This window comes from Chitinophaga sp. W3I9, assembly GCF_050434025.1.
Classification (GTDB): Bacteria; Bacteroidota; Bacteroidia; order Chitinophagales; family Chitinophagaceae; genus Chitinophaga.
The window spans coordinates 6,942,550-7,000,220 of sequence record NZ_JBNPWC010000001.1 but is presented as its reverse complement, the minus strand read 5'-3'; the positions used below and the strand labels follow the sequence as shown (position 1 = coordinate 7,000,220).

43 protein-coding genes (2 of these 43 only partly in view) are annotated in these 57,671 nt (G+C 48.2%); 26 read left to right on the top strand and 17 right to left on the bottom strand.

What is annotated here, in order from left to right:
* The 6 genes from QFZ51_RS28230 to QFZ51_RS28205 form a co-directional block, all read right to left on the bottom strand.
* Nucleotides 1–852, bottom strand: partial view of a phytanoyl-CoA dioxygenase family protein gene (locus QFZ51_RS28230; protein WP_429050757.1) — the 5' portion only. Its footprint begins 42 nt before the window's first position; the window shows 852 of its 894 coding nt (coding positions 1–852); the start codon lies at nt 850–852; its stop codon lies off the left edge, out of view.
* 378 nt (nt 853–1,230) lie between these two features.
* Nucleotides 1,231–1,824: a nucleotidyltransferase family protein gene (locus tag QFZ51_RS28225; protein WP_429050756.1), complete on the bottom strand. Its 594-nt coding sequence runs from the start codon at nt 1,822–1,824 to the stop codon at nt 1,231–1,233.
* A complete protein-coding gene (locus QFZ51_RS28220) occupies nt 1,824–2,978 on the bottom strand; it encodes an XdhC family protein (protein ID WP_429050755.1) in 1,155 nt (384 codons plus the stop codon). The genes QFZ51_RS28225 and QFZ51_RS28220 overlap by 1 nt, the downstream gene beginning before the upstream one ends.
* Complete coding sequence (locus QFZ51_RS28215) at nt 2,975–5,209, bottom strand: xanthine dehydrogenase family protein molybdopterin-binding subunit (protein WP_429050754.1); 2,235 nt, start codon at nt 5,207–5,209, stop codon at nt 2,975–2,977. Before QFZ51_RS28215 ends, QFZ51_RS28220 begins: the two co-directional genes overlap by 4 nt.
* Nucleotides 5,206–6,186 carry an FAD binding domain-containing protein gene (locus QFZ51_RS28210; RefSeq protein ID WP_429050753.1) on the bottom strand — a complete coding sequence of 327 codons (981 nt, stop codon included), beginning with the start codon at nt 6,184–6,186 and terminating at the stop codon, nt 5,206–5,208. Before QFZ51_RS28210 ends, QFZ51_RS28215 begins: the two co-directional genes overlap by 4 nt.
* The gene (locus tag QFZ51_RS28205; RefSeq protein ID WP_429050752.1) at nt 6,183–6,818 is read right to left on the bottom strand and encodes a 2Fe-2S iron-sulfur cluster-binding protein; all 636 of its coding nucleotides are present in this window, start codon (nt 6,816–6,818) and stop codon (nt 6,183–6,185) included. The genes QFZ51_RS28210 and QFZ51_RS28205 overlap by 4 nt, the downstream gene beginning before the upstream one ends.
* Nucleotides 6,819–7,005: 187 nt before the next feature.
* Here QFZ51_RS28205 and QFZ51_RS28200 point away from each other — a divergent pair, with 187 nt between their 5' ends.
* Nucleotides 7,006–7,674, top strand: coding sequence for an ankyrin repeat domain-containing protein (locus QFZ51_RS28200; protein ID WP_429050751.1), 669 nt, complete (start codon nt 7,006–7,008; stop codon nt 7,672–7,674).
* Here the strand turns inward: QFZ51_RS28200 and QFZ51_RS28195 are convergent.
* The 3 genes from QFZ51_RS28195 to QFZ51_RS28185 form a co-directional block, all read right to left on the bottom strand.
* On the bottom strand, nt 7,671–7,931 hold the full coding sequence (locus QFZ51_RS28195; RefSeq protein ID WP_429050750.1) for a phosphate-starvation-inducible PsiE family protein: 261 nt from the start codon (nt 7,929–7,931) through the stop codon (nt 7,671–7,673). The genes QFZ51_RS28200 and QFZ51_RS28195 overlap by 4 nt on opposite strands.
* A gap of 50 nt (nt 7,932–7,981) precedes the next feature.
* The gene (locus tag QFZ51_RS28190; protein ID WP_429050749.1) at nt 7,982–9,199 is read right to left on the bottom strand and encodes a tetratricopeptide repeat protein; all 1,218 of its coding nucleotides are present in this window, start codon (nt 9,197–9,199) and stop codon (nt 7,982–7,984) included.
* Nucleotides 9,200–9,500: 301 nt separating this feature from the next.
* Complete coding sequence (locus tag QFZ51_RS28185; RefSeq protein ID WP_429050748.1) at nt 9,501–10,478, bottom strand: sugar phosphate isomerase/epimerase family protein; 978 nt, start codon at nt 10,476–10,478, stop codon at nt 9,501–9,503.
* A gap of 346 nt (nt 10,479–10,824) precedes the next feature.
* Between QFZ51_RS28185 and lepB the strand changes: the two genes are divergently transcribed.
* Entirely contained in the window at nt 10,825–12,012 is a 1,188-nt protein-coding gene (gene lepB, locus QFZ51_RS28180) for a signal peptidase I (RefSeq protein ID WP_429050747.1), read from the top strand.
* 217 nt (nt 12,013–12,229) lie between these two features.
* Here lepB and QFZ51_RS28175 read toward each other — a convergent pair whose 3' ends face one another.
* Both QFZ51_RS28175 and QFZ51_RS28170 read right to left on the bottom strand, forming a co-directional pair.
* Nucleotides 12,230–13,654, bottom strand: a complete 1,425-nt coding sequence (locus QFZ51_RS28175; RefSeq protein ID WP_429050746.1) for an amidohydrolase family protein — start codon at nt 13,652–13,654, stop codon at nt 12,230–12,232.
* Nucleotides 13,655–13,734: 80 nt separating this feature from the next.
* Complete coding sequence (locus QFZ51_RS28170) at nt 13,735–14,556, bottom strand: helix-turn-helix domain-containing protein (protein WP_429050745.1); 822 nt, start codon at nt 14,554–14,556, stop codon at nt 13,735–13,737.
* A 46-nt stretch (nt 14,557–14,602) separates the two neighbouring features.
* Between QFZ51_RS28170 and QFZ51_RS28165 the strand changes: the two genes are divergently transcribed.
* The 13 genes from QFZ51_RS28165 to QFZ51_RS28105 all read left to right on the top strand — a co-directional run bounded on the left by QFZ51_RS28165 (nt 14,603) and on the right by QFZ51_RS28105 (nt 33,818).
* Nucleotides 14,603–15,565: a YheT family hydrolase gene (locus QFZ51_RS28165; RefSeq protein WP_429050744.1), complete on the top strand. Its 963-nt coding sequence runs from the start codon at nt 14,603–14,605 to the stop codon at nt 15,563–15,565.
* A 114-nt stretch (nt 15,566–15,679) separates the two neighbouring features.
* Nucleotides 15,680–17,095 (top strand): glycoside hydrolase family 30 protein, encoded by a 1,416-nt coding sequence (locus QFZ51_RS28160; RefSeq protein WP_429050743.1) that lies wholly within the window; start codon nt 15,680–15,682, stop codon nt 17,093–17,095.
* A gap of 146 nt (nt 17,096–17,241) precedes the next feature.
* Nucleotides 17,242–17,805, top strand: coding sequence for an RNA polymerase sigma-70 factor (locus QFZ51_RS28155; RefSeq protein ID WP_429050742.1), 564 nt, complete (start codon nt 17,242–17,244; stop codon nt 17,803–17,805).
* 64 nt (nt 17,806–17,869) lie between these two features.
* Nucleotides 17,870–18,895, top strand: a complete 1,026-nt coding sequence (locus QFZ51_RS28150) for a FecR family protein (RefSeq protein WP_429050741.1) — start codon at nt 17,870–17,872, stop codon at nt 18,893–18,895.
* A gap of 255 nt (nt 18,896–19,150) precedes the next feature.
* On the top strand, nt 19,151–22,357 hold the full coding sequence (locus tag QFZ51_RS28145) for a TonB-dependent receptor (protein ID WP_429050740.1): 3,207 nt from the start codon (nt 19,151–19,153) through the stop codon (nt 22,355–22,357).
* 5 nt (nt 22,358–22,362) lie between these two features.
* Nucleotides 22,363–23,997 carry a RagB/SusD family nutrient uptake outer membrane protein gene (locus QFZ51_RS28140; protein ID WP_429050739.1) on the top strand — a complete coding sequence of 545 codons (1,635 nt, stop codon included), beginning with the start codon at nt 22,363–22,365 and terminating at the stop codon, nt 23,995–23,997.
* Between the two features lie 11 nt (nt 23,998–24,008).
* Nucleotides 24,009–26,657 carry a GH116 family glycosyl-hydrolase gene (locus QFZ51_RS28135; protein WP_429050738.1) on the top strand — a complete coding sequence of 883 codons (2,649 nt, stop codon included), beginning with the start codon at nt 24,009–24,011 and terminating at the stop codon, nt 26,655–26,657.
* Nucleotides 26,658–26,660: 3 nt separating this feature from the next.
* Complete coding sequence (locus QFZ51_RS28130; RefSeq protein ID WP_429050737.1) at nt 26,661–27,206, top strand: hypothetical protein; 546 nt, start codon at nt 26,661–26,663, stop codon at nt 27,204–27,206.
* Nucleotides 27,207–27,242: 36 nt separating this feature from the next.
* Entirely contained in the window at nt 27,243–27,800 is a 558-nt protein-coding gene (locus QFZ51_RS28125; RefSeq protein WP_429050736.1) for a DUF1543 domain-containing protein, read from the top strand.
* On the top strand, nt 27,797–28,336 hold the full coding sequence (locus QFZ51_RS28120; RefSeq protein WP_429050735.1) for a Crp/Fnr family transcriptional regulator: 540 nt from the start codon (nt 27,797–27,799) through the stop codon (nt 28,334–28,336). Before QFZ51_RS28125 ends, QFZ51_RS28120 begins: the two co-directional genes overlap by 4 nt.
* Before the next feature lie 69 nt (nt 28,337–28,405).
* Nucleotides 28,406–29,356: a quinone oxidoreductase family protein gene (locus tag QFZ51_RS28115; RefSeq protein WP_429050734.1), complete on the top strand. Its 951-nt coding sequence runs from the start codon at nt 28,406–28,408 to the stop codon at nt 29,354–29,356.
* A 102-nt stretch (nt 29,357–29,458) separates the two neighbouring features.
* Nucleotides 29,459–30,604, top strand: a complete 1,146-nt coding sequence (locus QFZ51_RS28110; RefSeq protein ID WP_429050733.1) for a redoxin domain-containing protein — start codon at nt 29,459–29,461, stop codon at nt 30,602–30,604.
* A 196-nt stretch (nt 30,605–30,800) separates the two neighbouring features.
* Nucleotides 30,801–33,818 carry a PVC-type heme-binding CxxCH protein gene (locus QFZ51_RS28105; protein WP_429050732.1) on the top strand — a complete coding sequence of 1,006 codons (3,018 nt, stop codon included), beginning with the start codon at nt 30,801–30,803 and terminating at the stop codon, nt 33,816–33,818.
* A gap of 14 nt (nt 33,819–33,832) precedes the next feature.
* On the opposite strand, the gene QFZ51_RS28100 is transcribed toward QFZ51_RS28105, so the two are convergent.
* From QFZ51_RS28100 to QFZ51_RS28090, 3 genes are all read right to left on the bottom strand, one after another.
* Nucleotides 33,833–35,095 (bottom strand): acetyl-CoA C-acetyltransferase, encoded by a 1,263-nt coding sequence (locus QFZ51_RS28100; RefSeq protein ID WP_429050731.1) that lies wholly within the window; start codon nt 35,093–35,095, stop codon nt 33,833–33,835.
* Nucleotides 35,096–35,158: 63 nt separating this feature from the next.
* Nucleotides 35,159–36,136 carry a 2-hydroxyacid dehydrogenase gene (locus QFZ51_RS28095; RefSeq protein WP_429050730.1) on the bottom strand — a complete coding sequence of 326 codons (978 nt, stop codon included), beginning with the start codon at nt 36,134–36,136 and terminating at the stop codon, nt 35,159–35,161.
* A gap of 4 nt (nt 36,137–36,140) precedes the next feature.
* Nucleotides 36,141–38,648, bottom strand: coding sequence for a cation-translocating P-type ATPase (locus tag QFZ51_RS28090; RefSeq protein ID WP_429050729.1), 2,508 nt, complete (start codon nt 38,646–38,648; stop codon nt 36,141–36,143).
* A gap of 112 nt (nt 38,649–38,760) precedes the next feature.
* Between QFZ51_RS28090 and QFZ51_RS28085 the strand changes: the two genes are divergently transcribed.
* The 5 genes from QFZ51_RS28085 to QFZ51_RS28065 all read left to right on the top strand — a co-directional run bounded on the left by QFZ51_RS28085 (nt 38,761) and on the right by QFZ51_RS28065 (nt 46,301).
* On the top strand, nt 38,761–40,836 hold the full coding sequence (locus QFZ51_RS28085) for an alpha-N-acetylglucosaminidase (RefSeq protein WP_429050728.1): 2,076 nt from the start codon (nt 38,761–38,763) through the stop codon (nt 40,834–40,836).
* Nucleotides 40,837–40,977: 141 nt separating this feature from the next.
* On the top strand, nt 40,978–43,368 hold the full coding sequence (locus tag QFZ51_RS28080) for an ABC transporter permease (RefSeq protein WP_429050727.1): 2,391 nt from the start codon (nt 40,978–40,980) through the stop codon (nt 43,366–43,368).
* 144 nt (nt 43,369–43,512) lie between these two features.
* Nucleotides 43,513–45,036, top strand: a complete 1,524-nt coding sequence (locus QFZ51_RS28075) for an ArnT family glycosyltransferase (RefSeq protein WP_429050726.1) — start codon at nt 43,513–43,515, stop codon at nt 45,034–45,036.
* A 186-nt stretch (nt 45,037–45,222) separates the two neighbouring features.
* Nucleotides 45,223–45,909, top strand: coding sequence for a hypothetical protein (locus QFZ51_RS28070; RefSeq protein ID WP_429050725.1), 687 nt, complete (start codon nt 45,223–45,225; stop codon nt 45,907–45,909).
* An 11-nt stretch (nt 45,910–45,920) separates the two neighbouring features.
* Nucleotides 45,921–46,301: a hypothetical protein gene (locus tag QFZ51_RS28065; RefSeq protein WP_429050724.1), complete on the top strand. Its 381-nt coding sequence runs from the start codon at nt 45,921–45,923 to the stop codon at nt 46,299–46,301.
* A gap of 3 nt (nt 46,302–46,304) precedes the next feature.
* On the opposite strand, the gene QFZ51_RS28060 is transcribed toward QFZ51_RS28065, so the two are convergent.
* The 3 genes from QFZ51_RS28060 to QFZ51_RS28050 form a co-directional block, all read right to left on the bottom strand.
* Nucleotides 46,305–47,363 carry a response regulator gene (locus tag QFZ51_RS28060; RefSeq protein WP_429050723.1) on the bottom strand — a complete coding sequence of 353 codons (1,059 nt, stop codon included), beginning with the start codon at nt 47,361–47,363 and terminating at the stop codon, nt 46,305–46,307.
* Nucleotides 47,364–47,368: 5 nt separating this feature from the next.
* Nucleotides 47,369–48,883, bottom strand: coding sequence for a PAS domain-containing sensor histidine kinase (locus QFZ51_RS28055; protein WP_429050722.1), 1,515 nt, complete (start codon nt 48,881–48,883; stop codon nt 47,369–47,371).
* 140 nt (nt 48,884–49,023) lie between these two features.
* Nucleotides 49,024–49,737, bottom strand: a complete 714-nt coding sequence (locus QFZ51_RS28050) for a pirin family protein (RefSeq protein WP_429050721.1) — start codon at nt 49,735–49,737, stop codon at nt 49,024–49,026.
* A 168-nt stretch (nt 49,738–49,905) separates the two neighbouring features.
* Between QFZ51_RS28050 and QFZ51_RS28045 the strand changes: the two genes are divergently transcribed.
* From QFZ51_RS28045 to QFZ51_RS28020, 6 genes are all read left to right on the top strand, one after another.
* Nucleotides 49,906–51,990 (top strand): TonB-dependent receptor plug domain-containing protein, encoded by a 2,085-nt coding sequence (locus QFZ51_RS28045; RefSeq protein ID WP_429050720.1) that lies wholly within the window; start codon nt 49,906–49,908, stop codon nt 51,988–51,990.
* 11 nt (nt 51,991–52,001) lie between these two features.
* On the top strand, nt 52,002–52,586 hold the full coding sequence (locus QFZ51_RS28040) for an HmuY family protein (RefSeq protein WP_429050719.1): 585 nt from the start codon (nt 52,002–52,004) through the stop codon (nt 52,584–52,586).
* Between the two features lie 18 nt (nt 52,587–52,604).
* Nucleotides 52,605–53,552 (top strand): DUF6607 family protein, encoded by a 948-nt coding sequence (locus QFZ51_RS28035; protein WP_429050718.1) that lies wholly within the window; start codon nt 52,605–52,607, stop codon nt 53,550–53,552.
* A 103-nt stretch (nt 53,553–53,655) separates the two neighbouring features.
* Nucleotides 53,656–54,237: an RNA polymerase sigma factor gene (locus QFZ51_RS28030; protein ID WP_429050717.1), complete on the top strand. Its 582-nt coding sequence runs from the start codon at nt 53,656–53,658 to the stop codon at nt 54,235–54,237.
* Nucleotides 54,238–54,348: 111 nt separating this feature from the next.
* A complete protein-coding gene (locus QFZ51_RS28025; protein ID WP_429050716.1) occupies nt 54,349–55,398 on the top strand; it encodes a FecR family protein in 1,050 nt (349 codons plus the stop codon).
* A 225-nt stretch (nt 55,399–55,623) separates the two neighbouring features.
* On the top strand, nt 55,624–57,671 hold the 5' portion of the coding sequence (locus QFZ51_RS28020) for a SusC/RagA family TonB-linked outer membrane protein (RefSeq protein ID WP_429050715.1). The gene runs 1,345 nt beyond the window's last position; only the first 2,048 of its 3,393 coding nucleotides appear in the window; its start codon is at nt 55,624–55,626; its stop codon lies off the right edge, out of view.

The window sequence follows — 57,671 nt, the reverse complement described above, 5'->3', positions numbered from 1 at the left end:
GGCTTTTATATGTGCCCATTGTGGTTTGCCACCATACAGATGTTGTTTGAGATGTGCCAGTTTGTGATAAAACGGAGTAGGACTGCTGGCTGTTTTAGGCTGATAGGCGCCGGTGATGATAGGAATATACATCACTCTCCGGCGGCTTTTTTCGCCGGTGTAGGGCGACTGCTGTACGCGGTGCCAGAGGCGCCCGTCGTGAACCGTGAGGTCACCCGCTTCAATTTCAAGGCCTACTTCTTTTTGATCAGGGTTATTATCGATGAAGTATTTCTTTCTGAATAATAACTTCAGTATTCCCTGTTCATGTGTGCCGGGTAATACTCTCAGGCCGCCATTGTCCAGCGGGCAATCGTCGAGATGAATGCCTACATTGAGCATTGGCAGGATGCGTGAGCCCAGGAACAGATCGCGCGGACTGTCGGTGTGCCAGCCCAGTTGTTTAAACTGGCTCTCCGTAGTGTTGACGTAGTGGTTTACCACCAGTCCGTCTTTTTCGTTTTCACCGATCCTGCCAGAGTAAGGACCCAGCAAAGCTGTGAGTGTTTGCAGTCTTTTATCTTTTAATAGCTCCCGCAGCACGTTGCTGTAGTGCGATGCGAAGGCGATGCGCTGGATCAGCGGGCTGCCGTCCACGTCTGTGCCAAATTTGAGCGGAATACCGTTTACTTTCTGGATGTTATTCCTGATCAATAATTCCTGTACACGTTCCACTTCTTCATGCACGGTTGCCAATGCACTTTTGTCGAGAAAGTTTTTGAACTGTATGATGCCATAGGTGCGGAACCAGGCAAGATGCGCTGCAGTGACTCCTCCGGCAAGGGAGAATACGGGTTGGTTGGTCGTTTTCATGACGATTTTTTTGTTAACAGTGTTAAATCAGTTGTTGAAATAGAAAATGGTGTCGCGGCAATTGGTGGGGTGGCCGCAGGGGGGAGTGGGAATTAACAACAACAATAAGACGCCGCTATTGCGGGGTGGTTGGTTGATGCGCTTATCTGGCGCAGCTTTAGATAATACTGATCTGTGTTCATGGCGGTATGTTTTATTAGTCTACCAATCTTGTGGACAAATATAAGCATGTCATTTTATTTACCAAAAAATATTTTTTCAGAAAGGAGAAAGCGATACCCGGTCAGGCACCTGTAATACAGTACCATAAAGGTTTCTTCGGTTGGGTAACAGATAGAAGGGTGTATTCATACTGGAGTTGTACCCTGAAACAGCGGTTTATTTTGTACTGGTAAGCAGTTGTTCATAGTCGCCATTGGTATCTATATCTACTGCTCCCTGTGGAAAATCGACGGTAGCTACCTGCTCCCTGTGTTGGAGCAATATTTTTTTGGCGCCTTCCTGGCCATTGAGAGCCAGCAGTTGTGGAAAGAATGATTTGCCAAAAAGCGCCGGTGTGCCGGTAGCATCGCCATAGGTGCAAGCTACCATGGGTTTGCCGGTAGCATCTTTCAGTGCAAACATTTCTTCCAGCAGCGCAGTGGTAATGAAAGGCTGGTCGCACAGCAGCAGCAAAGCATTACTTACGTGAGGGGCTATACGTAGCAGGTGCTGCAATCCCGTATGGATAGAGCCGCCCATGCCGGCGGGCCAGTTGGGGTTTACCACGGTGTGTACTTTTTCTGACACAAGCTGTTCCCTGATCTGGGTGGCAAAGGCGCCAAGCACCACCACCGTGGGCATATCACACTGGCGGGCAACATGCACTACATTTTGCAACAGGCTTTTGTTCTGGAAGGGAAGTTGTTGTTTGGGTGTTCCCAGTCGTTTTGAGGCTCCGGCGGCCAGGATGATGATACCAGTTGTTTCCATTATAGTTGTTGTTGAAGGATGATCTGTTGTTCGCGGGAATGGATAGCAGTGCTTTTTTCCCGGAGTGATGTAGCGGCAGCGGCAGAGAGTACAGACTTTATTTCACTGATAACAGACAAGGCTATTTCTTCCGCTGTTTCTGCACCCAGGTCCAGTCCTGCTGGTCCGTATATACGTGCCCGTTGTTCCGCGGAAACGCAGATGCCGTTTTCAGCCAGTTCGTCGAACATGCGCTGCAGCTTTTTGGCGGGACCCAGTACTCCGGTGTAAGGCAGTTGCAGCGGAAGCAGTTGCGCCAGCAGGGCGAGATCATAGTTGTAGTTATGCGTCATCAGCACTGCCACGGTATAGTGATCTGTTTGTACCTGGGAGAGCACTTGTGCAGGCTTGGCGGTGATCAGCTGTGTGGCTTCCGGAAAACGCATAGTGGTAGCGTAACCGGGGCGGCCATCCACAACGATGGTGTGCCATCCGAGCAGCGCAGCTATTTTTACCAGCGGGATAACGTCGTTGCCGGCGCCGGCGATCAATAGTTGTGGCGCTGGCGGGATGTAAGCTATATGTGCCGTATAGTCGTTGCCGGTAGAGAGGTATGTTTTTGTAAAAGGCGTATGTGTTTGCAATGCGTGATGTGCATCTGCGGTGACGGCGTTTTGCAGGTCGCCGTCTGTTATGCAGTGCTGCATCTGGCCATTGGCGGTGAGTACCAGGCAGGTACCGGGTTGTGGCGCTTTGCGCTGGCGCAGGGTGAACAGGGTCACCAATACTGCCGATGCGCGATGGGATATTATTTCCTGCAACATGGCCACGGGATTGGTGGGATCTTCCGCGTTCACCGGTTCCAGCAATATATGAATGATACCGTTGCATCCGAGTCCTACGCCCAGTTTGGCATCATCTTCATCATTGGTATCATAGGTTACCAGCATGGGCTGTTGCTGCATCATTACCAGTTGCGCTTTCCGGAGGGCGTCTCCTTCGAGGCAGCCGCCGCTGATGGCGCCGGTGAGCACACCGGTTTCTGTAACCAGCATCCTTGCGCCGGGTTGCCGGTAAGCAGAGCCTTCTACGTGTACCACGGTGGCCAGCGCGGTTTTTATGCCCTGGCTGCAGGCAGCATAATATGATTTTACGATATCTTCCAGTTCTTTCATGAATTCATTTTATTTCTCGTTTCCAACTGGTATACTTTCTCATCAAGCACTTTATCGGGAGTGATAGGCAGGTCACGTATCCGCTTGCCGGTAGCGTGGTACACTGCATTGGAAACTGCGGCAGCAAAGCCTATCAGCGCTATTTCTCCCATGCCCTTTGAACCCATCGGATTAATGTAAGGATCTTTCTTGTTAATAAAATATACATCGGTGGGTGGTGTATCTGCATTTACAGGAACGTGGTAGTCTGCATAGTTATTGTTTACAAAACGTCCGAAACGGTGATCCATGACCGCTTCTTCGGTGAGCGCCATGCCTATGCCGCCTACCACGCCGCCAATCATCTGGCTGCGGGCTGTTTTAGCGTTTACAATAGTACCTGCATCTGCCACACTTACAATATGTTTTATACGAACCACGCCGGTAGCCGGGTGTACATGTACTTTGGTAAAGTGAACGGAGAAAGAATACATGGAATATTTTTTTCTTTCTTCCCCGCTTTGCGAAGTGGCGACTACATTTACTTCCGGCAGCAGTTGTTGTTGTAAGATCGTTTCGTAAGAAATTTTTTCAGATTGCCCGGCTCTCTGCAGTTGTCCATCTTCAAAAGTAATTGTTTCGGGGGCAGCATTTTTAAACGCCGGCACATGGTTGATGGCAAGGTCCGCCAGCTTTTGCTGCAGCGCCTTACAGGCATCTGTTACCGCGCTGCCTAAAGTAGATACGGTAGAAGAACCGCCCTGCTGTGGTGCGAATGGATAGGCAGATTCACCGAGCATGAACTTTATTTTCGCAGGGGCAATGCCGGTTACATCTGCTGCTATCTGTACCATTGCGGTAGCAGTACCCGGACCAATATCGGCAGCGGCGCTCTGGAGAATAAGCGCACCATCTGCTTTCAGTGTAGCCGACACCGTAGCTTTGCCGCGGAATGCACCAAAGGTACCGCTGCTCATGCCATAGCCAACCAGCATACCGTCTTCCTGCATGCTGCGGGGAGCGGCTTTGCGGTTCGACCAGCCAATTTTTTCAGCTCCCAGCTGATAAGCTTCCCGGAGATATTTACTGGAGAAAGGCAGGTTCTTTTCAGGATCGGTATCCGCGTGGTTCAGTATTCTGAGCTCCAGCGGATCCATATTGAGTTTATACGACAGTTCATCGATCGCCGATTCCAGCGCAAATGCGCCGGTAGCTTCGCCGGGGCCGCGCATCCAGATAGGCGTGCTGATATTAAGTGGTACCAGTTTATAGCGGGTATTTACGTTTGGGCAGGCGTACATGAATTTACTCATGGCTACAATGCCTTCGGTAAAATCCTCGTAAGGAGAGGTAACTGCCACCGCTTCATGGGTGATACCGGTGAGTTTACCATCCGCTGTGGCGCCCAGGCTTAATTGCTGTACGGCGGCGGGGCGGTAACCTACCAGTGTAAACATCTGATCACGCGTTATCACCAGCTTCACCGGTTTGCGCACTTTTTTTGCGGCCAGTATAGTGGCTATTTCAAGTGGCCAAACGCGGAGTGCCATACCAAAACCGCCGCCCACAAACTGTGAATGCACGGTGATATTCTGTTCGGGTAATTGGAATAATCTTTTGATGGTGTCCTGTACATTTTTTACTCCCTGGGTTTTGGCATACACTACCAGTGAATCCGGCGTATCCCAGTGGGCAATAATACCAGCCAGTTCCATGGGATTATGCACTTCCAGCGGAAGACTGTAGGTGGCATCAATGGTTACCGGCGCTTTTTTCCAGGCGTCTGCTTCCCCGCGCGTATAGTCTTTCATCCGGTTGTTCTGAAAGGCTTTGCCCATATTGGCATTCATATCGGTATAATGCGTTTCCTGGTTGTATTGTACTTCCACCAGGGAGGCGGCATATACGGCGCGTTCCATTGTATTGGCCATCACTATGGCTACGGGTTGCCCGTTGGAGTAGATGCGGTTGTCTTTGAATATTTTGAGACCGTCTTTCGCGTTGGGATCGGAATTCTTGTATCCCGGCACCGGCGGCGCGTTGAGGTGAGACACCACATCCTGCACGCCGGGGGCCTTGAGAGCTTTGGTAGTATTGATGCTCTTAATGGTGCCATTGCTGATAGGGCTACATACCAGCGCGGCATACAGCAGATCCGGCAAGTGATGGTCGGCAAAATATTTTGCCCCGCCGGTTACTTTCAGGCGGCCATCTACACGGTCCATCGACTGTCCTGTTTGTTGCTTTTTCATACGCTGGCAGCTTTAAGTAAGGCGGTTTGGATACTGTTGACAGATAAACCGGTTTTAAACCGGTTATGCTGGTATGCTTTGGCAGATTGCAGGGCGATGTTGGCGGCATCGCGGAAATTTTCTTCCGTGGGCGCTTTACCGGCCAGTGCTTTCTCTGCCTCATATAGCCGCCAGGGCTTATGCGCTACGCCACCCATTGCCAGCCGGGCGCTCCTGATTACATTATTGCTGATATCCAGCGCTGCAGCTACCGATACCAAGGCAAATGCGTAAGAGGCACGGTCACGAACTTTCAGGTAGTATACATTTTTCGTGTAGGCGTTAGCAGGAATTTCTACCGCTGTGATCAGTTCTCCCTTTGCCAGGTTATTGTCCAGCTGCGGGGTATTACCCGGCAGGCGGTGAAAATCTGTGAAAGGAATACGGCGGTTACCTTTTGGGCCGCTTACCAGTACGGTAGCATCCAGTGCGGCGAGGGCCACGCACATATCGCTGGGGTGTACGGCAATACAGCTTTCGCTGGCACCAAAGATGGCGTGCATACGGTTGATACCACCAATGGCGCCACAGCCGCTGTTGGGGCTGCGTTTATTACAAGGCATGGTAGTATCATAAAAATAAGTGCAGCGGGTACGTTGCATCATATTGCCGCCTACGGTAGCCATATTACGGAGTTGCTGTGACGCACCTGCCAGTAATGCCTGCGACAGCAGCGGATGATGCGTGGTAACCAGCTCATGTGCGGCCAGTTCACTGTTAAGTGCCAGTGCGCCTATATGCAGGGTATTACCATTTAGCTGGATATCTTTTAACGGCAAACGGTTAATGTCTACCAGTTTTTCCGGGATCATTACACCGCTTTTCATCAGGTCCAGCAGGTTGGTACCACCGGCAATGAAGCGGGCCGTGTTATCTTTTGCCACCGCATCTATGGCTGCTTTCAGAGTGGCGGGGCGTACATAGGAGAATTGGTTCATACTGTTTTCCCTCCCTGTTTTACATCCATGATAGCATGAACGATATTGTCGTATGCGCCGCAGCGGCAAATATTCCCACTCATAAATTCTCTTATCTCTTCCGGGGAACCGGCATGGCCTTCGCGGATACAGGCTACCGCCGACATGATTTGCCCGGGCGTGCAATAGCCGCACTGGAAGCCATCGTGCTTAATAAAGGCTTCCTGTACCGGGTGGAGTTGTTCCCCGTTGGCGAGGCCTTCAATAGTAGTAATCTTTTTGCCTTCCTGCATAACGGCGAGCGTGAGACAGGAATTGATACGGTGGCCGTTTACATGCACCGTACAGGCGCCGCACTGACCGTGATCGCAGCCTTTTTTGGTACCGGTCAGATCCAGTTGTTCCCGGAGCAGGTCCAGCAATGTAACACGCGGCTCTACAGTAACCTGTACTTTTTTTCCGTTTATTTCCATGCTAACCGGCATCTTCTCAAAGATGCCGGCAATGGCTTCATCGTGTTGCGCTGCTTTCATTACCAGCGGCGGTGTGAGGGCCAGTGCCATCATCGCGGAGGATTGTTTCAGGAAGTCGCGGCGGGCTTCATGTTTTTCCTTTTTATGCGGATGGTTTTGTTGGTCGTTTTCCTGTGGCATTTTCTACCGGATTTAATCACTAATAAGTTAGCAAATAAATCCGGATTTTGGCTTTAAAATAGATGAACGGATATATCTTTTTAATGGACGGAAGAAGAACAGTAGTTTTAATTAGTCCTGTTTTATGCATGAATAGCACCAGTTATCAACACAGCATTGATTTATTTTCGTGTAACAATCCTCGACAATGCGACTAACCTTATTACTGGGCCTGCTCTGGGTTATGCATCCGGCCTGTGCACAAAAAGAAAAGGAGATGACTATGCGTGATATGATCATTTTTAAAGCGGCTGCGGCCAATGATACCGATGCTATCAAAACGGCGGTTGCCAGGGGCGAACAGGTGGAAGCAAAAGATGCGGAAGGGCGTACGCCGTTAATGGTGGCGACTTATCATCATCATACTGCTGCCGCAAAATTACTGCTCGCTGCCGGCGCTAATGTAAATACGCAGGATCACCTGCAGAACTCCCCTTTCCTGTATGCCGGTGCGGAAGGCTATACCGATCTGGTAAAACTATACCTGCCCGGTGCGGATTATAAAGTGTATAACCGCTATGGCGGCTCTGCGTTGATCCCTGCCTGCGAGCGCGCACATCTTGAAGTGATAGCCATTTTGCTGGCAGATAAAAATTTCCCGGTAGATCATATCAACCGCCTGGGCTGGACTGCCCTCCTGGAGGCAGTGATACTAGGCCAGGGTGGCGCCGCGCATCAGCAGGTGGTGAAGATGCTGATTGCCGCCGGCGCCCATGTGAATATAGCGGACAAAGACGGTGTAACGGCTTTGCAACATGCACAAAAAAGAGGCTATAAAAAGATCGTACAGCTGTTGCAACAGGCCGGGGCCCACTAGTTTTGTTCTTCAGATCTGACAGATGGCTTTTTATTGATCAGGTAATATCCACCGGAGAGCCCGACCATGAGCGCTGCCAGCACTATCTCCGACATAGGATTCCCTTCAAAAATATCGAGCATCAGGATCTTCCGGCTTACAGCAATCATACATACCATCAGGATAATCCTGATTTTTACTTCATGGCTTTTTTCAAACACCTTTACCGTTTCCAGTATCTCCAGGGCCAGCAGTATATTGAAGAACAGGAGGGTCATGCTCCGGCTGTATTCAGGTGCATATGTAAACCCAACATCCTGGAATCGTTTTATAAGCTTTTCAGATGTGAAAGCCACTGTTGTGCGAATTCATTGCCCGGTTCCAGTTGCAGCAGTTGTTCAAAAGAGGCAATGGCTTCAGGGATCTGTTCCATATGGTAAAAGAGTACCGCACGGTTCAGGTGCACATATGGATTTTCGGGTGCAATGGCGAGTGCTTCGTTGTAAACGGTGAGTGCCTGATCGTATTGTTCCAGCAGCATCAGTATGGAGCCTTTGTTCATGAGCAGTGGCGGCTGACCGGGTGATAGCTCCAGTCCTTTATTGGCGTACACTAATCCTTGTTGCAGGCGCTCATACACGCTTTGCTGTGTGGCTTCATTGGGGCCGCTGTCTTCCATGTGCGTGATGGCAGCATTGGCGTCCTGGAGGATCTGTACCACCTGTTGTTCGTACCAGGCAGCACTTTTATCTACCTGTTCTGTAAATGGTACGGCTTCGAGGTCTATTTCTTCTTCCACATCTTCCGGCGCGGTGGCGGGCATTTTATCTGCTGCGGGAGCGTACCACCACTTACAGAATTTCCCCAACTCACCGCCTACGGGCAGTTCATCTGCCGGCGGCAATCCTTCATCAGGAATGGCGTCGTTGGCTATTACCAGTTCCAGTATGGCTTCCAGTGCTTTGTAGTGAATGGGCTCACCTTCCTGTTCTGCCTCCATTACCATGTAAGGAAGGAGCTGGTACCAGAGGCCCAGCACATCTTTATCTTTTTGTTCGCCGGCTGCTTCCGCCACTTCATGCGCCAGCGGGAAGGTATCTATCTTTTCCGGTGCTGCGGCATCGTCGCCGGTAAGAGCGCCATGGGCTACCATAGCGGCCCAGAGAAAGGATCCCGCATCACAATATAAAATGTAGGATTGGGTGGCAAAATCGAAATTGGCGTAACCCGCTACAGGATTGGTTTCCTGATCCCATTCAGCAGTAGGCTCCTCATAAATAAAGCTGAATTTCTGACTGGCAGCCAGTGCATCAAACCAGGCCGCATGCGTGGCATAGGCCGGATGCGCAGTAACGGGAAAGGTATAAACGAAATGATGTTTGATTAATACATCCATTACCCGGAAATGGGTAAAGCCGGTGTCGTATTGCTGTTGTAATTTGTACAGATTAAAAAAGAGGCTCCTGCGATCAAGTCCTTCTTCCTGGCTTTTATCCAGGCAAAGAACAGACAGTTCCACCAATGTTTCAATTTCATGCATCGCCATAGGTTACTTGCTTTGGTGCAAAACTACGCGAATTTTGTCTTTCTCGCTGATTACGCTGATTATACTGATTAACCGGATTTTTACTTTGGGATTTTAAAAGATTTTGGGAGATATAAACAGATATTTGCTTATGTCTCCCCAATCCTTTATAAAATTAACAAAATCAGTATAAATACCGGTAAGTATAAGGGAGATAAGAGCGATGTATCCGCTTATATCTCCCCAAATCTTTTAAAATCAAAAGTGTTCAAATCCGGCTAATCAGTATAATCAGCGTAATCAGCGAGTAAGACAAAATTCGCTATTTCAACAAAACGTTCTTCACATATTTATAACTCTGCGTTACGCTGTCGAATGGTTCGATGGTGATTTTGTCCTGTTCTACAAAGAGGTGTTTTACACCGGCAAGTTTTGCCTGGGCAAATATTTTGGAGAAGTCGATGCTGCCGGTTCCTACTTCTGCAAAGGTAACGCCGGAGAGCAGTTCCATCGAGGTTTTGTTTTCTGTGCCTGCAGCGGTAAGACTGGCAGTATTGGCTTTGTCCATGTCTTTCACGTGCCAGGCGACAAATCTGCCTGGTGCTTCTTTAAACAGCGTAATGGGATCGTGCCCGGATTTTACGACCCAGAAAAGATCCAGTTCAAAGGCAACGAGTGCAGGATCTGTTTCTTTCAGCATAATCTCATAACCGGTGCCGGGGTTGTCTGCCAGTGGTTTGAACTCCCAATAATGGTTATGATAACCGATTTTCAGGTTGGCTTTTTTACATTGTTCGCCGGCTTTATTCAATTGTTCGGCCATGAACTTATAATCATCTACGCCCAGCTTTTTATCCCAGAGGGAGAGGGGCAGTACAGGAACGATAAAATATTGTTGTCCGAGCGCGGCGGCCAGGTCAATTTGTGGCTGCAGTGCATCTGCGTTGCCATTGCCTTTGGTGAGGTAGTCGTTAAGCTGGTAATGGCCACTGGGCGTACTGAGCTGGTGTTGTTTCAGCACGGCATTTAGTTCGGCGGGTTTCAGTCCCCAGAACTCAGCTTTGTCGCCCGCTCCCTGGTAGCCGTAAAACGTTTCCACTTCTTTGTAGCCGATGCCTGCTACTTTGGCCAGCGTGCCTTTGGGGTCTTTGGCCAGCTGGTCGCGGAGGGTATACAGCTGTAAACCTATTTTCTTTGGCAGCGCTTTGTTGCCGTTCATGGCGGCCAGCGCACCGGGTAACATCATACCTGCGGCTATCAGCCCGGTTTGTTGTATGAAAGAACGTCTCGACGTATGCATGGTAATTATGTTTGGAACGTGGGTAAATGTGCAACTACTGAAGTGGTTACGCAGAGCAATTTAATAAAACGATTTTATCTTGTTGAAATTTTTTAAAAAGGATAACGGGAGGTAATACTTTTTTGCGGAAACGGGTAGAATAGTACAACAGGATGTACTGGCTTCAATAACACAGATACCTCGCTGCAGCAACCCTTGTTTTCAGCTGTATGATACTGCTGTAAAGGTTTGTACGCCTTGCTTGCTGCGTCATTGCAGCAGCCTTTTTTGTTCCTGTAAATTTTGAAAAGATGTGGGTATAATTAATTAAATTGTTAGTAGTTACTTATCCAAAACCACGTGTAAAATGAATTTTTCTTTCAGCGATGTAAAGCAGCCGGAGGAAGGTACCCGGAAGAAATCGAAGGTGAGAGAATGGATAGAAGCTGCTCTTTTTGCTGTGGTTGCCGCTACCCTTATCCGTACCTTTATCTTTGAAGCTTTTGTTATCCCCAGCGCTTCTATGGAAAAAACGTTGCTGATCAACGATTTTATTTTTGTCAGCAAAATCAGTTACGGTCCGCGTATCCCCATCACACCACTGGCCTGGCCTTTTACCCATCACACCCTTCCGTTTACCAGAAACACCCCACCCTTTTCCACAGCTGTTCAATGGCCTTATACACGGTTACCGGGTTTCAGCAGTATTCAACGAAACGACGTGGTAGTATTTAATTATCCCTGCGGGGATACCGTACTGAAAACCATTACCGGCGATGATGAGGATTACTACACGAATATGCGGTCGCTTGGTGCGGAATACGTTCATAAAAATTATCCTCCTGCTATAACCCGGCCGGTCGACAAAAGAGAAAACTGGATCAAGCGATGCATTGCCATTCCCGGTGATACGCTGCAGATCATCGATGGCATCGTGTATATCAATCATATACCTACCGCTTCACCGGAACATTTTGAAGCGAGGTATTATGTTACCATGCCGGATAAGAAAGAACTCAGCGACTCTATGCGGGATGTGCTGGGAACAGACCATATCCAACGGGCTACCCGCGATTCAGGTATGTTTATTTACAACCTCACCACCGCCAATATAGATACCCTGAAGTCGATGGGCGCTACCGTAAAACGTTATGTATATGACGCCTTCGCGGATTCCAGGGTGTTTCCCTTTGCTACAAAACACTACGAGTGGAATGAAGATTGCTTTGGCCCTTTATATATCCCGCGGAAAGGTTCCACCGTAACGCTGGACACGCTTACACTGCCCTTTTACAGCCGCATTATAGATACCTATGAACATAACACGCTGCGCGTAGTAAACGGAAAAATTTATATCAACAACCAGGAAACCAATACCTATACCTTCAAAATGGATTATTACTGGATGATGGGGGATAACCGCCGCGAGTCGATGGATTCGCGCTTCTGGGGCTATGTTCCGGAAGACCATGTAGTGGGCAAAGCCTGGATCATCTGGATGAGCATTCATCATAACCGTATTCGTTGGGGGCGGCTGTTCTCGGCGATAGAGTAGGGCGCCTTCGGCGCTTTTAAATTGTCTTGGCTCAGGATTACGCTGATTATACTGATTAGTTTGATTTTTACTTTTGGATTTTTAGATTTATAATTAAGGGAGATAAGAGCGAATATATTCGCTTCTATCTCCCTTAATCCTTTATAAAATCCAAAAGAATAAAATCAAACTAATCAGTATAATCAGCGTAATCCTGAGCCAAGACAAAATCCGCGCTCTACTTCGTACGCGCGACGTTGGCTTTTACCTGCTCCAGCAGGCCGTCGAGTGCGGATCTGTTGAGGAATTTGCCTTTTACTACGAGGGCGTGGATTTTCTGTGTGTTGTGGATATCCGCTAACGGGTTGGCATCCAGCAGCAGGATGTCTGCTTTTTTGCCGGGAGCGATAGCGCCATAATTGGTTTTATGCAGGTAAGCGGGTGAGTTGATCACGGAGGCCTGTAGTGCCTGTAACGGAGTTAATCCGAACTTTACCATTAGTGCCAGTTCCTGGTGAAGACCGTTGCCCGGATAATCAAATGAGTTCAGGTAGCCAGCATCGGTGCCGGCCATAATGGTAACGCCGGCTTTCTGCAGCAGCGGCAGGATAGAAGATGATTTTTCATAGATCATCTTGCGCCAGGCAATGGCAGCGCTATCATCTGCTATTACGCGCTTCACGCGCATTTCATAAGTGCGTTGAATACCTTTGCCAATATATTGCAGGTAGGGATCGTGTGCGTGGTTATCCTGGTCAAAGTACGCCATTACATTTCCCAGTGTAAGCGTTGGCGTTATGAAGGTACCTTTTTCTGCCATGTGACGGTAGGTGTTCATAGCAGCGGCGGTATCAAAGTTGTTGAGGATATATTTATTGATATCTTTTCCTTTGATTTCACCATTGGCGATGGCACGCGCAAAAGCCGCATCATCTTTTACGCCGGCTTTCCAGGCATAGGTCAGGTGTTCTACGGAGCTGAGTCCTGCGTCTGTTACCTGTTGCATGGTGAGTACATAAGGTACGTGTCCGGAAATGAACATCCCTCTCTTCCTGGCTTCTTTTAATGCTTCGAGGTAGATCTCCGGCTTAATGGTATTCTCTGTAATTTTTACAAAGTCGACTTTCAGTTTCTGCAGGGAATCCAGCGCCTGTTGTAGTTCTGCGGAAGTGCCTATTTCCAGGTCGCCGAGCCAAACGGATTTGTAACCTTCCAGCTTTGGACCGGAGGTGAAAATGGTAGGACCCTGTAACTGGCCGTTGTTGATGGCATCGCGCCATTTTAAAACGTCTGTGCTGATATCTGCGGCACAATCGCGGATGGTAGTAATACCGTGGGCGAGATATAGCGGCAGGAAGTTTTTATTTTCTTCGGCCAGTGTGTCGCCGCCACCAAAGTGCATATGCATATCCCATAAGCCGGGCATGGCATATTTACCCTGCCCATCTACCATTTGCGTGGCCTTGTATTGCGTGGCCTGTTTGTTATTCATCACAGCAATGATACTGTCGTTGCGCACCGCGATGGCCTGGTTGGCAGTGATTTTACCGGTTTTTACATCAATGATGCGTACAGACCTGATCAGCAGGTCGGCTTTTTTTTGCTGGCTGAATGCGGATATCCCGCAAAGCAGTATCAGCGAAGAGAACAGTATTTTTTTCATACGAATGTTATGCTATAGCTGCAAAGGTATCCCCGTATGGAGGTGGAAAATGGTACTGGTTATAATATCACGGGTACATTTTATAACTGGCGCCGAAAATCCATGGGGGTAAGGAGCGTATATTTTCTGAAGAACCGGGAGAAGTAAGAAGTATCATTAAAGCCCAGCGTAAAGGCGATTTCTTTTATATCCATATCGGTGAGTGTGAGCATGCGTTTGGATTCCAGCAGCAGCCGTTCCCGGATGTAGGCGCCGGCGGTTTTGCCGGTTTCCTTCTTACATACCTGGTTCAGGTAACTGGCTGTAACATGCAGTTTGGCAGCATAGTAGGCCACTTCATGATATTGCGCATAATGTTTCTCCAGCAGCAGCAGGAAGCGGTTGACCAGGTGATTCCCCGCGGCAGCCACTTCTTCCGGGTGGATGGCGGCGTACCAGCGCTGCAGCAACAGCAGCACAATCTGCAGCCGGTGTTGCGTAATAATGGCGGCGGTTTCCTGCTCCATCAGCTGCAGTTCCCGGAAAAGCTGGTCGTATGGTGCGTTGTCCAGCTTTAATACCGGTTTGGACGATGGTGTGAAAAAAGGCCACAGGGGCCCTTTCTGTAACATGAACTCCGCAGAAAACATCACCTGGTAGCCGCTGGTGTTCTTCGACAGCTGCCAGTGGTGCGCCTGGCCCGGTGCCAGGAAAAAAACGCTGCGGGCGCTCACTTTGTAGTCGTTGAAGTCGATGGTATGAACACCGCTTCCCTGGCTAATCACCAGCAGCATGAAAAAGTCATGTTTATGCGCTTCCGGTATCACCGTCATATTGATCGGTGCATGATATACTATTTTAAAATCTTCCTTTTTGTAAGGGAGATTAAATATTTTCTCTATACCAAAAACGGGAAGTGACATGCCGCGAAAATACGGATTAAGGTGTTTGAATCCGTAAATTTGCAGGATGCCCGTATTACATAACTCAGATTACCAGGCGCCTTTTTTATTGCAGAATCGCCATATGCTTACCATTTATCCCTCTTTATTCCGCAGCATCCGGCCGGCGGTTTACAGGAGGGAGAGGATTGCTACGCCAGATGCCGATTTCCTGGACCTGGATTTTAGTGAAAAGGGGAATGAGCGTATTGTAGTGATCCTGCATGGACTGGAAGGTAACGCCACCCGCAAGTATGTGCTGGGAATGGTGCATATCTTCAATGGTGCAGGGTTTGACACGGTATCCATGAATTTCAGGGGGTGTAGTGGCGAACCGAATAAAAATCTGCGTTTTTACCATAGCGGTGAAACGGAGGACCTGCATACCGTGATCCAATACCTGGTATCGCTGGAAAAATATAAGGCCATCCACCTTGTGGGCTTTTCCCTGGGAGGGAATGTAACATTAAAGTATCTGGGAGAAAGGGGCGCATCGCTGGACAGTGCTATAAAGTCGGCCGTGGCTATTTCTGTGCCGTGTGACCTGAAAAGCGGCTCTGCGGAGTTAGAGAAAAGACACAATATCATCTATATGCAGCGGTTCATCCGCGACCTGGGGGAAAAGCTGCGGTTGAAAGAGCTGCAGTTTCCGGGAAGCATCAGCCTCGACCGGTATGCGGACATCCGTTCTTTCCGGCAGTTCGACGACCGCTATACGGCGCCCATGCATGGGTTTAAAGACGCCCTTACCTATTGGGAACAATGCAGTTCCCGGCCGTTGCTGTCCTCTATCCGGATACCGGTATTGGTGATCAACGCCAAAGATGATCCGTTCCTGGGAAAGGAGTGTTACCCTTATGAGATAGCGGCCGATAGTCCCTACCTTTTCCTGGAAACTCCGCACCAGGGAGGCCATGTAGGCTTTGTGAAGTTTGGAGAAGATTTTTACTGGTCAGAAAAAAGGGCGCTGGCATTTATACTGGAAGTATAGACCGTACGCCTGAGCAATAAAATTCAGGTTGATATTTTCTAACGAAACAATTGCTCCAAATAAGAAAATCCGGAATTTCCTGAATACTTTTACCGATTAATAATTTGTTTTGCTATGATGAAGAGAACCGGACAACTCCTATGTTGCCTCGCCTTGCTGACAGGAAGTATACAGCCAGTAAAAAGTCAGCAGAAAAAAAATAAAGAGATCAGTTACTGGTTAACATCTCCCGACAAATCCATCGCGCTGCAGCAACAAACAACTACATTGCCTTTTACCGCGCAGGATAAAGGTATCGCCACCATTGAGGTAGATGCCGCAAAGAAATTCCAGTCGATAGACGGCTTCGGATTTACCCTCACCGGTGGCAGCGCCACGCTGATCAACCAGCTGCCTGCTGCGCAACAGGATGCGTTGTTGAAAGAACTGTTCCTCACAAAGGGAAATGGCATTGGCATCAGCTACCTGCGTCTCAGCATCGGCGCTTCCGACCTGAGCGCCTCTGTATTTACCTATGACGATATGCCCGAAGGACAAACAGACCCGGAACTGAAGCATTTCAATATCAACGAAGAGAAAAAAGACCTGATCCCTGTGCTGAAAAAAATTACCGCACTAAATCCGGGTATTAAAATCTTAGGCTCTCCCTGGACGCCGCCAGCCTGGATGAAAACAAACAACTCGTTTATTGGAGGCAGCCTGAAACCGCAATACTACGGCGCTTATGCCCAATATTTTGTAAAATATGTAAAGGCGATGAAAGCCGCTGGCATCACCATCGATGCCATCACCATCCAGAATGAACCTTTACATCCTAAAAATAATCCGAGCATGCTGATGCTGGCGGAAGACCAGGCCATCTTTATCAAAGATCACCTGGGCCCCGCTTTTAAAAAGGCCGGCGTCAAAACAAAAATTATCCTGTATGATCACAACTGTGATAAACCGGAATACCCGCTCACTATTCTGAGAGACAAAGCCGCTTATCCTTACGTGGATGGCTCTGCATTTCACCTGTATGGCGGCACTATTGATGCACTGAGTAAAGTACATGATGAGTTCCCGGAAAAGCACCTTTACTTCACAGAGCAATGGTCTGATGGAAAAGGCAGTTTTTCCGGCGAGTTGAAAAATAATGTCAGCAAACTGATTGTAGGCGCCACCCGTAACTGGAGCCGCAATGTATTGCAATGGAATCTCGCCGCTGATGCGCATTGGAATCCGCATACCGATCAGGGTGGATGCTCCCAATGCCTCGGTGGCATTACCATTGATGGACAGGCTATTTCACGCAACTCCTCCTACTACGTAATAGGCCATGCATCTAAATTTGTTCCTGCCGGTTCCATAAGAATCGCTTCCAATATTGCCGGTCCGCTTGATAACGTCGCCTTTTTAACGCCTGGCGGCAAAACCGTACTGATTGTGGTAAACACCGATGCGGCGGCGCAGGACTTCCAGATCAAAGCAAAAGGCAAAGTGGCGGCTGCATCCCTTCGCGGGGGAGAAGTGGCTACGTTTGTATGGTAGCGCGGATTTTGTCTTACTCAGTATAATCCTGAGAAAGACAACCTCCGCGTAATCGCCGAAGGCGATCCCCGCCTGATGATTTTTTCACATTTCCTGACGCTCTGTTAACATCCGGTATAATCCTTCCCGAAGGTTATATATATTGCTTGACACTCGTTATGATCAGCACCTGGCAGGAAAATATAGCATTGAACAATGATAGTAATGCCTTTAAGGCATTATACCTGCATCTGATGCCGGGACTCTCCAAATTTGCCAATTCTTTCATAAAAGATCCGCTGGCTGCCGAAGATATAGTAGCAGACATATTTGCAGGGTTATGGAGTAATCGCAGTAATCTTCTGAAGATAACACAGCTCAGGGTATACCTGTTTACCAGCGTACGCAATGCCTGTATGAATTATCTGCAGCGCCGCGACAGGATCACTTTTTATGCGTTTGAAGAGATGGAGGTATTACTGGAGCCGCTGGAACAACCACTAAACCCCGAACAGCAGCTGATTACACTGGAAATGACCCAGGCAATGCAGGCTGCTATCGACAACCTGCCTCCCAAATGCCGGCTGATTTTCCGGCTGGCAAAAGAAGAAAAGCTGAAATATAAGGAAATCGCTGCCATCCTGAGCATTTCTGTTCGCACTATCGATAGCCAGCTGGCTATTGCGCTGCAACGCATTCATACAGCAGTAAATGCCCATCTTGTAAAATAATTTTATTTCTTTTAGGTGATTTAACGGTGTGGCTTGTCTTATTAACAGGACGAACCATATTTTAATGCCTATTCAGCGATATTGGATATTAACAGCACGTAAGCTTAACGGTGAAGCTACTCCGGAAGAATTGTCGGAGTTGGCGGCTTTATCTGCGCAGCAGGAGGAGGAGCAGCGAACCGCTGCTGCACTGGAACAGATATGGCAACAGGAAACTCCCGGTATATCCGTAACAGAAGAACAACGCCTGCTGGCATTGCTGGAAACCCATATTCCGGAACTGGCGGAGACGCCATCCAACGTACCTTTTCCCCGGCGCAGATACCTGACCCTGACAGCCACGGTACTGACTTTGCTGATCACCATAGGATATTTTTTCTTTGCCCATCCTCATAAAAAAAACGGGATACATGAAATAGTTGCCAGTCGTGGTACCCGCAGCCAGGTTACGCTGCCTGACGGCACACTGGTATGGCTCAACGCCGGCAGTAAATTGGTTTATAACGATGAGTATGGCGTACACCGGCGTTTCCTTCAACTGGAAGGAGAAGCCTGTTTCGATGTAGCCCGTCAGGCGGATATCCCTTTTGAAATACAGGTGAAAGATGCCACCATAAAGGTGCTGGGCACTGTTTTTAATGTACGTGCCTACAGGGATGAACCCAACATTGAAACATCGCTTATTAGCGGAAGTGTACAACTGGAATACCAGCAGGAAGACGCTCTGCACAAAGCTTTGGTGAAACCGGGACAAAAAATTACACTTATCCGGAGAGAAGGAACTGCCATCTTCACCGCCAGATGGGATTCGCTCTGGCACAACCAACAACAAGCCGTTACAGAAATAGCGTGGAAAGACAATACCCTTTCCTTTGACAAAGAGAAATTTTCCAGCCTGGCAACCCGGTTGGAAAGGTGGTACAATATCACCGTTGTATTTGAACAGCCACAATTAAAAGCACTGGAATTTTCCGGTAGTATAAAAGGTGAACAGATGAATGAAGTAATGACCGTATTAAGTCGCTCTTCCGGGCAGTTTTCGTGGCATTACAACCAGGCCAGCAGAGTTTTAAAAATCAGCACTAAATAGTTTCAAACCAAAATCAGCGAAGTTATGCCGTTGTATTAATCAGAACAGGATCATAAAAAAGGGGAAGATGATTGCGCCATCCCCCCCGAATATGTTATCAGAAACAGACATCCTTGCTTGGTAAGGAAAGGGGTGTCTATTGCCTCAACAATCCAATACAAACTTATGAAAAATGACTACAGGAAACAAAAGCGGGTGTGCCGGCTTTTTTTCCGCAAGTGCTTGCGAATTATGAAAATTACAACTGTATTAATCATGGTTGCACTCTTACAGGTGCAGGCGTCTGTTGTCTTCTCGCAAAAGAAACTGAATGTGGAAGTGAAAAATGTTCCGCTGAAAGAAGTACTGCGCTTGATTATGGCCCAGTCGGATTATCGTTTGTTCTATAACGATAATACGTTGCCGGAGAGTAAAAATGTGACCATCAGCGCCAGGAACGCCTCCCTGAAAGAAATATTGGACGCAGCGCTGGCGGGCACCGGTTTCAAATATGAAATCCGGTCGTCAGGGCTGGTGCTCCTGGAACCGGGAGCGCCTGAGCAGGCGCTCATCACCGTATCCGGCCGGATAACGGATGGAACAGGCGTTCCGCTGCCGGGCGTAACGGTGCTGCACAAAAGCACCGGCAAAGGCGCGCTCACGGATGAAAAAGGTAACTATACCGTTAGTGTTCCCGGCGATGCGGTACTTACTTTTTCACTGATCGGCTTCACCTCACAGGAAATACCGGTAAATAACCGTACTACATTAGATGTAGTATTGCTTACATCTACCAGTAATCTCGACCAGGTAATCGTAGTTGGATATGGTACGCAGAAAAAAGCGAATCTCACCGGCGCAGTAGGCACCGTAAATGTAGCGCAGGCCTTTAAATCCCGGCCCGTTACCAATGCACAGGAATTACTCGCAGGCACCGTTCCGGGATTAAATGTGAGCAAAAGCTCCGGCGCCGTGGGCTCCGGTGCAGCAATTAATATCCGGGGAACTTCCACCATCGGTAACAGCTCCGGTGTGCTCACGCTGATAGATGGTATCCCGGGTAACATCAATACCCTCAATCCCAACGATATCGCCAGCGTATCAGTATTGAAAGATGCCGCCAGTGCATCTATTTACGGCTCACGCGCAGCGAATGGCGTTATTCTCATTACCACGAAAAAAGGACAGGCCGGAAGTCAGCCGGTAGTAGATATTTCCTCCAGCATTGGCGTGCAACAGCCGCAGTTCCGTCTCGACTTTGTAGGCGCCGCTGATTATATGAAATTATGGGACGAAGCGTTGGCAAATGATGGGAAAACGCCCATATACGGTCAGAAAGGGCAGGACGATCTGAAGGCAGGTAAGCTGCCGAATAACAAATGGTATAAAGAGATTTATAAGCGCAATACGGTTATCAACAACAACTATGCTGCTGTTTCCGGGCAGAAGGATAATATCACCTACCGCTTGTCCGGCTCTTACGATTACCAGGATGGTACGTTACCGAATAACGACTACCGCCGTTACATTATCCGGCCGGATATGACTATTAAGCTTTCCCGCCATTTATCGGTGTCCGCCAACATTCAGTACACTGAAACGCAGATCACGGAACCGCAGGGTGGAACCACCATCTGGCAAACCCAGGCAGCCCGGGTATCTCCTATATCTCCTGTCACCTCGGCAACAGGACAATACGGCACCGGTTCCTCCATGGCAGGCAACCCCATTGCAGGCGTTAATGAGGGCGGTGTGAATAAGAATAAAGTGAAAGAGTTGATGGGCATCTTCGATATCACTTACACCCCGCTCACCAACTGGAACATCAAAGGAAGTTATGCGAAATACAGTTATGATAACTGGGTAACCAGCCGGCTGAATACCTACAACCTGTATGATGATAATGGCAACGTGGCAGCAGTAAAAAACCAGGTGAACAGCCTGCAGAATACCACTAATTCCAATTTCCGGAATACACTCCAGCTGACCACGGATTACACCCTTCACCTGGGACTGCATCACTTCAAAGGACTCCTGGGCTATTCACAGGAGTTATATAACCTTACTAATTTTTATGCCTCCCGGGATGGACTTCCTTTCGCCCAGGTGAATGTGCTGGATATAGGCACCCTTAATAAACAAAATGGTGGCAACGCCAGTGAAGTAGCGATCCAGTCGGTATTTGGACGGGTCAACTACGACTACGACGGTAAATACCTGCTGGAAGCAAATATGCGTGGTGATGGATCTTCCCGGTTTGCACCGGGCCACCGCTGGGGTATATTCCCTTCCTTCTCTGCGGGCTGGAATATTCATCGTGAACATTTTATAGCAGATCACTTCAGCTGGTTATCCGAATTAAAAGTAAGGGCGTCGTGGGGTATTTTGGGAGATGCAGAAAAGGTTGGCTACTATGCTACGGCAGCTATCCTGGATTTTGAGCCGAATATCTATGGATTTAATAATGCTATCGTTCCCGGCGCTTATACCAGCGTAGCTGTAAATAAGGATCTTTCCTGGGAAGAAGCCAAATTAGGTAACATTGGACTGGATGCAGGTTTCCTCGATAATAAGGTAGCGTTTACAATCGACTATTTTGTTAATAACCGTGATAAAATCCTCTACCAGGCACCCGTGTCAATGGAGTTTGGATTACAGGCGCCTTATACCAACCTGCTGGGAATGCAGAGCCGCGGTCTCGAGGCATTGGTATATTACAAAGACAGCCAAGGCGGTTTCAACTGGGGCATTACCGCCAATGCCAGCTATGCAAAGAATAAGGTATCCAACATGGCCGGTACAGGACCATGGATTGAAACGCCGGACGCCAACACCTACTATACTTCTCAGGGCGCCCAATACCGTTTGCCATACGGGTTACAGGCCATTGGCCTTTTTCAGAATGCAGATGAAATTGCAAAAAGTCCCGATCAGGGTCCCAATATTTTCCCGGGAAATATTAAATATAAAGATCAGAATAACGATGGAAAAATTGATGGAGGTGACCGCATAGTATTGAATACAAAGGTGCCACTTCGTTTTGCCCTCAACCTAAATGCCGGATGGAAGAACTTTGATTTTTCTGCCAGCATGTACGGCACCCTGAATACTTTCCGTTATATCAGCAGTTACGAAGGCTGGGCATTTTTCCTTTCGCAAAACGCAAGACCGATGCACCTGGACGCATGGACGCCGGACAATCCAAAGGCCAGCTATCCGCGTCTTTCTATCCAGTATACATCTAATGATACTAAGTATTCCAGCTACTGGCTGCGTAAAGCCGACTACCTGAAACTGCAGAATATACAGGTAGGCTATACGTTACCCAAACGGATCCTGCAACAATGGAAGATGAACTACCTGCGGGTATTTGTGTCCGGTCAGAATATCGCTACTGTCAGCGGTTACGACGGATTTGATCCGGAAGGGGGATACTACCCGTTATCAAGAACATGGGCTTTTGGTGTGAACTTAAAATTCTGATAATTATGAAAAAGATTAGCATATATATATTGATCACAATAGCAGGATTCCTGCAAAGCTGTTCCAAATATTTAGACCGGTCGCCATTGTCGGAGCCCACTGTGGACGACTTCTGGAAAACCGCTGCAGATGCAGAGCAAGGCGTAAATGCCTTATATGCCACTCTGCCTGATAGCCGCGACTTCTGGCGCGACTGCCACAGCGATAATTCTGTAATGACCAATGCATGGGGCGAAGGCGGAATGGGGTATATCTGCCAGGGCAGCCAGTCGGCAGCAGATGGTTATATCGCAGAAGAATGGAAATACGACTATATCAACCGTGCACTCACCTGCATCGATAAGCTAAGTGGTATGACTATCGACGAATCAAAGAAAAAGCAATACCTGGGTGAAGCCCGTTTTATACTGGCCCTGCGCTACTTCCGTATGGCGCAGCTCTATGGCGATATTCCACTGATAAAAGAAAAACCTTTGACGATTGAAGAATCGAATATCTCCAGGAGCCCCAAACAAGAAGTGTTGGATTACGTGATCACTAACGTTGATGCCGCCATATCCATGTTGCCTGATGCCTATTCCGGCGCCAATACCGGCAGGATCAATAAGGCTGCTGGCATGATGCTGCGGGCAAATGTATACCTGTACATGGCCAGCTATAAAAAATTTCATACCGGTACCAATGATGTTACGTTATGGAAGGAAGCGGCAACCTCTGCACAAAATGTAGTGAGCACCGGCGCTTATGACCTTGAAAAAGATTATGCTTACCTGTTCACACACGAATCCAACAACGCCAACAAAGAGGTGATCCTGGCCTATCAGTATATCCAGAATGAAATCACCAATATGTTGCCGGTGTTGGCCCTGCCTACAGGATGTTCTATTACCGGTGAAGGCTGGGCGAGTTTTTGCCCGGCACGTGACCTGGTAGACTCCTATGAATGTACAGATGGGAAAAGCATACAGTCGTCTACGTTATACAATAAAAGCAGCCCCTGGGATAACCGTGATGCACGCTTGAAGAAAACTTTCCTGTTACCTGGTGTGCCCTGCCTGCGGCCTGATGGCAGCTATTCCGCCTATCAGCCGCATCCTGCCTATAATAAGCCGGAGAAAATGAATAACGAAGGTGGCGGATTAACCGGGTTTATGTACCTGAAATTTGCAGAACCCGGTAATCCGGACCCGGAAAGGGCCTATATGAATTTCCCGATCTACCGGTATGCCGAAACCCTGTTGATCCTGGCGGAAGCGCTGAACGAATATGATCCGGCTAATCCTGCGATCGTTACCGCCATGAATAAAGTAAGGAGCCGCGCTGGCTTACCAGGTGTAGATGCACTACTGGGCAACCAGGATGCTATGCGTGAAAAAATCCGTAACGAGCGTCGCCACGAATTTGTGGCAGAACATAAAAGGTATTTTGATATTTTACGCTGGAAAACTGCGGAACTGGTATTGAATAAGCCTGCTTATGGTATTAACCAGGATGAAAAAGCGCCTGTTGGCGACTGGACGCAACCTGCTTTCAAAGCACAGGACAGAACCTTTAATCCACTAAAGCATTACACATGGCCAATTCCACAATCGGCCCTCGATAAAAATAAAAACCTGGTACAAACAGCTGCCTGGAAATAAAACACTTTTTTATGGGTATTGAACGCAGGAAATTTCTAAGAAATATTGGTTTAACAATGGCTGGCGCATTAACGGTGCGCCTGCCGGTGTTAGGCAGCGCTATGGCAGAAAGTGGCCGCTTATTGTTCACCCGGCAACCGGATGCCGCCTGGATCGCTTCCCTGTATGAACGTGGCAACGCTACCACTTATCTTAAAAGCAAAAATGAACTGCAATACATCGGTATGCCGGTGGGAGGTATTATGTGTGGCACGGTGTACCTCGGCGGTGATGGCCGCCTGTGGCTCTGGGACATTTTTAATAAAAACCAGGAAGGAATAGAACCCAAAGTGGTTAACTATAGCGCCAATGTGTTGGATGGTGGCAAAAAAGTACGCTCCAGGGATGGCGCCTGCTATATTGAGCCATCGAAAAATATCCGGCCGCTCGACCAGGGATTTGCGTTGCAGCTTACCTGGGGCAAACAAACCATTATCCGCCGGTTCGATGAAGAAAGCTGGCCTGAAATCAGTTTTGAAGCCACTTACCCGATGGCCACTATCCGTTATACAGATCCCGCGCTGCCGGTTGTTGTAACGCTGGAAGCATTTTCACCTTTTATTCCTTTGAATGAAGATGATTCCGGGTTGCCTGTAACCATTCTATCTTATAAAATAGAGAACAAAGATACCGTACCTGTTACTGCAACCGTTCTCGGATGGCTGGAAAATAAGACGGCTATTTATTCTGTCGGGGATGCCCATGAACGCGTAAATACTACTGTGAAAGGAAAGAACTGGCAGGGCATTTATGAAACAGTACGTACTAAAAGCGGCAATGAGGAGGATTTTCAAAAACAGTACGACTATGGAAATTTTTGTATTGCTGCAGCAGGTAGTAAAGTAATGGTAAACCCGGCGATGCCCCCTGGTGAATTAACGGCCGCACATTTTTCCCTGATGTCTGCAAAGCAGGCAGTAAAAGGAGTTGGGGAGAAGCTGACCGGTACCGTTGCTACCAGGCATACCATACTACCGGGCAAGAGTATACGTACTGATTTTGCGATCTCCTGGTATGCGGCCAATCTGCATTTTAAAGATATCCAGGGTGAGGGACGTTATTATGCCAATAAATTTACCGATGCATCGGCAGTAATGAAATACGTGCAGGGAAATTATGCGCGCCTGGCCGGTGAAAGCCGCTTGTGGAAAGATACCTGGTACGATGCATCACTGCCATGGTGGTTTATGGAACGTACTTTTCTCAACATATCAACATTGGCAACCACCACGGCACACCGTTTCCGTTCTGGACGTTTTTATGCCTGGGAAGGCGTTGGCGCCTGCGAAGGTACCTGCACGCACGTATGGCAGTATGCGCAGGCTGTTGGACGTATCTTCCCGGCGCTGGAGCGCGACACGCGGCAACGGGTAGACCTCGGCATCGGCCAGATGCCTGATGGCGGCATCCTGTTCCGTGGAGAAGCAGAAAAGCGCCCGGCTATCGACGGACAAGCAGGCACCATATTGCGTATTTACCGCGAGCACCAGATGAGCAGGGATCATTCTTTCCTGAAACAAAACTGGCCGAATATAAAGAAGGCCACCCTGTTCCTGATCCGCCAGGACCGTAATAACGACGGCATGGAAGACACACCGATGGAGAATACACTGGATGCCGTTTGGGACGGGGAAATTGCCTGGATAGTAGGCCTGTGTATCGCCGCTGTTAAAGCCGCCGCACTCATGGCCGCAGAAGTAAATGACACCACCTTCGCTGCTATCTGCAACGACTATACGGAGAAAGGGAAACGGAACATGGAAACGCAGTTATTCAACGGCGAATATTTTATTCATCAGCCGGATAAGGTAAAGGGTAGGTCGGTGATCGGCTCTTACAATACCTGTCATATCGACCAGGTATATGGCCAGAGCTGGGCTTTCCAGGTAGGCATGGACCGGGTAATTGACCGTGAAAAAACATTGTCGGCTTTAAAGGCGCTGTATAAATATAATTTTAAGGCAGACGTGGGACCTTATATCGCCGCTCATCCCGGAGGCCGGCCCTATGCCCTCGCAGGCGAAGGAGGTATGATCCTGAATACGAATCCCCGCAATGAAGAATTTCCATTCGGCGTAAAGAATGCCTGGCAGCTCGGTTACTTTAATGAATGCATGAGCGGCTTTGAACACCAGGTAGCGGCGCATATGATGGCGGAAGGGATGACAGATGAAGCGCTTACACTTACCCGCGCCGTACACGACCGGTACCATGCAGCAAAGCGTAATCCGTTTAACGAAATTGAATGCAGTGATCACTATGCGCGGGCGATGGCCAGCTATGGTACTTTTATTACTGCCAGCGGATTCCGCTATCATGGTCCTAAAGGTTTTATCGCCTTTGCACCTGCTATGAACAAGGAGCATTTCAAAGCGCCTTTTGTCACCGCCGAAGGCTGGGGAACTTATACACAACAAGGGAGCAGGCATACACTGCAGTTGAAGTATGGTCAACTGCAAATAAATACACTGTGCTTGCAGCATACCGGCGCGAAGCAGGTATTGCTGGGAGATAAGAAAATACCCGCCACTTTCAAAGAAGAAAACGGCGCTGTAACTATTCAACTGTCCGCACCACTGCTGTTGAAGGCGGGCCAGCATTTTCATCTTACTATCGTATAATTTATGAAATCATATTTTCGTTTGGCCATAGCAGTTATATTGCTGTTTTCCTGTAAGATGGAAAACGGACCAGTAGCTGCTGTGGCAAAGCCATCGTGGCAACTGCAGCTGGATAGCTTGTTGCCGCTGCTGGGGCACCGTAACTGGATTATTATTGCCGATGAGGCGTTCCCGCTGCAGTCGTCGCCCGGAATGGTGTATATCAATACCGGTGCAGCGATGCCGGAAGTGGCACGTTATACGGTTCAAGGGCTGGATCGCAGTACTCATGTTCAGCCAACCCTTTACATGGATAAAGAGTTGTTATATGTACCGGGCGCCGCTGCTTACCGCGATACGCTGCAACAGATTTTTAAAGGACAGTCCGTACAAACCTTACTGCATGATTCCGTTTTTTCTAAGATGGATAAAACAGCGGGACTGTTTAAAGTGGTGGTGCTGAAAACAAACAGCACACTGGCCTATTCTTCCGTTTTTATGAGCCTTGATTGCAAATACTGGAGCGCAGACAAAGAAAAACAGCTCCGGGAAGCCATGAACAGGAACTAAAAATGCTGTACCTTTCTTACTGCAAACTGTAAAAAAATGGCAGAGTTAAAATTGTTCATGGTGGTGTTGGGATGTTCGCTGGAAGGGCGTCATACCGAACAACACGATGTTTTTTTTGGAATCGGTCATCACCTGCGTGACCTGATTCCTGATATGAAGGCCTTCTGGCCGGAGGCCAAAGATAAACTTCACATTGATGGGTACCGGGAAGTGAATATGGTGGATAACCACCGGATCAGGGTAGTGGAGAAAAAGGAGCCTCTGCGCCAGGAGATGCAATTATTTTTCCTGAACCTGGGCGGTTACAAGCCTGATGAAATGGAAGAATTTCATTACAAGATCCTCAGCGTGCAAAAAGACATCGGTGCATCAATACGGGCATCCAAACAAACGGCCTTTTACAAGCATACTTCATTTGGAGAAGCCACTTCACATGTGGATGATAAGTATGGCGTAGATGTGGATGATGTGCATACCGTAAAGGATATTTTACCGGCGCATCTCAAAGAAAGGTATACACTGGAGATCAGCCCGGCAAATGGTGTGGCAGCAGATCCCATTTATCTCGGATATTTTCAGCTGCAACACTTATGAATGGATCTGAATACATTGATTGGTCGCGGTACCAGCACCTCTATGAAGATATCCGCGTACCTGCTAAGTCTGTTTTGCTGGAGGAAGGCAAAATATCCCGGTATGCTTATTTCATCATAGAAGGAGCGGTGCGCGTGTGGTTTAACAATAAAGGGAAAGATACCACCTTCCAGTTTTTCTTTGAGGGAGAAGGGGTGTCTTCTATTGAAAGTTTTCGTACCGGCCAGCCAAGTATGTGTACAATAGAAACTATTACTGCCGCCCGGCTCTATAAGATCTCGAAAGAAAACATGGACCTGGTAATTGATAGTATGCCGGGTTTCAGGTCGAAGATGGAAGAAATTACTTTCCAGCGTTTGCTGCGTTACGCTAAAATGTTCATATCCCAGATCCGTGACACGCCACAGGAGCGCTATGAGGCGCTGATACGTGAGCAACCGCACATCCTGCAAAGGGTTCCCCTGCAATACATAGCTTCCTATCTTGGCATTACCCCTGTATCCCTTAGCCGGATCAGGAATAAACTCCAGCGGTAATTTCTTAACAAATGTAAAGTGATCCTGTTTTTTCGTCGTGCACCTTTGTAACATAAAAACGCAAAGAAGATGAATGCAGCAATTGTAACACCCGGTCAGGCTCCTCAATATGGATATTTCGCCGATCCTGCCGCCGGAGATAAAGAACAAATCATACAGGTAAAGGCCGCGGCCATACATCATGTAGTAAAGTCTATTGCAGCGGGAAAGCATTATTCTGCGGGTGGCGATCAGCCCTTTATTCCTGGTGTGGATGGTATAGGGCTGCTGGCAGACGGCTCCCGGGTATATTTCGGCGCCGTACGTAAGCCTTATGGCACTTTCGCAGAATTAAGCATTACCACTCCCGGCTGGCATATCCCGGTGCCGGACAACCTTACTGATGCCACTGCCGCCGCTATTTTTAATCCCGCTATGTCGTCGTGGATGGCATTAACCTACCGGGCCCAGTTGCAACAAGGGGAAACGGTGTTGGTGCTAGGCGCTACCGGCACATCCGGTCAACTGGCAGTACAGGTGGCAAAATTGCTTGGGGCAGGCAAAGTAATTGCCGCCGGTCGCAATAAAGCCGTACTGGAAAAATTGCGCGGGCTTGGAGCAGATGAGTGCATCGCGTTGGATCAATCTCCCGAAAACCTGGTAAAAGCTTTTGCCACCCAGCCTTATGATGTGGTATTGGATTACCTGTGGGGCGAGCCGGTAATGGCGCTTATCACGGCACTAATGACTAAAAGTATGGCGAAGGAAACACCGCGTACACGCCTCATACAGGTGGGTGCTATGGCAGGAGATCCTATTTCGCTCCCTTCCGGCGCATTGCGCAGTTCGCGGCTGGAGATCCTGGGAAGTGGTATTGGCAGCGTATCTATAGAAGCCATCTTTAAAATGCTTCCCGAAATTATGAAGAATGCCGCCGAAGGGAAACTGCAGATTAATACTATAGAGATGCCTCTCAGTGAAATATCCGCTGCCTGGACGCGGGAAGTACCCGGCGGCAGCAGGCTGGTACTCATTCCCTGAGTCACGCCGGTAAACATGGTTCATCGACCGCCTGTCATTAAGCATTTGAAGGGGCTGCCGCATTTTTATACTTTCGGGCAAAACCAACCAATCATTCATCGTATGAAAAAAATGATTCTCGGCTGCCTGGCAACAGTAGCCGTTTCAGGTGCATTTGCACAAAAGAAGTCTGTCATTACCGGTAAAATACCCGCGGCTTTTGACAAGGAGTACATCTACCTCTTCAATGTATCCGGTAACGGCTACAAAAAGCTGGATTCTGCCCTGATAGAAAAAGGCGCTTTCAAACTGCAGTATGAAGTAACCGATACTTTAGCGGCGATGCTAAGCGTAGCGACCAAAGCGGCAGATAAACCACTGCGTGGCAACCAGGCCCTGTACATTACGCCGAACGACAAGATGACCTTCACACTCAAAACGCTTGGTGAGACCAACGCATTGTCCGGTGCAGTGATCAAAGGTTCCGCCATTACCAAACAACAGCAGGAAATGGAGGCGGCGCTGGCGCCTGTTACAAAAGGTATGGATTCCCTTCGCGCTATCGGTCAGAAAATGATGACGCAGGCCGAGAGAGATACTACCGGTTATTATGCGCTGAGCATGGCTTTCAGAAAACTGGCAACAGAGAAAGATGCATTGCAGGAAAAGTTTATGCTCGCACACACCGATTATTATGTGAGCCTGGCGACCCTTTATGAAAACATGGGTGGCCGCGTGGAAGACGTGGAAGGTACGCAGCAACTGTTTAATAAATTTCCAGCGGCATTGCGGCAGTCAAGCCTCGGGCAAAAAGCAGCCGAACTGCTGAAAGCTTCTGCATTACTGGGAAAGAACCAGGTAGCTCCTGATTTTTCTGCTGCTACTCCTGATGGTAAAACGCTGAAGTTATCTGACCTGAGAGGTAAATATGTATTGCTTGATTTCTGGGCGAGCTGGTGTGGCCCCTGCCGCGCTGAAAATCCTAACGTGGTAAAAGCATACAATAAATTTAAAGATAAGAACTTTGATATCCTGGGCGTTTCACTCGACAGAACTGGTGATGAAGCAAAATGGACTGCTGCTATTGAAAAGGATGGTCTTGTATGGCATCATGTGAGCGATCTGAAATGGTGGAAAAGTGATATCGCGAAATTGTATATGATTCATTCCATTCCGCAGAATTTCCTGCTCGATCCGCAGGGGCGCATTATTGCTACTAATCTGAGGGGGGAAGCATTGGAAAAAGAACTGGAAAAAATACTGCACTAAGTTTTTAATCCTCATCTGTTTATTCATTTCCGGCATGGTATCTGCACTATACCTGCAACGAATTATTTATTCGGTGAAATGGATGACAATGGACCACCCGTCCCGGTTTCCCGGGACGGGTTTTTTTATGAAAAAATGTGAATTATTTTATTACTTTTAATACGTGTTATATTGACATTTAATTATTTCCACGTATATGAAATACATTCACCGATTGTTATTTATGGTATCCGTTGCTATCAGCGCATGCCAATCCAATAAACCTGCGGCTATCCCGCCTGTACTAACGGAAGCGCAGCAACGCTTGCCTGAAAATGCCGTACACGGGCTGAAAACACTTTCCGGCCTGGAAACAACCCTGTTTGCCAGTGAACCCAACATCATGAATCCCACCAACATGGATATTGATGAAAAGGGGCGGGTATGGATCACCGAGGCCTATAATTACCGCAATGAATTAAATCCCGGTCATCCCTACAAGGCTGCCGGTGACCGTATTATGATCCTGGAAGATCTTAACGGCGATGGTAAGGCAGACACTGCCAAAGTGTTTTACCAGGATACCTGCATTAATGCAGCATTAGGTATTTGCGTGCTGGGAAATAAAGTGATTGTGTCTTGCAGCCCGAACGTTTTTATTTTTACAGATACCAACGGAGATGATAAAGCGGATAAGAAGGAATTGCTTTTCCGCGGTATTGGCGGCATACAGCATGATCATGCCATCCATTCATTTACTTTTGGTCCTGATGGAAAACTGTATTTTAATTTCGGTAATGCCGGCGACAGCATACTTGATAAAAATGGAAACGTTATCCGTGATGCAGAGGGTAACCTTATCGCCAACAAGGGAAAGCCTTACCGGCAGGGAATGATTTTCCGCTGTAATGAAGATGGCAGCAACCTGGAAGTAATGGCACATAATTTCCGCAACAACTACGAAGTGGCGGTGGATGCTTTTGGTAACATGTGGCAGAGTGATAACGACGACGATGGTAACAGGGGTGTTCGCATCAATTATATTCTTGAATACGGCAACTATGGTTATACGGATGAGATGACCGGCGCTGGCTGGTCATCCCGCCGTATGAATATGGAAGATTCTATTCCTTACCGGCACTGGCATCTCAATGATCCGGGTGTAGTGCCTAACCTGCTGCAAACCGGTTCAGGTTCACCTACCGGTATGGTGATCTATGAAGGCGACCTGTTGCCCGCTCCTTTCCGTAACCAGATGATCCACGGAGAGCCCGGCCATAATGTGGTAAGATCCTATCCTGTAAAAAAATACGGTGCCGGCTATACGGCCACCATTGAAAATATCCTGGAAAGCGGTTCCGATCAGTGGTTCCGGCCATCAGATGTATGTGTGGCACCGGATGGTTCCCTGTTTGTAGCCGATTGGTATGATCCCGGTGTTGGTGGTCACCAGGTAGGCGACCTGAACAGGGGACGGGTATTTCGTATAGCCCCGCCCGGTAGCCAGTATAAAGTAAAGCCACCGGTGCTCAACACCGCGGCCGATGCCATTACTGCATTGAAGAATCCTAATCTCAGTACCCGTTATCTTGCCTGGACGAAACTGTCCGGCATGGGTGCAGCCGCAGAAAAGGAGTTGCAGCAACTGTATGCCAGTGATAACTCCCGCTACCGCGCCCGCGCCCTGTGGCTGCTCAGCAGGCTGCCTAACGGCAACGGGTATGTGCAAACAGCGCTGAAAGATAAAGATGAAGATATCCGCATTACCGCCATCCGCGCTGCCAAAGAAACCGGTGTATCCTATGGCAATCTGCTGGTGGCAGATACTTCTGCCGCTGTGCGCCGCCAGTTATTGCTGGCCATGCATCATAGCCGCGAAAAAGACATGCCGGCCAACTGGGCACTGCTCGCTGCACAATACAACGGGAAAGACCGGTGGTACCTGGAAGCACTGGGCATCGCGGCAGATGGCAACTGGGACGCCTGCTTCAACGAGTGGCGGAAATTGCCACCGAATACAAAAAATCCCGCAGCAGACCACGATATTATCTGGCGCGCCAGAACACCGGCAGCACTACCGTTGTTAGCGGCGCTGATCCTGGAACCGGGTACAGATCCCCTGCAAAACAAACGTTATTTCCGCGCATTCGATTTCTATCCCGCCGCAGAAAGCACGCCGGTGCTGCTGGGATTACTGAAAGGCCAGCACCCGCAACAAGCCTATATCAATGCACTGGCATTTATACAACTGGATGCGAAAGCAGTGCCCAAAACACGGGATATTGAAGTCCTGCTCCGCAACAGCCTGAGTGCATTTAAAGGACATATGGAGTTCATCGACCTCGTGTTAAAGTATCATGTCCGTGATCAGAATGAAGCGCTTTTGCAGATGGTGCTGGAGTCAAAACGCGACGACATTCAGGGATACGCCATGAAAACCCTCCTGCAATGCGGCGGCCAGCCGCTGGTAATCAAAGCCATTTCAAAAAAGGATTCAGTATCCGGCGTTATATTGATAAACGCCATTGGCAAAGCGCAGGATCGCACCAACCGCGCATTGCTTGCTTCACTGATGCGCAACAACGTATATTCTTTAACGTTACGGCAGCAGGCGACCCGCAACCTCGGTCATGGATGGGACGGATTTGCAGATCTGTGGAATATGGTAGAAGGCAAATCACTTCCTGCCGACCTGGATACGGTGGCCAGGGCAGTACTCACCAACGCATGGCGGCAAGACATCAAGGCCAAAGCTGTAGCCTATTATGAGCCTGCAGCGGTACACCACGTGCTGCCGCCTGTAGATAAGCTGGTAGCCTTGCCGGGCAACATCTCCGGAGGAAAAAAAGTATTTAATAATTATTGTGCTACCTGTCACCTGGATGGAAACTCCGGTGTGAACTTTGGTCCTGCTTTAACAGAAATTGGCAGCAAGCTTACCCAAAGCGCTATCTACGACGCCATCATTGAACCGGATGCCGGCATCAGCTTTGGCTTTGAAGGCTATTTCTTTAAACTGAAAGATGGCTCACAGGTGTTGGGCTATGTTGCAGGGGAAACAAAAGACGAAGTGGATGTGCGTACGGCGGGTGGCCAGGGTGTAAAACTGCAGAAGAGCAGCATCGTATCGCGGAAAGCATATGAACACTCCCTGATGCCTACCGGCCTTGCTACGGCCATGCCGCAGCAGGAACTGGTGGACCTGGTTACCTACCTGGCATCGTTAAAAAAGTAAGGAGGAATTGATGCTTATCTTTCCAGGATAGCCGTTACGCCCATGCCGCCGGCGGTGCAGATAGAAATCAATGCCCGGCCACTGCCCCGTTGTTGCAATATCTTAGCGGTTTGGGCAACTATGCGGGCGCCGGTGGCTGCAAAGGGATGGCCAATAGCTACGCTGCCGCCTTTGGTATTTAATTTGTTTCGATCGATGCTTCCGAGCGGCGTATCCCATCCGAGTTTTTTGCAATAGGCGGCATCTTCCCATGCCTTCAGCGTGCAAAGTACCTGCCCGCTGAAGGCTTCATGGATTTCATAAACATCAAAATCCTGGAGCTTCAGGTGATTGCGTTTCAGCATGCGTGCCACAGCATAGGTGGGCGCCATTAGCAGGCCTTCACCGTTCACATAATCCACGGCGGCAGTTTCTGCATCCACGAGGTGCGCCAGTACCGGCCAGTTCTGCTGCTGGGCAAACTCTTCGGAGGCCATCAATAAAGCAGCCGCGCCATCGGTGTATAAAGTGCTGTTACCCGCTGTTAAGGAACCTTTGCCGCTGAAGTCGAAAGCCGGCTTCAGTGCAGCCAGTTTCTCCGGCGTGGTATCTGCCCGTACAATAGTGTCTCTCTTCACGCCTTTGTAAGGAATAATGAGGTCATTGAAGAAGCCTTCCTCATACGCCTTTGCGGCATTCATATGGCTTTGGTAGGCCAACGCGTCCTGTTCTTCCCGTGTAATTCCCCATTCTTTCACCATCTTTTCAGTATGTTGGCCCATCGATAATCCCGTTCTGGGTTCTACGATGGAAGGGTATAATGGTTTCAGGTCCTTGAAGCGGATGGAGGCGAGTATTTTTAACCGTTGGGAAAAGGTTTTGGCAGCGCGCAGGTCAGCCAGCTTCCATGCGAGCTGTTGTTGAAACAGCAATGGGATATCACTGTTGGTATCGCTGCCGCCGCTGATGGCGGTATCTATTTGTCCGCAGCCAATACGGAGTCCCAGCTGTATAGTGGTATCCAGGCTGGTGCCACAGGCTCTTAGTACGCCATAGGCGGGCGTATGCGGGTCCAGGGAAGTGCCCAGTACACATTCCCTGGCGAAGTTCCAATCTGTGGAGCGGTTCAGTAATGCGCCCAGCGCCACTTCTCCAAGCCGTTTCCCGGAAAGCTGATATTTGTCCACCAATGCACTCAGTACCGTGGTCAACATTTCCTGGTTGCTGATATGGTTATACTCTTTAAAGGATCTTACGAAAGGGATACGTAATCCGCCAATGATAGCGACCTTTTTCATGCTGCTGTGCTTTAACTAAAGTTACTGAATTGTACCAGCCCAACAATCAACCGCGGTATTTGTTTACAGGTCATAAATATGATTCACCGGGTTCGGCACCGGCTGGCCGGTTAACGCAGCAATTACATTCTGTGCAGCGATCCTGGACATGGCGTTCCGGGTTTCCAGTGTGGCGGAGCCGATGTGCGGCAGTACTGCTACGGTAGGCATTTCCAGCAGTGGATTATCCGGTTGCATGGGTTCGGGATTGGTAACATCCAGTCCGGCGCCCCATATTTCTCCTTCGCGTAAAGCGGCAATGAGGTCTGTTTCATTGTGGATGCCTCCACGCGCCGCATTAATGAAAATGGCAGTGGACTTCATTTTGCGGAAGGCTTCCCGGTTAAATTTTTCTTTTGTTTCCGGTGTAAGAGAGGTATGTATGCTGATAACATCGCTTTGTTGCAACAGCTCATCAAAAGTTACAAAGGTGGCATCCAGTTCTTTTTCGGCGGCTTCATTGCGGTGCCGGTTACAGTAAATTATTTTCATGCCAAAAGCAGCCTTGCAGCGTTTGGCCATTACCGTGCCTATATTGCCCAGGCCCCATATGCCCAGTGTTTTCCCTTCTATGTCGGTACCGAGATTGGCGGTAGGAGTAGAAAATCCCCATTCGCCTTTTAAAATTCTTTTATGCTGATAAAACGCTTTACGAGCCACGGAGAGCATCAGTAAAAAAGCGGTGTCGGCGGTGGCATTACTTAATACGCCGGGTGTGTTGGTGATCTGTAAGCCTAGCTCTGTAGCGGCTTTCAGATCTACGTTGTCGTACCCTACGGATAAAAGACTGATCACTTTCAGGTGCCGGCATTGTTCTAAAAATGCCCGGTCCAGTTTTTCGCCACCAGCGAAAAGCAAGGCGTCACTGTTTTTGCAATACTGCACTCTTTGCGCAGCTGTCATCTCCTTTTCTTCCGACCACTGTGTAACGGTAAAGCCTGCACGTTGCAGGAGTGATAATCCTTCTTCCGGAATAATCCTTGTTGTGAATACCTTCATCATATCATCAGTTTAAATTGCGCTGAAATTTTCTCTTCCCCAGTTTCCATATTTCAAACCATAGTACCGATGCTGCGCTGATAGCGGTGCACAGCAGCAGTTCATACAGTGAAAGACCGGTAATACTGAAGAACCTTGCCACCGGCGGAATATATAGCATTGCTGCCAGCAGCAGCAGGGTGATACCAATTACGGCAACCATCAGTTTGTTCCGGTTGCGCATGCTGTGTATAAAAGAATAATAGAACGAACGGTTAACTAAGGTAAGAAAAATATTTGCGAGCACCAGTGTGGTAAACACCATGCTGCGGGTGAGCAGTTCTCCCGCATCCTGCGCCACGCTCCACTGGTAGGCTGATAACACGCCTGCGGTAATGATCAGGCCCTGCAGGATGCTGATATTCATTTCCCGGAAAGAGAGAAAAGTTTGGGTAATGGGCCGGGGTGGTTGCAACATCGCGTTTTCCTCTATCGGTTCATTTTCATACACAATAGAACAGGTGGGGCCCATAATTACTTCCAGGAAGATGACATGCACAGGTGTAAATATATTGGGATAAATCCAGCCGAGGAACAGCGGGAGCGATACCGTGAGTATGATAGGAATATGAATAGAGATGATATACTGCACCGCCTTTTTTATATTGGTATAAATTCTCCGTCCCATTGCGATAGCATCCACCATGTTGCTGAGGTCGTCATTTACCAGGATGAGCGCTGCTGCCTGTTTGGCAATTTCTGTTCCCTTTTTGCCCATGGCAATACCGATGTGAGCGGCCTTCAGCGCAGGGCCGTCGTTTACGCCGTCGCCGGTCATGGCCACCACTTCATTATCTGTCTTTAAGGCATTGATAGCCGCCAGTTTTGCTTCCGGGAACATGCGGGTGAAAATGTTGACGGACTGCAATGTTTGCTGCATCTTTTTTTCATTCATCTGCATCAGGGTATCACCGTTCACGGCTTCATCTGACTGCTGCAGGCCGGCTTGCCTTGCAATGGCGCGGGTGGTAACGGCGTTATCACCGGTAATAATCTTCACCTTAATACCGGCCTGGTAAAACTGGCGGAACACCTCACTGATATTGCTTTTGGGAGGATCGTAAAAAGCCAGCAAACCGGTAAAAACAAACGGCAGCTCCTGTTGAGTGGCGGGGTAATTGTTGCCGGTAAAATCAGAAGTGGCTACTCCCAATACCCGGTAGCCTTTTGCCGCCAATATATTTACCTGGTCGAGGATCATTTGTTTTTCTTTTTCCGGGAGATGGGAAACCTGCAATATTGCTTCCGGCGCTCCTTTTGCTGCCACGAGGCGTTTGCCGGCAGCATTCTCAAAAATATGCGTCATCATAGGCGGCTTGCCTTCCAGTGGGTATTCATGTACCATGGTGTAATTGGTACGCTCATCCAGCGGCGTCATTTCTTCGTATAGCCGGTGCAGTGTTTTCTCCATCGGGTCAAAAGGTACGGGCTCACTGGCCCACATCGCCGTGCTGATCAGCACTGACGGAAAATGGCCTTTTTCATATAGCGTATAGTCGGCGCCGTTATATACCGCCTGCAAACTCATTTTGTTTTCAGTAATGGTACCTGTTTTATCGGTGCAGATAACGGTAGCACTGCCCAGCGCTTCTACCGTACGGATCTTTTTTACAATGATTCCCATCTGCATGAGTCGCCTGGAACCCAGTGCCATAAAGGTGGTGAATGCTACCGGTATTTCTTCCGGTAAAACCGACATAGCCAGGGTTAATCCTTTCAGCAAGCTGTCGGTAAGACTGCCACTGCGGATATAATTAAACAACCATACCGCCAGGAAAACGATGGCGCCGGCCACGGCCATCCATTTTACAAACTGCCGGATTTGTAATTGCAGTGGTGTTGTTTCTTCTTTGATATTAAGGATGGCTTCCCCCAGCTGGCCGATTTTTGTTTGCGCGCCTACTTCCTGTACTTCACAGATGGCCAGTCCGGATGCCACTACCGTGCCGCTGTACACTTTGTTATCTTCACTGTCGCTTTGCTTGAATACGGCGTAAGCCTCGCCGGTGAGCACGGATTCGTTGACGGAAAAGTCATTGCTGTGCACAATCATACCATCGGCATTGATCGTATTACCTTCAGATACCAGCATCATATCTCCCTTTACAATTTCGCTGGTGGGTAAACTTTTCAATTCTCCGTTGCGGATAACCTTGCTGAGGGGCTCATTCATTTTCTCCAGCGCCTCCAGCGCTTTGCGGCTGCGACTATCCTGGTAAAATGAAATGCCTGATACCAGCGCAATGGCCGCCAGCATAAAATAGGCTTCGCCAAGTTCACCCATCACAAAGTAGATAGCCGTTACTGCTATCAGCAATACCAGCATGGGTTCTTCCATGATTTCTTTTAATACGGCTTTCAACGGACTGGTAACAGGTTCCGGAGGATTATTACTGCCATATTGTTGTCTTGAAGCGGTAACGGCTGCTTCATCTAAACCTTTGATATGCTCCGGTAAATTGATCTGTCCAGCCATGCAGGGTTGTTTTGGTGAAAGAGGTCTGTTAAATTTACGAATTATGAATTAAGGATCTGGAATTCATAATTTTTTACCATCTTTAAAGATTGATTGATCTAACAGTGAACCAATGAAAAATAAGAAACTGCTGGCAGCACTGCTGCTATGCTTGTCTGCGTCTGTTTTTGCGCAGGATTATCCCGCTGTGAAACAACTGGCACAACGCCGAGTACCGTGGCTGGCTGATAAGCTGGTATTGAAAAGTATCCCCGCAGAAAACGGCAAAGATGTATTTGAAATCACCACCCCCGGCAAAGAAGTAAGGATCATGGCTTCCAGCCCCAGCGCCGCTGCAGCAGGCCTCAACTGGTACCTGAAGTATTATTGTCACCGTTCCATGTCGCACATGGGCGATAACCTGGCGCCGGTATCCCCGCTGCCCTCCATAAAGGACAAAGTACACATCAATACCTCCTACGATTACCGTTATGCGCTCAATTATTGCACCATCAGCTATACGATGAGCTTCTACAGCTGGAAGGACTGGGAACATGAACTGGACTGGATGGCGCTTAATGGCGTAAACGTAATGCTCGCTACCATGGGTACGGAAGCGGTGTGGCAGCATACGCTGGAGCGGCTAGGATACAGCAGCGACGAGGCCCGTAAGTTTGTGGCAGGTCCTGGATTCACTGCGTGGTGGCTCATGGGCAACCTCGAAGGATGGGGCGGGCCGGTTACCCAGCAAATGATCGATCAGCAAACAACATTGGAAAAGCAGGTGCTTGCCCATATGCAGGGACTCGGTATTGCCCCTGTGATGCAGGGCTTTTATGGAATGATCCCTGTAAGCCTGAAGGAGAAAATGAAGATCAGGGTAGTGGAACAAGGCAAATGGGCGGGTGACTTCCAACGCCCGGATTTCCTGGTGCCCGGAGATAGTGCCTTTACCAAAATAGCCGGTATTTATTATGAAGAGATGAAAAAGCTCTACGGCAGCTATATCCGCTTCTTTGCCGGTGATCCCTTTCATGAAGGAGGGATCAGTAAAGGGGTAGATGTAACCGCCGCCGCCCGTACTATTCAGCAAACCATGTTACAGCATTTCCCGGGTAGCACCTGGGTGTTGCAGGGATGGCAGGCCAATCCCTCGGGCGCACTGCTGGCGGGACTTGATAAATCGAAAGTGCTGGTGCAGGAACTTTTTGGAGAAAATACGGCCAACTGGGAAACCCGCAAAGGATATGAAGGCACGCCCTTTATCTGGTGCAGTGTCACCAACTTTGGGGAAAAGTCCGGGCTCTATGGTAAGCTGCAGCGCTTTGCAGATGAAACATGGCGCGCGGCGCACAGTCCGTATGCTGCCAAGTTCAAAGGCATAGGTATTATGCCGGAAGGAATCCACAACAACCCGGTGATCTACGACCTAATGCTCGAACTGGCCTGGCATTCGGAGAAAACAGACATAAAGGAATGGATAAAATCATATGTACGTTACCGTTATGGCAGCGATAATGCGCAGTTGCAGGCTGCGTGGCAGGGATTGATTGCTACCGCTTACAGCAGCTTTCCGCAATACCAGGAAGGCCCCAATGAGTCGGTATTCTGTGCAAGGCCCACACTGGAAGATAAACCCGTGTCATCCTGGGGAACGCGCAAGCGGAACTATGATACCCGGCAATTTACCGAAGCGGTAGCGGAGTTCATGAAGGCAGCGCCCAAAATGAAGGATAACGCTACCTATGAAATTGACGCCATTGATTTCCAGCGCCAGGTAACCGCCAACCAGGGCGAAGAGGTATTTGCCGGTATGGTGGCTGCCTACCGGAAAAAAGACCTGGCAGCATTTAAACAAACATCCAACGCTTTCTTCGCGCTCATAAAGCAGCAAGACCTGTTGCTGAGTGGCAGCCGTCATTTCAGGCTGGATACCTGGATAACCGCAGCGCAGAGTATGGGACAAACACCCGCTGAAAAAGCCCTGCTGGTAAAGAATGCCAAAACACAGATTACTTATTGGGGGCCGGACAACCCGGAAACAGATCTGCATGATTATGCCAACAAGGAATGGGGTGGTTTGATGCGGAATTTTTATCTCCCCCGCTGGAAAATGTATATTACTTATCTCACTGCGCAGTTAGAAGGGAAGCCGGCCACCGCGCCTGATTTCTTCCAGTGGGAAAAACAATGGACGATGCAGCCATAGCGTATTTGCCGGCGTTCGAAAATGAACATATTCCATACGAAAGTGAACATTGTCTATCGAGTGCTTAATTATAAGGAACTGATAACCAAAGGTGCCGGATTCCGGCACCTTTTTTATAAGTATGTTTCAAATCTCACCGCAATGTTCCGCAACTATTGTAAGATCGCTTTCAGAAGCCTGATGAAAAGCAAATTCACCTCATTTGTTAACATCGGTGGTTTGGCAATAAGCCTGGCAAGTTTTCTCATTATCTTACTATATCTTAACTATGAACTCAGTTATGATCGCTGGGATCCTTCCCTGAAACAGGTATACCGTGTGTCACGGCAAACGGAAAGTAATTTCGCCAACAATCCTGTGCCGGCTCCCCTGGCGCCTTTGCTGCAGGAACATATGAAGGAAGTGGAGGCATACACCCGTATAATACCCTCGGGTAAACATGAAATACTGATCAGTGTAGATGATCGCAAAATATATCAGCAAAACGTGGTGATGGCTGACAGCGGATTTTTGCAGGTATTTCCTTTGCAGCTACTGGCAGGAAATGCAGCTACGGCTTTCAATGCACCTGCTTCTGCATTGATTACAAAAGCGGTCAGCGAAAAATTGTTTGGTAAAGAAGATCCCATGGGGAAAGTGATAAAGGTGTATAACCGGATGGCTTTCACTGTATCCGGGGTTATTGCGGAACCGGCCACGCCTTCGCATATAAACGCTTCCATTATTTTGAGAGACCCATATATGGCTGCTAATAGTGGCTGGGGTAATATTTCCTATATTTCGTATATCCGTTTAAGAGAGCCATTAACACCGGGAATATTGGAAGATAAAGTGAACCGTATTTTTTATGAGCATCGCCTGAAAACAGGTAATGAATCTTACGCAGCCTATATTAAAGCGGGACATGCGCCTTCGCTGTTTACGGAAGCCGTACCGGATATTCATAATTTCCCACGTTTGGGAAGCAGCCCTTTTAAAACAACCATGATTCTGTTCCTGCTGGCAGGTTTACTATTGCTGAGCGGCGCGCTGAATTCCAGCAACCTGTCGCTGGTAAAAACGTTGAAACGCTCACGGGAAGTGGGAGTACGAAAAGTGATGGGTTCCAGCCGCTCCCAGATACTTGGACAGTTTATGATGGAAGTAACCATTCAATGCGGTATCAGCCTGTTACTGGCCATGTGCCTGTGTATTATCATGCTGCCTTTGTTTAACCAAACGTTTGGGTTGTCGTTGTCTTTCTCCGGTCAGCTGTATTCCTATAAAATGATCCTCCAGGGCGGTGCTGCTTTGTTGGCTATTATACTTATTTCGGGCTTGTACCCGGCGCTGGTATTTGCGCGCAGGAGCGTAGTACATGTGATGAAGGGTAATTTCAGCATGGGCAATACCGGCAAGCGTTTCAGCCATTCGCTGATCGTGGTGCAGTTTGCCGTATCTGTATTTTTTATGGTGAGTGTGTTGGTGATGGCGCACCAGATGAATTTTATGAAACACCGGGATATTGGTTTTAATCCTGAGCAGGTAGTACAGATAGAAGCGATGCAGCCAACCCGTGAAAAGAATTTTGAGCAAACAAGAGCAAAGCTGCTACGTATTCCCGGGGTGCAACTGGTATCCAAAACCACGGCGGTTCCCGGCGGCGATATAGATACTTCTTTCAGCACTTTCAATTATGCAGGCAGCAGCAGGGCACTCTCTTCCGTGCGGGTAAGTACCGATTTTTTTGCCACGCTCGGTATTGCAGTCCTGGCTGGCAGGATGTTTTCGGATGCACACCCGGAGGACCAGGACAACACGGCCATCATCAACGAATCGGCGGCCAAATCGCTTGGCGTGGTTGATCCTGTGGGTACACAGATCCGCTATGCCTCCTGCGACAGTGTGCCCTACCAGATAGTGGGGGTAGTGAAAGATTTCCAGGTGCAGGGTTTTGATAGTTATGTACGTCCCACCCTGTACAGTATTTCCAATGCACATTGCACTTATCAGTCGGGAGGAGCGCTCCTGGTGAAGGTGAATACGGCCAACCTGGATAAAACGCTGGCAGGTATCAGTGCCCTATGGGAAACGATAGAGCCGGGATTTCCGCTGCGCTATTCATTCCTGGATGATAATTTTCAACAGGTATTCAGCAGCTACACGCGGGTACAATATATCATTCATGTGTTCACCTTCATCTCCGTTTTCATTTCTGTAATGGGCTTGCTGGCGCTGACGGTATACATGACGGAGCAACGTACCCGGGAAATAGGCATCCGGAAAGTATTGGGAGCCAGTGTAGGTGGGATTGTAGCGTTGTTGTCAAAAGATTTCCTCAAACTGGTGATCTTTTCTGTATTGATTGCCACACCTGTAGCCTGGTATCTACTGGAACGCTGGCTGAGGGATTTTGCCTACCGGACAGGCATCAGCTGGTACCTGTTTGCGATAGCAGCAGCCGGCGCATTACTCATTGCTTTTGCTACCGTGGGACTGCAGTCGCTACGGGCAGCAAGGGCTAATCCTGTAAATAGTCTGAAGGCGGAATAATCCCTTATTGAAGCTGAACGAAGGGGTACAGTAATGTTAATTATAGTTAAGCAGCAGGTATGAAATTACCAAGCGGCACAGAGATTGTGGAAGGAGGGCATCTGACCACATCATCTGTTATAATTACAACTGTCAGCCTATCATATGCAGGATCTACCGGGGAGTAATCGTTTCATTGCTTATATCACAGCGCATAAATGGATGGCTATCGCCATCGGAATGATTGTGCTGCTAAGATTTTCGTTTATAGGTGTTATGGGTGCCATGCCCCAGGACGCCTATTATTATTTCTACGGACAACACTTCGCCCTGTCATATTTCGATCACCCTCCGGCTATTGCCTGGATCCTGCGTGCTTTTACAGACTTATTTGGCCGGCATGTATTTGTGATCAAGCTGGCAGATACCCTGGTTACCATTGGTACGCTGCTGGCCTTTTACAGTTTATCGAGGTGCTTCCTGCCACTGGAGCGTGCCTGGAATAGCTTGTTGCTGCTGAGCGCTACGCTGATGGTCACTATCTTATCACTGGTATCCACACCCGATGTGCCGTTGCTATTGTTCTGGACTTTATCGCTGATAGCGGTGTACCGGGCGGTATTTGAGCAGCGTAAAGCCTATTGGATATGGGCAGGGATTGCCATGGGGCTGGCATTCGACAGCAAATACACGGCTGTTTTCCTGCCGGCGGGAGCGGTGCTTTATTTATTACTGTCGAAAGAACACCGGCGGTATTTGTGGTCCCCCTGGTTCCTGGCCAGTGTCGTGTTTTTCTGCATCACCATTTTGCCCGTGGTGATCTGGAATGTGGATAACGACTTTGCGTCTTTCCGGTTCCAGTCGTCCGACCGGGTAGAGGGCGTGGAGTTCCGTCCGCTGGACTTTTTCGGTGTCATTGGTCACCAGGCGGCTATTCTGCTGCCGGTATTATTTTTTGCATTGCTATATTATGTGTATAAACTGGTTCGTAAATACAGATGGCATATTACGCGGATCTCTGCCCGTCAGCTTTTCCTCTTATGTTTTTTTATTCCTGTTTTTGGTATTTTCCTGGTGATTTCTCCCATTTACTGGGTAAAGATAAACTGGATGATGCCTGCTTATATAACGGGCACTATATGGATAAGCACCTGGATCACCTTTAAGTATGTACGCTGGCAATGGATCTGTTCATTGGTGATACACCTGGCGCTGGCAGTGGAAATCATTTTTTATCCTGTACCCATTCATTCAGATGATACCATGATCGGCTGGAAAGGACTGGGCGATGGTGTGAAGGCATTGTCGAAAGAATACCCCGATGATTTTATTTTTTCTGCCGATGATTATAAAACCAGTGCGATGCTCAATCTTTACCTGGGGCGCATGGTATACTCCCGTAATATTATTGGTGAGAATGCACTGCAGTTCGATTTTATCGGAACCAATATAAACGCATTAAAAGGAAAAAATGCCCTGTTTATCAATTCACTGACCGACGTAAATGATGATGTGGATGAACAGGAATTTGTAACAGAAGAACTGGCGCCGTTCTTTAGCTCCGTGCGGTCGCTGCCTCCTATTGTTGTTACCCAGCAAGGCCGCGTAGTAAGGAAATTCCTCGTTTTCCGCTGTATAAATTACCAGCCTCATCAGTCCGCTAATGATCCCGGTCATCTAAAAAAATGATGACTGTCAACAGAAGGAGTAATGCCCGTCATTGTTCAGCAACGAATTCCGGTTTAGTTTTACGGCAGCATTTGGACATCCACCTGGATTCCTTGGCGTAAACAAAAAGCGAAGATGTGCTGTTGAGAAGGTATCACCGTTCTATCAGCGGTGGTACTTTTACCTACTGTTAAAAAAATGCAAATCATGTTCAGCGGATTAACTCCTACATCCCGTCAGCGGAAATTTTGTGAAGGTTTTCTTTTTTTTCCCATCAGGCATTTACGTAAATATGGGAATCATATTTTCAGACAATACGGACGTCATGCCGGTGTGAAAACATTGCTGGATATGCAACTGGGTATGCCGGGTAACAACGACCGGTACGCAGAAGAAATACAACGCTGTATCGCAGATAAAGCGGCGCCTGAAACGGCAAAGGTGATGCTGAAACTGGAAGAATTTTATACACAGGTACAGGCATCAGCCGGTAGTTTACCGGGGCTTTACCTGGATTTCAGTGATCTCATCATTCATTTCTACCGGGAGGTATCTATTTACCACAATGTAATCCTGCGTAATATGAAGCAGGAATTGCAGCCGGCCGGAAGGTCTAAAAAACGGGAACCGGAAGGGGAGCCCGCACAGGAACACATCAATAAACTTTATAAGGTAGTGAAGGAATTTGTTTTGCAAAGCAAAACGATGTTGTCTGTATTGGAAGACGCGGCAAGAAAGGAAAACTATTTACCGGGCGAACAATATCTCCGTCATATTATGGAGTTAATGTCAGGTATCCGGCAAATGAATCATCACCAGCAACATCTATGTCAGCTATTAAAGAAATGGGGTGCAGATAAAAATCTGCACATGCAGCAAACCTATTATAATTAGCAACTATCAATATGCCGTATGATCCTAGCACTGAAACAGATATTGCGGCCTACCGGGAGGCATGTAACAACTGGATCAGAACCCTGAAAGCTTTAAGAGAAGATAATGCTTCGCTGATTAACCGGCTGGCGGCTGCGTTGAAAGAAACTACGCGGCGGTCGTTTATTGAGGAGGCAGAAGAATTTCAGCTCACGATGCTGGACCGGGAAGAGTCGCTGATCCTGTTACGGCATGAAATAGGGGAGCAGCTCGACTGGCTGAATAAGCAGCCGGCTGGCGTGCCTTCGCCGCATCTTTATGCGGTGCTGAAAAATGATATGGAGGGAATGATGCAGGAGTACGAGCGTTTAAAGTTGGCATTCCTCATTTTTATAGCGGCAGAAAAAGTATAGGCATCAGTTTACCAGCGCCGCCAGTTTTTTGAGAGATAAAAATGCGATCTGCCCCTCTTTCAGGGCAATCAGCTGTTCATCCCTGAAATCGCCCAACGTGCGTATCAATGATTCTTTTGCGACTCCCGCTACTGCGGCAAGGTTTTCCCGGCTGATATCGATCGTAAAATGTTTACTGCCGGCTGTATTGTATTTTTTGTCGAGCATCAGCAATGCTTCCGCTACTTTCTTACGGAGCGAGTTATACGCCAACCCGATCAGTTGTTGTTCTTTTTCCGCCATTTCTTTTGATAACAGCTGGATAAATTTCCCCAGCACTTCCGGGTTACTGCTGATCAGCTGTTCAAAATCTTTTTGCGGGATCACTGCTACCAGTGTGTCTTCCATCGCTTCCGCATATTCCTGGTAGTTGCCGCCTTCGAGCAGGGCATTATATCCAAGAAAATCCCCTTCGTTATATAAACCTATGATCAGTTCTTTTCCTTCATCGTTACGTTTATAGGTTTTTACTTTTCCCTGGAGCAGGTAATATAAATGATCCGGGCGGTTGCCGGCAGCGTAAATGCGTTGTTTCTTCTTATAGTGATTGGTATTGCGGTTTTCTTTGAGTAGGGTGAGCTGATCTTTGCCGGTACTGGCCGACAGCAGTACCTGGAGCCCGTGCAAGCCGGTAACCGTGTCCTGTTTGATCTCAGCGCATCTTTTCAGCCGGCTTTCTATCGCGCTGAGCAACTCTGTGCCTTCAAAGGGCTTGGTAATATAATCATCTGCACCCAGCTCCATTCCTTTCCGTATATCTGTTCTTTCTGCTTTGGCTGTCAGGAAGATAAAAGGCGTTTTCTGGAGGGCCTTGTTTTTATGCAGCATGTGTAAAACGCCATAGCCATCCAGCACGGGCATCATGATATCGCATACAATAAGGTCGGGCAGGTGTTCGAGCGCCATGGCCACGCCTTCTTTGCCATTGGTGGCAGTGAGCACCTGGTAATTGGCCAGTTCAAGGATTTCCGCCACGTTTTCACAGATGGCAACATTATCTTCAATCAGCAGTATTTTTTCCATGAGCCTCAGTTTTGGGGGAAGGGAACCGTAACAAGGAACTCTGTGCCTTTTTCCGGACCGCTGTTACAGGAAACTGTACCATTCATCAATTCCGCATATTTGGCTACAATGTGCAGTCCAAGTCCAGTGCCCTGAATATTGGACACATGCTGGCTGCGGAAAAACCGCTCAAAAAGATGCTGCCTGTCTTCTTCTGAAATACCTATTCCCTTGTCTTTTACGGATAGCTGGAAGCTGTTGTCGCTACATTGTGACCGGATGGAAATAATGGCTCCCTCCGGAGAAAACTTGATGGCATTGGATACAAGATTCATGACAATGTGTTTTAATAGTGTAGGGTCCATGCAGGCATGGGCGGCGCCGTGGTGCGCATAGTAAATATTCTGTTTGGTTTTTTTGAGTCCGTCCATTTCGCCCAGGATGTTGCTGATGTGTTTACCGGCGTCGAAGGTGCTGTGGCGTACCTGGATCTTTCCTTCTTCTATTTTTCCTACCGAGAGGAAGTCGTTTAGTATATCCGTCAGCATATTTACCGCGGAAATAATACGTTGAATGTGTTTGCTCCGTTTGGCTACGTCATCATCTGCTTCATATTTGGACACCAGGTAGATGGAAGAAAGGATGGCGCTGAGGGGCGTCCTGAATTCATGGGAAGCGAGGGATACAAACCTTGATTTAAGTTCATTAAGCTCCCGTTCTTTTTCCAGGGAAGTTCTCAGCTCAGATTCCGCCTGTTTAATGCGGGAGAGGTCGATGGCAATACCAATGTACCCGGTAATATCGGCCGCATCCCGTATGGCGGATACCGTCAGGGAAACCGGCAGCGTGCTACCATCTTTCCGGATGTACTGCCATTCATATTCGTTATAGAGGTTTAGCCTGGCTTTAATGGTGAGCGTTTCCATACCGGGAGCCACCGGCTGGTTCAGCTGCTGTGAAAATTCTTCTGCCCGCAGGGCTACTTCCTCCGGATCGTGCAGCAGCATCGGGGTATATACATCCACCACTTCACTGGCTTTATAGCCCAGAATCCTCTCTGCTGCAGGGTTGAACCACCGGATGAAACCATCGTTATTGATTACGATGATCATGGCGCCGGTACTGGTCCATAAGCTGTTAAGGAAGCTGTTCATGCGCTGGAGCGAGCCGTCTTTCACAGCTGCTTCTTTGCGTTGCTGCGAAAGTTCCCGCAGGGTCATCTCCGCATTCCGGCGATCGGTGGTGTCGGTGATGTAAATAATGGTTAGTATTCCTTCCGGGGTGGAGTGGTTAGCCTGGCTGATCTCTGCCGGGAACTGGCTGCCGTTTTTCCTTACCGCATACTGTTCTTTATGATCGCTGACAAGCAGCAGGCTCACCAGCTGACCTGTCACTTCTTCTTTCGTATAGCCAAACTGGTTAAGCAGAAAGGGATTGGCCATCACGATCCGCTGCTGATTGTCGGCAACCAGTATGCTGATGGTGGCATGGTTAAAGAGTACCTCGAAACCTATGTAATTATTTTGGGAGGTATTAATCATACAGGTAATTGAGCCTTTGAAGCGGTGCAATATAAATTTAATGATTCCCGGTGGAATAAATTACCTGTATGAATAAATTGGATGTTATTATTTTAGAAAAGTAATAACATGTCTGTATTTAATATGTATTAAGAAGGGATTTACTTCTGATTGACAGGCGTTTCGATAACCAGGAATGTTGTTTTTTCGCCGCACTGCAATGTCACCTCACCGGTTTCCCATATCCCTATCGCATCACGTGGCTGTAATACCTGGTCCTGCAACCTGAGGCTGCCGTCAATAGAAAAGATAAACAGGCACTTATTCAAGGGGTTGAAGGTATAGGTAACACTGGCCGGTTGCTCATAGTATCCGAGCGACAGCTTCGCATTCTGATTGATCCAGCAGTGTTCCATCCCTTCTTCGCCGGATACGATCGTCACCAGTTTATTCTTTCTTTTTTCCTGCGGGAAACTCCGTTGCTGATACCTCGGTGAAATGTTTTGTTGTTTGGGAAGAATCCAGATCTGTAAGAAGTTAACTTCTTCCGTACCTATATTATACTCTTCATGCCTTAACCCGCTGCCGGCACTCATGATTTGCACCGCAGGTGCTTCTATCTCGGTACTGTATCCCATGGAATCTTTATGGTTCATCTTTCCTTTCAGTAAAACGGAAATGATTTCCATATTCACATGCGGATGTGTACCAAAGCCTTTGCCGGCTGCTACATAGTCGTCGTTGAAGGCGATCAGCGTACCGAAAGCGCTGCGCATGGGATGATAAAAATCGCTGAAGCTGAAAAAGAAATTACTTTTCAGCCAGCCTATGTCTTTAACGCCTCTGTCGGCCGCCGGGAAGTATTGTGTTTTCATATATTAATGAACAGGTAATGATTTAAAATTGTTCCGGTAACGGTTAGTTTTCCGGACTAACTAAGTTAACAGCAAATTTCCGGATCTCGTAAATAACTTTCCCAAACTCGTAAAGGTGCTGTTGTTTATGCCCGTACTTTTGCTTCACAATTTCAGATAAACCTTAAGATGTATAAATATTTATTCCTGCTCACCTGCATCATGCGGGTAGGGACCCTTTTTGCCCAAACCGACACTACTTCCGGCAGTAAAGTGTTACAGGAAGTAGTGGTTACCGCTACCAGGAATGAACAACTGCTAAGCAAAGTGCCGGTACCGGTTACCGTTATCCATAAACAACAGATACAGGCCATGGGAGCGGTATTGCTGCAACAGGTGCTGGCAGAACAAACCGGCCTGTTCATCACCTCCAATCATGGAACAGGTGTGCAGATGCAGGGACTGGAGGCAGAGTACACACTGATACTGCTGGATGGAGAACCGCTCATAGGCAGAACTGCCGGCACGTTCGACCTGTCGAGGATTGTGGTGAGTAATATAGAAAGAATTGAAATCATTAAAGGGCCTGTTTCTTCACTCTACGGGAGTGATGCATTGGCCGGCGTTATTAACATCATTACCAGCAACAACAGCAAGGAGGGAATAAGCAGTATCAGCGCGCGGTATGGTTCCAATAATACCTATGCCCTCGATGGCAGTACACGTATTCCTTATAAGAAAGGCTCTTTCTCCGCCAGTGTAAATGCTTATAACAGTGACGGCTACACGCTTGGTAACCAAAGCACTGCGCCTACTGTATCGCCATTTAAAGCATATACGGCACAGTCGCGCTGGCAGCACAACTGGTCCAGCAAATGGAGCACCATCCTCTCCGGGCGCTACTATGAACAAAAGTATAACAGTTATTTCCCGGATGCCAAAGGAATGGTGGATGATATCGGAAAGGAGAAGGACATGAACGGATCGTTACAGCTGATTCATACGCCGGTACAGCGTTTCAAACAAACGTGGCGGGTGTATTATTCGCGGTATTCCACCAATGAAGATATGCATTACCGGGAGGACAAAAGTTTGTATGATGCATCATTTTTTACCCAGCAATATCTGAAACCGGAATATCAGGCCGACTGGCAGCTGCATCCGAAACATCAGCTCACCGCGGGTGTGGGATATGTGCATGAATCGCTCGAAGCCACCCGCTATGAGGAACGGATGGCCTTTAATACCGGGTATGTATTTATACAGGAAAACTGGAAACCGGCAAATGCATGGAATGTATTACTCGGCGGCCGCTTTGATACGCATAACCAATACCCATCTCAGTTCAGTCCGAAGTTATCGGTGTCGTATCAGCTAACGACCAACTGGCGCCTGCTGGGCGCCATCGGCCGCGGCTACCGTGCGCCTGATTTCAGGCAGCTATACCTGCATTTTAATAACGCAGCAGTTGGTTACACCGTGGTAGGTACCAAACTGGCAGCGGATATCCTGAAAGAAATGGAGCAACAGGGGCAGATCAAACAGGTGAACATCGATCCGGAACAATTGAAAAACCTGGATGCCGAAAGCTCCTGGTCCTATAACCTGGGAGTGGAAGGGAAACCATTTCCCCATACCACCACCAAGGTAAATATCTTTTATAACAGTGTAAAAAACCTGATAGACACCCGCGCTATTGCCGTAAAAACAAACGACCTGGCAGTATATAGCTATGTAAACATCAACAGCATTACTACTGCCGGCGCAGAAGCGGAGCTCGGACAAGCTGTAGGCAGGCATTTGCAGCTGTCCGCCGGCTACCAATACCTTCGCTCAAAAGATAATGATCTTTTCAAAAAGGTGAAAAACGGGGAAGTATATACGAAAGATGAAACCACCGGGGAAACACGCGCACTTACCCGCCGCGAATACTTCGGATTATTTAACCGCTCACATCATTCAGCCAACCTGAAAATAGCGTATAGCCTGTACCGTTTGGGTATCGATGCGAATGCACGAATGCTGTACCGAAGTAAATACGGCATCACCGACGAGAACGGGAATAACACACCGGATAAGGACAGTGAGTTTGTACCCGGTTATGCTACGGTAAATCTTGCGGCAGCTAAATACCTGTTCAAACGGCAGCTGCGTATGCAGGCCACGCTGGAAAACGTGTTTAACTACACGGATGCACAGCATATCAGCACCATGCCAGGCAGGATCTATTCCGTTGGCGCCACCTGGAATTTTTATCATCACGTAAACCATTAACCAAATACTATATGAAACAAATACTCACAGCTGGTATGCTGTCACTGTCGCTTTTTACACTGGGATCCTGCAGTAAGGATGATGATGCCGTTACACCGCCGGTGGTTGCAGTGGAAACCAGAACGGTAGCAAACATTGATGCAGATGCAGCCAATAAAGGCAGCTTTACTTTATACAGCCTCGCAGATAATAAAGTAATTCCGAACAGCGATTCCGCCACCACCAAATGGGACATTGGTTTCAAAGCCACTACCATTATCATCAATGGCGGCACCAGCGGACCTGGTAAAGCCGAAGCCCAGGTGATTACCGGTGTATTCAGTCAATTGGCAACAGCGCCGGAAACAGGCTATACTACCGATGCTGCTGCAAAGAAAGCCATCACCGGCTGGTATGCTTACAACATGACCACACACGTAATTTCACCGGTAACAGGCGCTGTGATTGTACTGAAAACCGCGGATGGTAATTATGCCAAACTGGAAGTGACCAGCTATTATAAGGATGCGCCGGCTGCACCGGACCAGAATTCAGTAAGCCGTTATTATAATTTCCGGTTTGCTTATCAGCCAAATGGCACACGCCAATTCAACTAACCACTCATTATTATTTTTATGAAACATATTTCCATTTTAGCCATCAGCACATTCATAACGCTGGCAGCAACCGCCCAGCAAAAGGGCGGCGATAAATTATCGCAGGATAAAGCAGCGATCAAAAGTATGTGTGGCTGCCAGGACGTGACCTTTGAATACACAGAAACATTCCCGGCAGATAGCAGCTATAAGCCTAAAGGATATCATAAGATTATTGACGCCATTGAATATGTAACGGTGGCCTCAGAAGATCCGCACCGCATTGTATTGCAACATCTGCTGATTGCAGATAGCAACGTGATTAAACACTGGACAGAGGACTGGCAGTATGAAAACCAACAGTTGCTGACCTATACGCAGGATAACCAGTGGAAGAAGGTCACGCTGCCCGCCGCACAGGTAAAAGATCAGTGGTCACAGAAAGTATATGGCGTGGACGATGAACCGCGCTATGAAGGTTCCGCTACCTGGGTACATGCAGACGGCCGCCACTACTGGGAAGCCGCCTCAGATGCGCCGTTACCCCGCAGGGAATACACAACCCGTAAGGACTATAACGTATTGCACCGGGTAAATCATCATGAAATCACCGCTACCGGCTCTGTGCACGAGCAGGATAACCAGAAGGTGATCCGTGCAAATGGCATTGATAAGGTGATTGTGGGGGAAAAGGGATTAAATACCTATAACCGCACCAGTGAAAGTAAATGTCAGCAGGCTAAGGAATGGTGGGAGCAGCATAAAGCTTTCTGGGCGGTAGTCCGTAAAAGCTGGGATAAGATCTATGGAGAGAGCAGCGAAATTAACCTGCAGAAGAAAGTAAATGATGAACCGCTATACAAGGTGATGTCCGCACTGGAGGAAAAAGCTTTCCGCAAAGAGCTGGCCGGCGCCGAACTGGAAAGGACTGTAACGGCTACATTACAACAGTTTTCGCATAATACAGCGTTGAGTTTACAACGATAAACGAGTGGATAAGAAAAGTACCGCAGTCATTCCTGGCTGCGGTTTTTTTGTTTTGCTAAAATATTTTGAACTATTTTGTCGGGCAATCATATATTACGTGGATATGCCTTCCCCGAGTAATTACGATGAGAACACAATGCTGGAACTGTTATCACAGGGCAGTGAGTATGCTTTTACGGAGCTGTTTAGCCGCTACCGTACGAAGGTGTTTTCTGTGGCGTTCCGGTTTCTCCGGTCGCAGGCAGCCGCTGAAGAAGTGGTGCAGGATGTGTTCCTGAAGTGTTGGCTGAAGCGTGAAACCCTGCCGGAAGTAAAAAATCTGGATGCCTATCTGAAAGTTGTGACCAGGAACCTGGTCCTGAACCGTTTCCGCAAACGGGCCAATGAGGCCGCCGCCCAGGAAGAGCTTGGCCGCCGGGAGGTAATGGTAAACGATACTGACCACCGGATCCAGGAACACCAATACCGGGAAATTATCCAGACCGCCCTCGGACAGTTGCCGCCCCAGCAACGGGAAGTATACCGCCTTGCCAAAGAAGAAGGACTAAGCCATGAAGCCATCGCCAGCCGCATGCATATCTCCGCCGTTACCGTGAAATCCCATATGGCCAGGGCGTTACAGTCGATCCGCCGTTACCTGAACGGCAGCATCAGTATCCTCCTGATGATCACTCTTGTTAAATAACAATAAAAAATATATTTATTCACCCTCCACCATCGGAATTTGCCAGGTGTCTGTTATTATATAAGTTTTGAAAAACTACCTGTAAGTTCCTGTAAAGTTATTGTAATCGTTATGACGAACGACCCTGGATTCAATGGATTAATGGATAAATACCTTGCCGGGAAAGCCAGCGAGGCAGAGTGGAATGAATTGAGGGGATTGATCAACAAAGGCAACTTTGATGAAGAAATAAAGAACCGGATAGATGCGGAATGGGATAGCGGCATCATGGAACCAGATGTTTCATTTGAGCGCTATCATGAGATGATCGGCAATATCATGTCGGCCGAATCACACATTGCCAGCATTATCCCGCTTAAACGGAACCGTCGCCGCGGCATGCGGAGGCTGGCGCTGGCTGCCATTGTAACTGGCTTGCTGGTGCTGCCTTTCGCCGGCTGGTGGTGGTGGCATGCAGTCGAAAAACAGCCGCTGGTAGCCATTAGCCTACCCGCAGCTACACCTGCCGTGGAAGAAATAGTGGAAGTACAAACGAAGTTTGTACGCCTGCCCGATGGAAGTACAGTGTTACTCGCGGATAACAGCCGCCTGGAATACAATCGCGACTTCAAAGGGAATAAAAGAGAAGTGCGGTTATGGGGAGAAGGATATTTTGATGTTAAAGAAGTGCCGGATAAACCCTTTATCGTGAAAACCGGTAAGCTCAGCACGCAGGTACTTGGGACCGCTTTTAATGTAAAAGCATCAACCGATCAGCAGCGTGTAGTGGTTACCGTAACCAGGGGTAAGGTAAAGGTAAATGATGAGAAAAGCAGCTATGGCGTACTGGTAGCAGATCAGCAGCTATCAGTAAATATGCTTACCAGCACAGTAGTAAGGGCGCAGGTGAAAAGTATGGAAGTGGTAAAATGGAAAGACGAATTCCTGGTGCTGGACGATGTAAGTATGGAGGAAGCAGCTGTTATGATAGGAGATAAGTACCATGTGAAAATATTATTTGCCAATGAGGCATTAAAAAATTGCCGTATTGCAGGAACATTTTTTCATAACCAGCCTTTGGAGAAAGTGCTGACCATTATTTGCAGTGTGGCAAATGCCGGGTATACCATTTATCCCAACGATAAAGTAGTACTGAACGGTGAAGGATGTGCCAATCAATAAATAAACGCTTATAAACGGTAGTCAATCAATAAACGGAATATAATATCGGTGAAGATCTTCATCCGGTAAAGCGCGTTGTGCACCGCGTGTAGCTGCTATTTTTTTTAATTGTAATTATCTAAATCAACCATCAGAATTATGGATCTAATCTCCATGAGGGATCGCTATGTCCCTATGCGAATCAACCAACCATACATTAGGGAAAAGGGCAAAACAGGTTTTATTATGAAGATAATTTTCTTGTATTCTTTTCTGCTGGCATTGTCTGTTCAGCTACTGATAGCCTCACCGGTGTGGGGCCAGGAATTGGGAAAGAGAACAATTACACTCGGCCTCAGAGATGAAACGCTCCACAGCGCTATTAAGAAAATTGAGCAGGCCAGCGGATTTCTTTTTGCTTATCCCCCTACAGCAGTAGCGAAGTACAAACATATCACGCTCCCCACTGCCAGCCGTTCCGTAAGCGCTACGCTGAATGCAGTACTGGAGAATACTAATCTCGCCTACCGGGAGGTCGACAGCAGCGTGGTATTGTATGTAAAACCTATTGCCAATCCCGGCATTTCGGACAATGAAGCAGCAGAACTATTCCAGCAACAGGCAGTTATTACCGGCCGTATCCTCGATGAAAAAAGCGGCGACCACATTGTGGGCGCCACTGTTATTGAGAAAGGAACTAAAGTACTGAACGGCACCACCTCAAACGAAGTAGGCGCCTTTAAAATACCGGTGGATGTATCAGCCGGTAAAGCCACCCTGCTTATCAGTTATGTTGGCTATGAAACAAAGGAAGTGGAAGTACGCAGATCCGCTAACCTCACGGTTAAACTCAGTACCAGTTCCAAGTCACTGAACGCAGTAGTGGTAACCGGACTGTTTTCCAGGCCGGCGGAAAACTTCACCGGTGCAGCATCTTCCTATACAAAAGAAGAGCTGAACAAGGTATCGGGTAACAGCGTATTAAGCGCACTGCGCGCACTCGATCCCTCTTTCCAGATGCCGGAAAATATCGCTGCCGGCTCCAACCCCAACGCAGTGCCCGGTGTAGTGGTGAGAGGCGGCAACAGCCTCGGTAATCTGAATGGCACTAATCAAAGCAACGTATACGACTTTACCACCAGCCCCAATACACCACTCTTTATTATGGATGGCTTTGAAGTATCACTACAACGGGTAAACGATTTTGACATGAACCGCATCGCAAAGGTCACTATCCTGAAAGATGCGGCAGCTACCTCTATTTATGGTTCCCGTGCAGCTAACGGCGTAATTGTTATTGAAACCGTAAGACCCCGTGAAGGCAGTTTACGTGTAACCTATACCGGTAGTGTGGTGGCAGAACTGCCCGACCTCAAAGGCTATGACCTGGTAAACTCCAAAGAGAAACTCCAGCTGGAAAAAGAAGCAGGTCTTTATAACGGCTATCCCATCCCCGTTTGGCAGGAAGAAAAAGATTTCCAGTATAACTACCGCCTGGCGGAAGTAGCCAAAGGTATCAATACCGATTGGCTCAATGTACCCCTGCGCAACGGCATTGGCAGTACCCATAACCTCTACCTGGAAGGTGGCTCGGAATCGGTGATGTACGGCCTCAATGGTACCTACAACACTACAGAGGGAGTCATGAAAGGCTCCAGCCGGCAGAATATCTCCGGTAACACGTATTTGTCTTATCGATATAAAAACTTTTTATTCAGAAATGATCTTACCCTCAATTTCAACAAGGCAGTTAACTCACCCTATGGCTCATTTTATACTTATACTAAATTAAATCCTTACTGGTCGCCTTACGATGCAAACGGAAATCCCAAATACTACCTGGAAGATATCCGCTTCTTTGATGACACCCGGCTGGCTTCACAACTGAACCCGGTTTATAATGTATCCCTGCACACAGTAGATCAGTATACACAGCAAAATATCACTAACAACTTTTTTGCGCAATGGCAGGCAAAAGAATGGCTGCGCTTTACCGGCCGCTTTGCCTATCAGCGCACCACCAACGGCGGAGATCAGTTCCTGCCGGCGCAACACACTGCCTTCGACAGCATCCCTGTGGAACGATATTATGAAAAAGGATCTTACACGAAAGGTTACGGTTTAAGGAATACAATCGATGGGGCTTTCACCATCGACTTAAACAAATCGTTCGGATCACACATGTTTTTTGGTTCACTGGGTACCACCCTGCGCCAGGAAAAACTGACTTCAGAATCCTATACCATCAACGGGTTCCCAAATGATAAACTGGACCAGGTGACACTGGGAAACGG

What these genes read in the sequence shown, in the direction of transcription:
- QFZ51_RS28225 (WP_429050756.1), bottom strand. Translation starts at nt 1,824, where the DNA reads ATGGAAACAACTGGTATCATCATCCTGGCCGCCGGAGCCTCAAAACGA.
- QFZ51_RS28220 (WP_429050755.1), bottom strand. Translation starts at nt 2,978, where the DNA reads ATGAAAGAACTGGAAGATATCGTAAAATCATATTATGCTGCCTGCAGC.
- QFZ51_RS28215 (WP_429050754.1), bottom strand. Translation starts at nt 5,209, where the DNA reads ATGAAAAAGCAACAAACAGGACAGTCGATGGACCGTGTAGATGGCCGC.
- QFZ51_RS28210 (WP_429050753.1), bottom strand. Translation starts at nt 6,186, where the DNA reads ATGAACCAATTCTCCTATGTACGCCCCGCCACTCTGAAAGCAGCCATA.
- QFZ51_RS28205 (WP_429050752.1), bottom strand. Translation starts at nt 6,818, where the DNA reads ATGCCACAGGAAAACGACCAACAAAACCATCCGCATAAAAAGGAAAAA.
- QFZ51_RS28200 (WP_429050751.1), top strand. Translation starts at nt 7,006, where the DNA reads ATGCGACTAACCTTATTACTGGGCCTGCTCTGGGTTATGCATCCGGCC.
- QFZ51_RS28195 (WP_429050750.1), bottom strand. Translation starts at nt 7,931, where the DNA reads ATGACCCTCCTGTTCTTCAATATACTGCTGGCCCTGGAGATACTGGAA.
- QFZ51_RS28190 (WP_429050749.1), bottom strand. Translation starts at nt 9,199, where the DNA reads ATGGCGATGCATGAAATTGAAACATTGGTGGAACTGTCTGTTCTTTGC.
- QFZ51_RS28185 (WP_429050748.1), bottom strand. Translation starts at nt 10,478, where the DNA reads ATGCATACGTCGAGACGTTCTTTCATACAACAAACCGGGCTGATAGCC.
- lepB (WP_429050747.1), top strand. Translation starts at nt 10,825, where the DNA reads ATGAATTTTTCTTTCAGCGATGTAAAGCAGCCGGAGGAAGGTACCCGG.
- QFZ51_RS28175 (WP_429050746.1), bottom strand. Translation starts at nt 13,654, where the DNA reads ATGAAAAAAATACTGTTCTCTTCGCTGATACTGCTTTGCGGGATATCC.
- QFZ51_RS28170 (WP_429050745.1), bottom strand. Translation starts at nt 14,556, where the DNA reads ATGTCACTTCCCGTTTTTGGTATAGAGAAAATATTTAATCTCCCTTAC.
- QFZ51_RS28165 (WP_429050744.1), top strand. Translation starts at nt 14,603, where the DNA reads ATGCCCGTATTACATAACTCAGATTACCAGGCGCCTTTTTTATTGCAG.
- QFZ51_RS28160 (WP_429050743.1), top strand. Translation starts at nt 15,680, where the DNA reads ATGATGAAGAGAACCGGACAACTCCTATGTTGCCTCGCCTTGCTGACA.
- QFZ51_RS28150 (WP_429050741.1), top strand. Translation starts at nt 17,870, where the DNA reads ATGCCTATTCAGCGATATTGGATATTAACAGCACGTAAGCTTAACGGT.
- QFZ51_RS28145 (WP_429050740.1), top strand. Translation starts at nt 19,151, where the DNA reads ATGGTTGCACTCTTACAGGTGCAGGCGTCTGTTGTCTTCTCGCAAAAG.
- QFZ51_RS28140 (WP_429050739.1), top strand. Translation starts at nt 22,363, where the DNA reads ATGAAAAAGATTAGCATATATATATTGATCACAATAGCAGGATTCCTG.
- QFZ51_RS28135 (WP_429050738.1), top strand. Translation starts at nt 24,009, where the DNA reads ATGGGTATTGAACGCAGGAAATTTCTAAGAAATATTGGTTTAACAATG.
- QFZ51_RS28130 (WP_429050737.1), top strand. Translation starts at nt 26,661, where the DNA reads ATGAAATCATATTTTCGTTTGGCCATAGCAGTTATATTGCTGTTTTCC.
- QFZ51_RS28125 (WP_429050736.1), top strand. Translation starts at nt 27,243, where the DNA reads ATGGCAGAGTTAAAATTGTTCATGGTGGTGTTGGGATGTTCGCTGGAA.
- QFZ51_RS28120 (WP_429050735.1), top strand. Translation starts at nt 27,797, where the DNA reads ATGAATGGATCTGAATACATTGATTGGTCGCGGTACCAGCACCTCTAT.
- QFZ51_RS28115 (WP_429050734.1), top strand. Translation starts at nt 28,406, where the DNA reads ATGAATGCAGCAATTGTAACACCCGGTCAGGCTCCTCAATATGGATAT.
- QFZ51_RS28110 (WP_429050733.1), top strand. Translation starts at nt 29,459, where the DNA reads ATGAAAAAAATGATTCTCGGCTGCCTGGCAACAGTAGCCGTTTCAGGT.
- QFZ51_RS28105 (WP_429050732.1), top strand. Translation starts at nt 30,801, where the DNA reads ATGAAATACATTCACCGATTGTTATTTATGGTATCCGTTGCTATCAGC.
- QFZ51_RS28100 (WP_429050731.1), bottom strand. Translation starts at nt 35,095, where the DNA reads ATGAAAAAGGTCGCTATCATTGGCGGATTACGTATCCCTTTCGTAAGA.
- QFZ51_RS28095 (WP_429050730.1), bottom strand. Translation starts at nt 36,136, where the DNA reads ATGATGAAGGTATTCACAACAAGGATTATTCCGGAAGAAGGATTATCA.
- QFZ51_RS28090 (WP_429050729.1), bottom strand. Translation starts at nt 38,648, where the DNA reads ATGGCTGGACAGATCAATTTACCGGAGCATATCAAAGGTTTAGATGAA.
- QFZ51_RS28085 (WP_429050728.1), top strand. Translation starts at nt 38,761, where the DNA reads ATGAAAAATAAGAAACTGCTGGCAGCACTGCTGCTATGCTTGTCTGCG.
- QFZ51_RS28080 (WP_429050727.1), top strand. Translation starts at nt 40,978, where the DNA reads ATGTTCCGCAACTATTGTAAGATCGCTTTCAGAAGCCTGATGAAAAGC.
- QFZ51_RS28075 (WP_429050726.1), top strand. Translation starts at nt 43,513, where the DNA reads ATGCAGGATCTACCGGGGAGTAATCGTTTCATTGCTTATATCACAGCG.
- QFZ51_RS28070 (WP_429050725.1), top strand. Translation starts at nt 45,223, where the DNA reads ATGTTCAGCGGATTAACTCCTACATCCCGTCAGCGGAAATTTTGTGAA.
- QFZ51_RS28065 (WP_429050724.1), top strand. Translation starts at nt 45,921, where the DNA reads ATGCCGTATGATCCTAGCACTGAAACAGATATTGCGGCCTACCGGGAG.
- QFZ51_RS28060 (WP_429050723.1), bottom strand. Translation starts at nt 47,363, where the DNA reads ATGGAAAAAATACTGCTGATTGAAGATAATGTTGCCATCTGTGAAAAC.
- QFZ51_RS28055 (WP_429050722.1), bottom strand. Translation starts at nt 48,883, where the DNA reads ATGATTAATACCTCCCAAAATAATTACATAGGTTTCGAGGTACTCTTT.
- QFZ51_RS28050 (WP_429050721.1), bottom strand. Translation starts at nt 49,737, where the DNA reads ATGAAAACACAATACTTCCCGGCGGCCGACAGAGGCGTTAAAGACATA.
- QFZ51_RS28045 (WP_429050720.1), top strand. Translation starts at nt 49,906, where the DNA reads ATGTATAAATATTTATTCCTGCTCACCTGCATCATGCGGGTAGGGACC.
- QFZ51_RS28040 (WP_429050719.1), top strand. Translation starts at nt 52,002, where the DNA reads ATGAAACAAATACTCACAGCTGGTATGCTGTCACTGTCGCTTTTTACA.
- QFZ51_RS28035 (WP_429050718.1), top strand. Translation starts at nt 52,605, where the DNA reads ATGAAACATATTTCCATTTTAGCCATCAGCACATTCATAACGCTGGCA.
- QFZ51_RS28030 (WP_429050717.1), top strand. Translation starts at nt 53,656, where the DNA reads ATGCCTTCCCCGAGTAATTACGATGAGAACACAATGCTGGAACTGTTA.
- QFZ51_RS28025 (WP_429050716.1), top strand. Translation starts at nt 54,349, where the DNA reads ATGACGAACGACCCTGGATTCAATGGATTAATGGATAAATACCTTGCC.